Raw genomic sequence first — 57,671 nt, forward strand, 5'->3', positions numbered from 1 at the left:
ACGACGGAGTCCTCCTGCCCGGCCGTTCGGAACCTGTTCACGCAGCTGACCAACGATACGCTCCGCATGCAAGGCGAACTTTATAACCTGATGAAGCAGCTCAACATGTACTCGACTTCCTCCAAGGCCCTGCGCCAGGATCTCGACAAGCAGGTTCAGAGTGCGCGGAACACGCAGCAAAAAACCCGGCAATTCGTGCAGCAAAAAACGTCCAACATGGGGCAATACGCGCAGGCCGCGCAAATCCAGCCTCCGCAGCAAAACGCTCAAAATCCTTACTACATGTAAAACATAACCTGCTTCCCGCCTGCTCAAACATGGGATGGAAAAGGGCGGGGCAAGGGGCATGGCACAATTTTACCGTCTCAAATTCGGCCCACGCCGCGGAGACGGTTTTTCTTTGCATGCACCCTAAAGTATTGTAATATTAGTATTAATCTCTTTCCCGGGTATGACATGTTTTGTAAGCAACCCGCGAAACGAATGCTGGAGGATACTTATGAAAGAACTTACCGAACTGAAGCTGAAAGTCCTCGACCTGCTGAATGAGGACGCGAGACGATCCCCACAACTTCTCGCCACCTTGATTGGCGTGGACGAGGAGGCGGTGAAAGAGGCGATTGCCGAGCTTGAGGCGGACCATGTCATCGTAAAATACGCGGCCGTCGTCAACTGGAGCAAAATTGAGGAAGAAACCGTGACGGCGCTGATCGAAGTGCAGATCACCCCTGAGCGGGGACGCGGTTTTGAAGGAATCGCGGAGCGCATTTATTTGTACCCGCAGGTGAAGTCCGTTTATTTGATGAGCGGAGCGTACGACCTGCTCGTCGAAGTGGAAGGACGCAATCTGAGGGAAGTGGCGAACTTCGTTTCCGAGAAGCTGTCGCCGATCGATTCGGTATTGTCGACGAAAACCAACTTTATTTTGAAAAAATATAAACAGGACGGCATTATTTTTGAGGACCGTGAAGAAGATAACCGTCTCATAGTCTCGCCGTAAAGGAAGATGTGTCATGATCGTGAATGAAGATACCAAACAACAGCAAGTCAAATCGATGGAAACGTATTTGTCCCCGCTCGTCAGAAATATCCCGCCGTCGGGCATCCGCAAGTTTTTCGACCTGGCGAACGGCAGCAAGGATATCATCACGCTCGGCGTGGGCGAACCCGACTTCACGACGCCTTGGCATGTCAGGGAGGCTTGCGTTTATTCCCTGGAACGCGGAATGACCGCGTACACTTCCAATGCGGGGATGATCGAACTCCGTGAAGCGATTTCCGACTATTTGAACGACAATTTCAAGGTCGCGTACGATCCGAAGGATCAAATTATCGTGACCGTCGGCGGCAGCGAAGCGATTGACCTGGCTTTGCGGGCGCTGATCGTTCCCGGGGACGAAATTCTGATTCCGGAACCTTGTTACGTGCCTTATTCTCCGATCACTTCGATCGGGGGCGGCGTTCCCGTCGGCATCGAAACCTATGCCAAGGACGATTTCAAGCTGACGGCCGAAGCGCTGGAAGCCAAAATCACGCCGAAAACCAAAGTGCTGATCCTTTGCTATCCAAGCAATCCGACCGGCTCCATCATGACCTACGAGGATTGGCTCCCGATCGCGAAAGTCGTGGAAAAACACGATCTGATCGTCATTGCCGACGAGATTTATGCCGAGCTGACCTACGGCCAAAAGCATGTCAGCTTTTCGTCCATTCCGGGCATGATGGACCGTACCATCCTGGTCAGCGGTTTTTCCAAGGCGTTTGCGATGACCGGCTGGCGGATGGGATATGTCTGCGCCCACCCGGACCTGATCGCAGCCATGCTGAAAATCCACCAGTACACGATTATGTGCGCTCCCGTCATGGGCCAGGTCGCCGCACTGGAGGCACTGAAGCACGGCATGGAGGAAAAGGACCGGATGGTCGAGTCCTATAATCAGCGCCGGCGCCTGATCGTCCAGGGCTTTCAGGATATCGGGCTTTCCTGCCACGAGCCGAAGGGCGCGTTTTATGCGTTCCCGAGCATTGCTTCGACCGGACTGAGCTCCGAAGAATTCGCGCACCGGCTGCTGCTGGAGGCGAAGGTCGCGGCGGTTCCCGGAACGGCCTTCGGCGCGAGCGGGGAAGGATTTTTGCGGTGCTCCTACGCCACTTCCGTTGCCCAGCTGACCGAAGCGCTTGACCGGATCGGAAAATTTTTGCACAAGCTCAAGCAGGAGTCATAAAAAAGTTCCATTTTAGGTATTTTCTGGGTATTGTATTGTAAGCCTTCCTTGTACACGATGTTCTTTTCTTCTGGTCTGAAGGCCGCTCCTATGGATATTTGCAAAACCTGTATCAGGGTTTTATACTGATTTTGAATAATTTAACAAATTATTCACTTTCTTTTATCGATTTATATGTTATAATTTTGCTTCGGGAGCAAGAAAAGACTTACCAGGGAGGGGTTACCTTTGTTCTGTGCCGAATATGATTTGCCCTCATATCGCGGCGACTACATTGCCGAAGGCGATCAGCGCGGTGATTGGTCGGCCAAAACGACGGATTCTGCGAAGAATATTTCCTTGGAAGACGAAATTTTGATGCTCCGCAACAAGATGGAACAGATTTTCATGCAGGAACAATCCTTCACCTCGGAAGTCGTGATCGAAATCAGCAGCTTGCTCGACCTCAAAATCAACGAATACATGAAATCATCATGCCCGAAGAAAAATAAATCGTAAGCCTTAAAAAAGCTTGCAGACATCCAGTCGCTACGTTTATCCCGTCCCCTTCAGGGCGCAGGAGAAGGAAGTTCATTCCGGTGAATTTCCCTCCTGCCCCGGGAGGGGATTTTTGCTGTCCGGCCTTTAGGAAGGGGCCGCTTTTTTGTCTCTCCCAGGTATGATATATTGAACCTATTGGAGAATAGAGGAGGAGCAGAGAGTGAAGGCGTACGGTAAACTCATGCTGGTTATTTTCGCTGTTTTTATGCTTGCGGGCTGCGGGAAGGAAAAGCCGGACCTGTCGATTTTCATGATCGACGACAAGTCCGATCCCACCCAAGTCGCCGAGCCGCTTGAGAAAGCGCTGCAGGAACGTCTGGGCCAGGAGATCAAGGTTGAAGTGATCGCAAGTCCGCTGTACAATCCGGAAAAGCTGATGGTCGAATATGCCGCGGGCGGCCACGACATCATGATTTTGCCTGAAGAGGACATGAAAAATTACGGCAAAATGGGAGGCCATGTGGTGCTGGACGACCATTTCGACCCGAAAACATATCCGGAAGGCGTATTTGCGAGCATGGAAGAAAAGGATGACAAAACGATCGACAAAACGGAACATCTTTACGGGATCCCCGTGAAGGACTTGAAGATGTTCAAGGATTTGAAATATACGCCTGACAAGCTGTTCGTCACCATCCCGGTGTCCTCGAAGCATATGGATAACGCGGTGAAGGCGCTTAAAGAAATGACGGAGTAGGCGGCTTTTGAGCTTAAGGGAGGAACGAACGAATGAGAATTTATACACGGACCGGCGACGAAGGCCAGACATCCGTCATCGGCGGACGCGTTTCGAAGGATGATCTGCAGGTGGAAACCTACGGAACGATCGACGAGCTGAACTGTTTCGTCGGCCAGGCCGCAAGCCTGATGGAGGGCGAGGTTTTTGCCGATTTGCGGGACAACCTGATCGAAATCATGCATGAATTGTTCGACTGCGGGTCGGACCTGGCGTTCGTCAAGCTGAGCGAAAGCAAATATAAAGTGCGTGCCGACATGGTGGAGCGGCTGGAGCAGTGGATCGATCGGTACCTGGAGGAGACCCCCGAGCTGGAGCGGTTTATTTTGCCTGGGGGAACGCAGCTGGCGGCGACGCTGCATGTGTGCAGAACCGTATGCCGCCGCGCGGAACGGAGAGTCGTCACGCTCGGCCAAAAGAAGGCGATCAATCCGGAAGTCCGCCGGTATTTGAACCGGCTGTCGGATTATTTCTTCGTGGCGGCCCGCACGGCCAACGTCCGCAGCGGCGTCCCGGACATCGAATACGTCCGCAGCAAAAAGGTGTTCGGCAACAAAAAATGACAGCTTATTATCCGCCAATCACTTATACCGTGCCCGAAACGGAGGATGGCTGGCTGCTCAAGACCATCCTGCTGCGGCGCATGCATGTTTCGCGCAAGCTGCAGTCCCGGCTGAAGCTGACGGAACAGGGAATCACGTTAAACGGCCGCCGAGTGTACACCAGCGTTCCCGTCCAGGCCGGGGACGTGGTGGCGATCCGCATGGAGCAGGAAATCTCCGACGACATTTTGCCGCAGCCGATTCCTTTTGAAATCCTCTACGAAGACGAACATCTGCTGGTCGTCAATAAAGAAGCGGGCATGATCGTGCACCCGACGCACGGGCATTATACCGGCACGCTGGCGAACGGGGTCGTGGACTACTGGCGCCAAAAAGGCGAGTCGTTCCGTTTCCGCGCCGTACACCGCCTCGACCAGGAGACGACCGGCGTGCTTGCCATAGCCAAAAATCCATACGTGCATCAGCATATATCCGAGCAAATGATCGGAAACCGCGTGGACAAAACGTACCTCGCATTGGTGCATGGGACCCCGGCCCCGCCGGAGGGCGAAATCGACGGGCCGATCGACAGGGACCCCGAAGAGCCGCACCGCCGGATCGTCACGCCAAACGGTTATCCGTCGCTGACCAAATACCGGGTGCTGGACAGCTGGAAAAACGGGTCGCTTGTCCGGCTGAAGCTGGAAACGGGGAGAACGCATCAAATCCGCGTCCATATGACGAGCATCGGCTGTCCCCTGATCGGGGACAAGTTGTATCGGCATGACGTCTATAAAGAAATCGGGATCGAAGCCGCGGACCCGGCAGCGGGTGCCGATTCCGTTATTGAAACGAATGACCCTCCTATGCTGGCGGCTGCGCGGAACATCGTTCAATTGGACCGGGCGATCCCGCGCCAGGCGCTCCACGCCTATGAACTTTCCTTCGAGCATCCGGTCACGCACAGGCAAATGACCTTTCAGGCGCCGCTGCCCGCGGATATGCGGAAATTGCGGGAGCGGCTGGAGGAAGGGCTGTAGTGCCGAAGGGCCCGATGCATCAAATACCGACAAAGAGAGTGGAATGACAGATGAGCAAACTGCAGGTTTACCAATATCCGAAATGCGGCACCTGCCGCAACGCAATCAAATGGCTCCAGTCCCATGGCCATGAGCTGGAGCTTCACCATATCAAGGAAGAACCTCCGGCGCCCGAAACGCTGGAGAAACTGATCGGCTTAAGCGGACTTCCGCTCAAAAAGTTTTTTAACACAAGCGGCGAAGCGTACAAAGAAATGGGCCTCAAAGACAAGCTGGCAGACATGTCCGAAAAGGAGCAGATCGAGCTTTTGTCTTCGAACGGCATGCTGATCAAACGTCCGATCGTGACCGACGGCCGCAAAGTAACGGTCGGCTTTAAAGAGGATCAATACGAATCCGCCTGGGGATAACAGGAAACCGCGCAAAAGCTCCCCCTAGTTGTGTTATACTAGAGGCAGCATTGCCCGCCCTTGAAACAGGGATGAGGCAGACAAGGGGAGAAACGAAGATTGATCACGAATGAAAAACGACCATCCGTTATGTTGGTGGACGGGATGGCATTGTTGTTTAGAGCTTATTACGCTACCGCAACCAGCGGATATATCCGCCGGACGAAATCGGGGATTCCGACGAATGCGATTTACGGGTTTATCCGGTATTTTTGGGACGCGGTGCAAAATTTTGATCCGAGCCACGTCGTTTGCTGCTGGGATCTTGGGGGCAAGACGTTCCGCGGGGAGCACTTTTCGGCTTATAAAGGAAACCGGCCGGAGGCGCCGGAGGATCTGGTGCCCCAGTTTTCGCTGATTCGGGACGTGATGGACAGCATGGGCGTCCCCAATATCGGCGCCGAAGGGTATGAGGCCGACGATTGCATCGGCACGCTGGCCGCCAAGTTCAGCCAGGACATGGACGTGATGGTTTTGTCCGGCGACCATGACCTGCTGCAGCTGGTAAGCGAACGCACGACCGTCATCATCATGAAAAAAGGCCACGGCAACTATAAGGTGTACACGCCGGAGACGTTGTACGAGGAACGGCAGCTTCATCCGCGCCAAATCGTCGACGTCAAGGCGCTGATGGGCGATGCCAGCGACAACTATCCAGGCGTTCGCGGCATCGGCGAAAAGACGGCGCATAAGCTGATTCAGGAGTACGGTTCCATCGAGGGGCTGCTCGACAATCTGGATCAGGTATCGAAGAGCATCCGCGCCAAAATCGAAGCCGATCTCGAGATGCTGCATCTTTCGCGCCGCCTGGCGGAAATCCATTGCGCGGCCCCTGTGGCGTGCGCGCTGGAAACCTGCCAGCTGTCGCTCGACGAGCAGGCGGTGGTCGATAAATTCGAAGAGCTTGAGATGAAGAGTTTGTGCCATCTGCTCGGGGTCGTCTAAAACAAAACGAGAAGTTTGCCACGCACGGGGATGCCGGCATCACGCCCGGCGTCCCCTTTTCCGTGCGCTTGCGCATTGACTTTCATGGAACAACTGGGCTATAATGCCCGTGGTTATTGGATAGGATTCGCTATTTGATGCCGCAGACGGGCAAACAGACAAGAGAATGGTGCAGGAGGGATTGCAAACGATGAGTATTCTGGGAGCGATTGAAGCCGGAGGTACGAAATTTGTATGCGGTATCGGGAAGGAAGACGGAACCGTGCTCGAGCGGATCAGTTTTCCGACGACGACGCCCGAAGAAACGATGGCACAGGTGGTTTCTTTCTTTCAAAATAAAGGCGTGGAAGCGATCGGGGTAGGTTCGTTCGGACCGATCGATCCCGTCAAAGGAAGTCCTACATACGGACGCATTACGACGACCCCTAAACCGCATTGGAGCAACTTCGATATCGTCGGCCATCTGGGCTCGCATTTCCAGGTTCCGATCGAATTCGATACGGACGTGAACGGTGCGGCGCTGGGCGAATATACGTGGGGCGCAGCCAAAGGGTATGACAGCTGCCTGTACATTACGGTTGGCACCGGAGTCGGCGCCGGCGCGGTCGTCGGCGGCGAACTGGTGCATGGTCTTTCGCATCCGGAAATGGGACATATTTTGGTCCGCCGGCATCCGGAGGACAAATTCGAAGGGTTCTGCCCTTACCATGGCGACTGCCTGGAAGGCGTAGCCGCAGGTCCTTCGCTGTCGAAACGCTGGGGCGTTCCGGGTGCGGAATTGACGCCGGATCATCCGGCTTGGGACATGGAAGCCTATTATCTTGCGCAAGCGTTGATGAACTATATCCTGATTTTGTCTCCGCAAAAAATCGTCATGGGCGGCGGCGTCATGAAACAGCTACAGCTGTTCCCGCTGATTCATGCAAAATTGCAGGAGCTGCTGAACGGTTATGTGCAGCTTCCGGCCATCAACGAGCAAATCGCGGACTATATCGTTCCTCCGCAGCTTGGAGACAACGCCGGATTATGCGGCGCGCTCGCTCTGGCCAAAAAGGCCTTGGCTGCGGGTTAATCCGATATCGTTTTTTTGGACGGGCTGCCACAAAAGGATTGACCATTTGCGATGATGTGGTATCATTTGGAATAACAGCATAATAACGGGGAAGCACCTCTCTTGAACTTCAAGGGAGGTGCTTTTTTTATTGTGCTGATTTCAAAGGGAGGTAAAGCAAGATGCAGACCGTATTTATGAATCGCATGGTGAAAGAAAGCAAGCAGGGAGGGACATGGGCGGAAGTATGGATCGACGAGGGGGAAGGCGTCTGGAAGCTTGGCTGGAGGGATATGGAAAGGGGCGGCAGCGTATCGGAACAGACCTGGTACGAAGGCGGTTCCTGGAATGAGATGCTGCATATATACCGCCACGGCCTGGCCGTGAAATTGGGCGAGGGCTTCCGTCCGGTCATTGACGGCATCTTTCACGACGAAGAGGAGCAGAAGGGAAAAAGCCAAAACGCGCAAAAGTTGTATTGCTACAGCGAGCTGAACTACGACGAGGAGCTTTACAACGAGCTGTGCGCCTGGCGGCGCAAAAAAGCGGCGGCCGAGCGGAAGGCGCCCTATTTTATCGCAACGAACCGGCTGCTGCGGCTGATCAGCACCTTTGTGCCGATGACCTTGGACGAGCTGCTGCAGCTGCCCGGCGTCGGGGACAACAAGGCGGCGGAATACGGTGCGGAGCTGCTGGAAATAACAGCAGGTCGTGAACGCAGCCACGGCTTCCCGCTGGAGTGGGTGCAGGACGAGCTGGACGAGACGACCTACGAGGCATGGGTATACAAGCAGAAAGAGCTGAAATATAAGCAGGATCTCGATCGGTACCGGACCAAGCAAATGCTGCTCCAAGGCATCCAAAACGGCAAAAGGCTTGAGGCGATGGAGCAGGAAACCGGCTTGACGAGACGGGAGCTGGTGGAAGCGCTCGAACAGCTGGAGAAAGAAGGTTACGACGCCGAAAGCCTGATCGCCGGGGAACTGCAGGAAATGCCGGAAGCGGAGCAGGAAGAGGTGTGGAAGGCTTTCGAGGAGCTGGGGGACACGCTGCTGAAGCCGGTCATGCACCGCGTGTACGGTCAGGAAGCAGCGGCGGGACCGCTGACGGAGCTCCGGTATGAACGACTGCGTTTGATCCGGATCCGGTTCCGGAAGGAAACGGGAAGCGGCCGGCATGCGGGATAACCTGCAGGTCGCGGGCTCCGGGCGTTTGGTGCGGCGATAAACGGAAGAAGAAGCTTCAGTCACGGAGCGCGGGGACAATGCCGGGATGACGGGCCGTACCGTGGTGAATACGGGTGCCTGCTTCGTATCCATGCCGCTAAAGACGCAAAAAGGACGAAGATGCTTTACGTGCACGCGGAATGCAGCTTAAGCCAATCTTCGTCCTTATTCTAAATCGGCCGCCTTTCAGATCCAGTCCTTCTTGCGGAAAATCAGCAGCATGCTGACGGCGAGCACGGCCATGATTCCGATCACGACAAAATATCCGTAAGCCGTATGCGTTTCGGGCATATTGTCGAAGTTCATGCCATAGATTCCGGTAATGACCGTGAGCGGCATGAATATGGTCGTGATGGCGGTAAACACGCGCATGATTTCATTCGCGCGGTTGGCGATGCTGGACTGGTAGGCTTCGCGAAGGTTGCCCATCAGATCGCGGAACGTATCGAAGGTTTCAGAAATTTTGACGGCATTTTCATAAATATCGCTAAAATATTTTTGCAGCTGATCGTCGATCAACCGAAGATCCCGTTTATTGAGCGTATTGATCAGTTCTTTTTGCGGTCCCAGCACCTTTTTCAGCCACAGGATTTCGCTTCGCAAACCGATGATTTCGTTCAGGTGCGATTTTTTCGTGTGCATCAGGATATCTTCTTCCAGCTTTTCGATTTTGGCTTCGATCCGGTCGCCTACGGTGAAGTAGTTGTCAACGACAAGGTCGATCAGCAAATACAAAAAGCGGTCCGGGGTGCTGACTTCCTGCTCCCATAAAATCGGCTTCAGGGAACGCAGCTCGTGAATTTTTTGTTTGGTCACCGTGATAATAAAATGGCGGCCCAAAAAGACGTTCAGCGCACGCAGGAAAATTTCCTCGTCATCGAAACGGATGGAATTCACGACGATAAAATAATGGTTTTCGTAAATTTCGAGTTTGGGGCGTTGTTCCTCTTCGCTCAAGCAGTCTTCCACCGCCAGATCGTGAAGGGAAAATAAAGGCTGCAAAAGCGCCAGATCTTCCACGTCCGCATCGATCCAATAGAATCCTGCAGGCGGGGCAGTCAGCGTGGTTTGGATGTCATCGATCGGGCTGAAAACGCCCTCGTTTACCAACCGGATTTTCATCTGATTTCACTCCTTCATCCCGACATGCGGCGCATGTCCAGGAAACGCTTGTTTAGGGCATAGGAAAGAAATCAGCGTTGCCGGTCGTTTTTTTTCGGGGAATTAAAAGAGGAATCCGCGGTAGACAAAAGCGAAAACTTCCCTGCGCCGGCAAGCCGATTTCAGTTCTATGCGGTTGTGTTCATTTGCATTCAGCTTCGGGCTCGGGTCGCCTTCCATCTCATGTCACCTCTTGTTTTAGGTTCAAACACTTGTCTAGTATAACGCCGGGCCATGGACCTTTCAAGAAAAAAATCGCGCCTGGCGCCGTCCTGTTACAGCGTATGACAAAGGCTGGAAAAACGTGTGGGCTCCTCTTGCGGCATTTGCCCGAAAGCTTCTTGACGAAGGATGGGATTATGATTTAAAGTAAGGAACAAGAACAAGAACAAGATCATAAAACTGAATACAGCGAAATCTTATCAAGAGCAGGTGGAGGGACTAGCCCAATGAAACCCGGCAACCGGCGCGAATGCGCACGGTGCTAATTCTTGCAGGAACGTGAAGCTGCTTTGCGCAGCGGTTTCTGACAGATGAGAGAGGCGTAAAATATAACGAACATGACCTTTCTCTATGCAGGAAGGTCATTTTTGTTTTATATGCACCTTGCTCCCCCGTATGATTTTCGCCACCTTCAAAAAGGAGTGTTGAATCATGCCGATTAAAATTCCGGATGCCCTGCCGGCCAAAGAAATTCTAAACGGAGAAAATATTTTCGTCATGGATGAGAGCAGAGCGTACCATCAGGACATTCGGCCGCTTCGCATCGCCATCCTGAACATCATGCCGACCAAAGAGACGACGGAAACGCAGCTGCTCCGCCTGCTGGGCAACTCCCCGCTGCAGGTGGAAATTACGCTGCTGCACCCGCAGTCGCACACGTCGAAAAATACGTCCGTGGAACACTTGGAGGCATTTTACAAGACGTTCGACGAAGTGCGCCACCGCCGTTTCGACGGCATGATCATTACCGGCGCGCCGGTGGAACGTTTGGATTTCGAAGACGTGTTCTATTGGGATGAGCTCGAGGAAATCATGGATTGGTCCAAAACGAACGTCACCTCGACGCTGCATATCTGTTGGGCCTCGCAGGCCGGCCTGTATCATCATTTCGGGGTGCCGAAGTGGGATTTGGCCAAAAAATGCTTCGGCGTGTTCCCGCATACGGTCAACCGGCAAAACGTAAAGCTTCTTCGCGGTTTCGACGAGGTGTTTTATGTACCGCATTCCCGCCATACGGAGGTCCGCCGCGAAGACATCGAAGGCATCGACGAATTGGAGATTTTGTCCGAATCCGAGGAAGCGGGCATCTATTTGGTGGCAACGAAAGACGGCAGACAGATTTTCGTCACGGGACATTCCGAATACGACGCCTATTCCTTGAAGTGGGAGTACGAACGGGATATCGCCAAGGGCATGGAGATGGACATTCCGAAGCATTATTACCCGAATGACGACCCGAGCCAAACCCCGCCGGCGATCTGGCGCGCCCATGCAAACTTATTATTCTCTAATTGGCTGAATTACTATGTATATCAAGAAACGCCCTACGACATCGGCGAAGTCGCCGAAGTTTGGCCGCAGATCTAGGCTGCATACTTAAGGAGATTATGGGGGAAACCGACATGGAGAAAAGAAAAGCACTAAACATCGAAAGCCGATTGGCGCAAATCGGTTCGCAGGAGGATCCGGTCACGGGAGCCGTAAACTTTCCGATTTACCAGGCCACGGCGTTTCGCCATCCGAAGCTCGGCCAAAGCACGGGATTCGATTACGCTCGTACCAAAAGCCCGACGCGCAAAGTTCTTGAAGAAGCTGCCGCCGAATTGGAGTCCGGCGATGCCGCATTTGCGTGCAGCTCGGGCATGGCTGCCCTTCAAACGATCTTTTCCTTGTTCAAGCAGGGCGACCATTTGATCGTATCGCTTGATTTGTACGGCGGAACGTACCGGCTGCTGGAGCGGATCCTTTCGAAGTTCGGCGTCAGCGCGTCGTACATCGACACGAATGATCTGGATGAGCTCGAAAAATCGAGACGTCCGGAAACGAAGGCGGTTTTCATCGAAACGCCGACCAATCCGCTGATGATGATTACGGACATCGAGAAGGTGGCTGCTTGGGCGAAACGCCATGAACTGCTGACCATCGTGGACAATACGCTGCTGACGCCGTTTTTCCAGCGCCCGATCGAACTTGGCGCAGACATCGTCATTCACAGCGCGACCAAATATTTGGGCGGACATAACGACGTGCTCGCCGGCCTGATCATCACGAAAGGAAAAGAGCTGTCGGAAGAAATGTTTTTCCTGCACAACTCGATCGGAGCGGTGCTTGGAGCAAGCGATTCGTACCAGTTGATGAGGGGCATGAAGACGCTGGCGCTCCGGATGGAGCGGCATGAGAGCAACGCGATCGCCGTTGCCGAGTTTCTGAAGACGCATCCGGCCGTGGCCGAAGTGTTCCATCCGGCGTTCCCCGAGCATCCGGGACACGACATACAAAAGAAACAATCCAGCGGGAACACGGGCATTTTCTCCTTCAAGGTCAAGGATGCACGCTACGTGGAGCCGGTTCTCCGCCACATCCGGCTGATCGCTTTTGCCGAAAGTTTGGGCGGCGTGGAGTCGCTGATGACTTATCCGGCCGTGCAAACGCATGCGGACATCCCGGAAGAAATCCGGAAGGCCGTCGGCGTGGATGACCGGCTGCTGCGCTTCTCCGTCGGCATCGAACATATCGACGATTTGATCGCCGATCTCGGCGGCGCGTTGGACGCGGCCATGGAGGAAGTCGAAGGAGGAAAACGCCATGAGTGAGCAGCACGGCAAAGAGCAAAACGGCCAAGAATCGCGGAAATTCGCGACCAAACTTCTTCATTTCGGCTCGGAAATCGATCGCAACACCGGGGCGTCCAGCGTGCCGATCTACCAGGCATCGACCTTTCACCACGAAGACGTGTTTAACCCTCCGGTTCACGACTACAGCCGTTCGGGCAATCCGACGCGCCAGGCGCTGGAAGATTATATTGCGCTTTTGGAAGGCGGCGTAAGAGGTTTTGCTTATTCCTCCGGCATGGCTGCCATCTCCAGCACCTTCATGATGCTGTCCGCAGGCGACCATATGATCGTGACCGAAGACGTGTACGGCGGTACATACCGATTGCTGACCAGCATTTTGAACCGGCTCGGCATCGAAAGCACCTTTGTGGACATGACCGACCTGGATCAAGTAAGGGCGGCATTAAAACCGAACACCAAAGCGGTATATATGGAAACGCCGTCGAACCCGACGCTGAAAATTACCGACATTGCGGCCGTCACGTCCTGGGCGAAAGAACATGACCTGCTCACGATGCTTGACAACACGTTCATGACGCCGTATTACCAGCGTCCGATCGAACATGGCGTCGATATCGTGCTGCACAGCGCGACGAAATTTCTGGGCGGACACAGCGACGTGCTGGCCGGTCTCGCCGTTGCCCGCACCCCTTCCATCGGCCGGCAGCTGAAGCAGCTGCAAAACGGGCTCGGAACGGTGCTTGGCGTCCAGGATTCCTGGCTGCTGATGCGCGGGATGAAAACGTTGCAGGCGCGGATGAACCACAGCGAGCAAAGCGCGGCCGTGCTGGCCGCATGGCTGAACGGGCGTCCGGACATCGAGAAGGTATATTATCCGGGACTGCTCGATCATCCGGGGCGGGAAATTCATGAAAAGCAATCCACGGGTTACGGAGCCGTCGTTTCGTTCGACGTAGGTTCGGGCGAACGCGCCAAGCAGGTGCTGAACAAAGTCCGCATTCCGCTTGTCGCCGTCAGCCTGGGAGCGGTGGAAAGCATCCTGTCCTATCCGGCCATGATGTCCCATGCCGCCATGCCGGCCGAAGTCCGGCACGAGCGGGGGATTGCGGACGGGTTGCTGCGCTTCTCCGTCGGCCTGGAGGATATCGACGATTTGATCGCCGATTTGGATCAGGCTTTGCAAGGATCTTAACAAGGAAGGAAAGCGCCGCTTGACGCGGCGTTTTTCTTTTTGCCGTTTGCCGTGAGCGAAATCGCCGCATTCATCGCGGGCCAGGGATAATTTATGTCCATTTCGTGACCATTTTGTGACGGTGGCGATGCCAAATCCTTGAAAATCATGGTTTTTGCCTCACATGCCGTCTGTCATCCAAGAAAGTGAAGTTTTTCTCAAACCAAAAGTATGTTAAGATGATGAAGACGGTTTAATGATATAAGTCTGCTAAACGTATATATATTTTGCCATATGATAAGGAGGCTTCCGGAGATGAGCACAGTAGATCAGATCCTGGACAAAGCGCTGCGCGGGGAACGTTTGAACCTGGAGGACAGCGTGACCCTGTTTGAAAGCAACGAAGTCGAAAAAATCGGCCATGCCGCCGATATCATGATGAAGAGAAAACACCCGGAACCGATTACGACGTTTGTCATCGGACGGAACGTCAACTACACCAACGTGTGCGATACATACTGCACGTTTTGCGCCTTTTACCGCATCCCGGGCCATAAAGAAGGTTATCTTCTTCCGGACGAAGTCATCTTCCAAAAGATCAAGGAAACCGAGGATGTGGGCGGAACCGAAATTTTGATGCAGGGCGGCACGAACCCGGACCTGCCTTTCAGCTACTATACGGATTTGCTCCGCGGCATCAAGCAGCGGTTCCCGAACATTACGATGCACTCGTTCTCCCCGGCGGAAATCCGCAAAATGGTGGAGGTGTCGGGTCTTTCGCTCGAAGAGGTCATGCGCGAGCTGAAAGCTGCCGGACTCGATTCCCTGCCGGGCGGCGGGGCCGAAATTTTGGATGACCGCATCCGCAAAAAAATCAGCCGCCATAAAGGCACCTGGCGCGATTGGATGGACGTCATGCAGATGGCCCACAAAATCGGCATGAACACGACCGCCACGATGGTCATCGGCTTCGGCGAATCGATGGAAGAGCGGGCGCTGCACATGCTGCGCATCCGAGACGCGCAGGACGAATGCATCGCGAACGGCTATGATTCGAAAGGGTTCCTTGCGTTCATTCCGTTTACGTTCCAGCCGGACAATACGAGCCTGAAGCGGGAGCGCGAAACCCCTGAAGCCTACCTGAAAACGGTGGCGATCGGCCGCCTGGTGCTCGACAACGTGCCGAATCTGCAGTCCTCTTGGGTTACGATGGGGCCGGAAGTGGGCAAATTGTCGCTCAGCTACGGCTGCAACGACTTCGGCAGCACGATGATGGAGGAAAACGTCGTTTCCTCGGCGGGCGCGGTGCATAAAGTGAATATCGCTTCGATCCTTCAGCTGATCCGCGAGGCGGGGAAAATTCCTGCGCAGCGGAACACCCGTTACGACATTTTGCGCGTGTTTGAGGAAGGAACCGAAATCGAACGCGATTTTGTCATGCAGAACTAATCCATACTATAATGAAGATATTGTAAAAAATTTGAAAAACCCTTTATACGAATCCTGCTTCGAATGCGAAGCGGGATTTTTTTATTTTTAGGTGCAAACGTAGTGATGTCGAATTTTGCGAAAAAAAGTATTGTATTTTTATGCGTATTTTCGTATAGTTTACTTAATTAACGTTAATTAAATCGGAGCTGAGGTAATCCAATGACCAGAAATAAATTGAAGGAAGCCGCGATGCGTTTGTTCGGGGAAAAAGGGTACGACGGCACGGCACTATCCGAAATCGCCAAGGAAGCCGGCGTGAAAACTCCGGCGATTTACGCCTTTTACGAGAACAAGGAAGATTTGTTCATGACGGTCTTTCGCGAGGCGATGGATGCATACAATTCGTACGTCCAGGAGTTGTCCGAAGGGCGGGAGAAATTAGGGGTGCGGGAAAGCTTGTACGGGATTTTAAACAGGCAATACGAATTTTACCGGGAGTGTCCCGAGGCAAGCAAAATCGTGCTGCGGTACATGGTGTTCCCGCCTTCGTTTCTGAAAGATACGATCGAGGAGGCTTTTCTTCATTCGGACCAATCGCTGACGAAGCTCGTCGGCGCATGGATGGTTCGGGGAATGGAAGAGGGCGTCATTCGCGAGCAGAAGGTGCAGCCGCTGGTAGATTCTTTTTTGAACGTGATGGACGGATTAAGCATTCAATATTTCTATTACTCCTCCAAGGAAGTTTATGAACGCAAGCTGAACCATGTCTTTGAAACGTTTTGGAACGGCGTGCGCTCGTAGGCGATGGACAAACCTCAACCAGAATTTACACGACAAGGGGATGGGTACATTGAGTGAAGCGAGTCAAGTGAAAAGCAATGAAGCAAGCGCGCAGGATTTTGAAAGGGAGCCCGTTCCCGCGCATATGCGCAAAAAATGGTTGTCCATGTCGCTGGTATGGATCGCGATCGGGATCGACTTGTCGGCGATGTTTTTGGGAGCCGAGCTCGGCAATGGCATGAATCTGTCCGATTCGCTGACGGCGACGGTGATCGGTTCCGTCATTCTCGGCTTGATCGGCGCTTTGTGCGCTTTTGTCGGGGCGAAGACGGGATTGTCCACGGCGATGATCAGCCGGTTTTTGTTCGGCAACGTCGGGGCGCGGATCGTGTCGATCGTGCTGGGGATTTTTTCGCTCGGCTGGTTTGGCGTCCAGGTCGGTTTTTTTGCTTCGAACATGCATACGGCCTTCGATAAGCTTGTGGGGGTGGACCTGCCTTTGGGGCTGCTTTCTTTTATCGGCGGGCTGCTGATGATGTCGACCGCGATTTGGGGGTACCGCTCCATCGAAAGATTAAGCGTATGGTCGGTGCCGCTGCTCGTTATTTTTATCGGGATCGCCGTGTTCACGGCGTTTAAAACGAAAGGCACCGCGGCCATCTGGGAGCCGATCAGCGCCTCGCCGATTCCGATGGGAACCGCGATTTCGCTCGTCATCGGGATTTTTATCGTCGGCACCGTGCTTTCGCCGGACATCGGGCGCTGGGCCCGTACGCCGATGCATGCGGTGACCGCGGCTTTTATCGGCTTTTTCGTCGGGAACAGCTTTATGACGGTCATCGCGATCTTTTTGTCCCGGCTGATGGACACGGACGATTTGACGAATATTTTCATTGCGCTGGGACTGGGCCTTCCTGCCATTATCGTCTTGACGCTGGCGCAGTGGACGACGAATACGAACAATTTGTATTCCGCTTCCCTCGGCTTTTCCGTGGTCTTTCAGCGGGTGCCGAAAAAGCTGATCACCATCATCGCCGGCATTCTGGCCACGCTGCTTGCGGTGTTCGGCATCTATGATAAGTTTTTGTCTTTCCTGAACGTCATTACGAGCTTCGTGTCGCCGATCGGCGGCCTGTATACCGCAGAGTATCTGCTTGTGAACCGTGCGAAGTTTACGTTCGAAGGCATTGACCGCAACAAAAACTGGATCATCCGTTCGTTGATCGTCTGGGTGGTTGCAACGCTGTTTGCGTACATGACGACACCGGCCCCGGACGGCTTCGGGTTGTTCCAGCTGACGCGCGTTCCGGCGCTGGACGCCTTCATATTCGCGTTTATCGTCCAGTGGATCGTCGGAAAACTGCTGAGCAAAAAAGAAGAACAGAAAGGATAACATCATGGCTAACAACAATACGGATCAGAATAAATTGACGGCATTGGACGAACAGGCCGTGCAATACATCGCCGTCGGCGCGGCGGTGCTTGGCACGGGCGGGGGCGGGGATCCCCATATCGGGAAATTGATGGCGTTGGAAGCCATCCGCAAATACGGCCCGGTTCGATTGGTTAGACCCGAAGAACTGGAAGACGATAGTCTCGTTGTCCCGCTTTCGATGATTGGGGCGCCGACCGTCATGAACGAAAAAATTCCTTCCATCGAGCAGATGACGCAGCCTTTGGATTTGATCGAAAAGGAGCTTGGCCGCAAAGTGAGCGCCGTTATGCCGATCGAGGTCGGAGGCGGCAATTCGCTGGTGCCGGTCATCGCGGCAGCGGAACGAGGCATTCCGATTCTGGATGCCGATGCGATGGGACGCGCTTTCCCGGAATCGCAGATGGTGACGTTTTACCTTGACGGCATCGACTGCAGCCCGATCACGATGGCCGATGAACGGGGCAACGGCGTGCTTATGCATGCGATCGACGGCGTTTGGGAGGAACGGATGGCGCGCGCGCTGACGATCCAGATGGGCGGTTCGGCTTCGATCTGCGATTATCCCGTGTCGGGGGCGCAGGTTAAAAAAAGCGCCGTGCCGCACACGCTGACGCTGGCCTATGAAATCGGGAAAACGCTGTTTGAATCCAAAGAGCAGAAGCAAAACCCGATCGAAGCTTTGCTGAAGCAGCTTCACGGTTACGCCTTGTTCAACGGCAAAGCCGTGGACATCCGGCGCCGGACCGAAGGCGGTTTTACGCGGGGCGAAGCGGTGTTTGAAGGCACCGATGCCGAAAAGGGACGCACGATGCGCCTCTATTTCCAGAACGAATTCCTTCTGGCGACGGAGGAGGGGCGTTCCTTGGCCGTGACGCCGGATCTCATTTCGCTGCTCGACCAGGACACCGGAATGCCGATCACGACCGAAAACCTGAAATACGGAGCGAGGGTGACGGCGGTCGGCTTCCCTTGCGACCCGAGATGGCGGACGCCGAAGGGGCTTGAGACGGTCGGGCCGAAATATTTCGGCTACGATATTCCCTATGTTCCGATCGAAGAGCTGGCAGCCGGAAAAGGAGGAAATCTGTAATGCCTTGGACGATGATGAACAACGAAGAAACATACCGCATCGGGATCGACGTCGGCGGGACGAATACGGACGCCGCGCTGCTCGATTCGAAGCTTGACACGATTCATACGGTCAAGGTTCACACGACGCGCGACGTCAACGAAGGCATCGTCGAGTCGATCCGCCGCCTGCTCGCGGAGAGCGGCGTGAATCCGGCCCGGGTGCAGTACGCCATGCTGGGTACGACCCATTGCACCAACGCCATCGTCGAGCGGAAGCATCTGGGCAAAGTCGGCCTGATCCGGATCGGCGCGCCGGCAACGACGTCCGTGCCTCCGCTGGCGGATTGGGACGATACGCTGAAGGCCGCGGTGGGCCCGCATGCCTATGTTGCACGGGGCGGGTACGAATATGACGGGCGCACGATCGTCGAACTCGACGAAGCCGAGATCAAGGATTACCTGGCCCGCATGAAAGGCGAAGTGGAAGCCGTCGCCGTCTGCGGCGTATTTTCTCCGGTCAACGCGTCGCAGGAGAAGCGGGTCGCGGAGCTTGCGAAAGAGATCCTCGGCGAAGGCATGCCGGTGACGCTTTCGCATGAAATCGGCAGCATCGGCATTTTGGAACGCGAAAACGCGTCGCTGCTGAACGGGGCGCTGCTGAACGTGATCGCGGGCGTCGTGCGCGGCTTCGAGCAGGCGCTGCAAAGCTTCGGGATCGACGCCGGCGTTTATATTTGCCAAAACGACGGGACGCTTATGCGCAGCGAATACGCGCTCCGTTACCCGATCCTGACGATTGCCTGCGGGCCGACGAACTCGATCCGCGGCGCGGCGCACCTGTCCGGGCTGAACAACGCGCTTGTCGTCGACATCGGCGGCACGACGACGGATATCGGCGTGCTGGCCCAAGGATTCCCGCGGCAATCGTCGGCCGCGGCCGAAATCGGCGGCGTGCGCACGAACTTCCGCATGCCGGACATTTTGTCGATCGGCATCGGCGGCGGCACGATCGTACGGGCCGGCGGCGAGGGCGAAACCGTTACGGTCGGGCCGGACAGCGTCGGGTACGAGCTTTTGAAACGCGGCCGCATTTTTGGCGGCGATACGCTGACGGCAACCGACGTGGCCGTGAAGCTCGGCCGTTACGAGTGGGACGGCGCGCGGACGGAGGGGCTCGACGCTTCGGTTTGCCGCCAAGCGGATGAGATCATCACGCGCGACATCGAAGACGCGATCGACCGCATGAAAACGAGCGCGGAGGACGTGGACGTCATTCTCGTCGGGGGCGGAAGCATCCTTGTTCCGGACAAGCTCCAAGGCGTCGCCCGGATCGTCAGACCGGACCATTACGATGCGGCGAACGCGATCGGCGCGGCGCTCGGCGAGGTCAGCGGGGAGACGGAACGCATTTACTCGCTCGATGAAATGACCTACGAAGAGGCGATGGCGGATGCCAAAAACCATGCCGTCGAGCAGGCGGTGCTTGCCGGAGCCGACCGGGCGACGGTGCAAATCGTGCTTTCGGAGGACATTCCGCTCGCGTATATGCCGGGCAATGCATTGCTCGTGAAAGTGAAGGCGGCAGGACGTTTATAAACGTCCCGTAAACGATTGAGATCAGGAGGCTTCTTCCTTTGTCGGACAGACAGGGGAGGGAGCCTTTTTTGGCTTCGGAAACACCCGGAATTTGGCAGCCGGAAACTCGAATTCCGCCCGGTTTTTCCAGCGGATGCATGCCGGGTTCGGCCTGAGAAATGTTAGCCTGTTTTCCATCGATCCCTCCCGTATATCCCCCCCGCAGAGACATATACTTTGTAAGAAGGATTTTGAAAGGAGTGAACTCCATGGAACTGTTCAGCATTGCAGCCCGAACCTCCGATCCGCAGGAAGAGGAGTGCTACATCAGCATCATTACGAAAGCGAACCAGGCTTTACATAAAAAGTACAAAACGCTCAGCATCAGCTGTTCGGTCCATGAGGGGATGACCTTCTGGCGCTGCCGCGAGGACGACCCGCGTTTTATCAAAGGCAACGTGCTGCAGCAGATTTACGGGACCGCGGCCAAAGCGCTTACCGAGTATATTTTGCAGGAGAAAGAGCGGGAGCTGACGGAAAAAATATTGAACGAGGAGTTCGACTTTCCCGAACCGGAAGAGCATGAGCAAATCCTGAAACACTGCCGCATGATCCTGGAGAAAAATCCCGAGTTCGGCGCATCGTGGAACCGCCGTTCGGCGATGCTGGAGCAGGGCATCCAACAATGCCTGAGCGAAAGGCCGCTGCTGCACGTGGACGGGTTCCTGACCTTTCGCGCCCAAAGCTACATGAAGGAACTGAAGGAAATCGTGGAATACGCGGTGGACGAATTTATTATGGACCGTCAGTACGAGGAATTCGTAGGCATGCTGAAATATTTCGTGTACTTCCAGCAGCCGCAGGTCCCGTTGGTTCATCTGATCCATAAAGGCGGCCAGGACGTGCTGCTTTTGGATGAGAATCTGAAGCCGCTGGATTACCGCTATGACGAAGGCGTCGTCGTGGAACGGCTGGATCAGAAGGACCTGCAGATGGAAGACGCGGTCGTGACGACGCTGATCTCCGTGTCCCCGGCCAAAATCGTCATTCATACCCGGGAGCCGCATATGGCGGTGATCCGGACCTTGACGCAAATATTCGAAGACCGGGTGGAAATATGCAGATATTGCCCCGATTGCCATGGGTATTTCCGCGAGACGGGCAAGATCTGACTTGACTGTCAAAAGCTTGGGACTTATAATAACACACATAATTCGATAAAAGCTTCGACAAAGACATGGACCTAAGAAACGGGCGTTGCAGAGAGAGGAACCGGCGGCTGAAAATTCCTCACGCATCCGGCTTATGCGTCTACCCCTTTGTAGCTGCGGCCAGGAACGTTTTCCCCTAAGCGGGCAAGCAAGTAATGGGCGCCGGGTCATTCCGTTATCAGATGCTGACGAAGGATAATGTTTCGGCTCCGCATGAGGAAATCCGGATTTTGGGGCGTTATCAAAATTGGGTGGAACCACGGGTACAGACACTCGTCCCTATGTTTTTAGGGATGGGTGTTTTTTTGTATGCTTTTGGTTGAATTTTGAAGGAGGAATGAAAGGTGTCAGTAAACATTAAACTGCCGGACGGTTCGGTCCGGGAATACGCGGAAGGAAGCACGATCGAGGATGTGGCCGCATCGATCAGCAGCGGTCTGAAGAAAAACGCGGCAGCCGGCAAAATGGACGGGATTGTCGTGGATTTGTCCACCCCGCTCAAAGAGGGCGCAACAATCGAAATCGTGACGCTTGACTCGCCGGAAGGCCTGGAAGTGATGCGTCACAGCACGGCCCACTTGATGGCTCAGGCGACGAAACGCCTGTTTGGCGCCAAAGAGGTAAAACTTGGCGTCGGACCGGTCATCGAAGGCGGATTTTATTACGATATGGATCTCGAGCATCCGCTCAACCCTGAGGATTTGCAAAAAATCGAAAAAGAAATGGAACGCATCGTCGGCGAAAACCTGCCGATCGTACGCAAGGAAGTCAGCCGCCAGGAAGCGCTCGACATGTTCGGCGAACTCGGGGATCCTTACAAGCTGGAGCTGATCAATGCGCTGCCTGAGGACAGCGTCATCTCCATTTACGAGCAGGGCGAGTTTTTTGACCTTTGCCGCGGTCCGCATCTGCCTTCGACGGGCAAAATCAAAGTGTTCAAGCTGATGAACGTGGCCGGCGCATACTGGCGCGGAGACAGCAAAAACAAAATGCTGCAGCGGATTTACGGCACGGCATTCGCGAAAAAAGCCCAGCTGGACGAGCATCTGCACATGCTGGAAGAAGCGAAAAAACGCGACCACCGCAAGCTCGGCAAGGAGCTCGGCATCTTCACCTTCTCCCAGCTCGTGGGACAAGGCCTGCCGATGTGGCTGCCTCGCGGCGCCAAACTCCGCCGGACGCTGGAACGTTACATCGTGGATTTGGAAGAAAGCCTCGGCTACCAGCACGTATACACGCCGGTTCTCGGCAACGTCGAGCTGTACAAAACGTCCGGCCACTGGGAGCATTACCAGGAGGACATGTTCCCGAAAATGGAGCTCGATAACGAGGAGCTTGTCCTTCGTCCGATGAACTGCCCTCACCACATGATGGTTTACAAGAGCGAAATGCACAGCTACCGCGACCTGCCGATCCGGATCGCCGAACTGGGCATGCAGCACCGCTACGAAATGTCCGGCGCCCTGACCGGCCTGCACCGCGTGCGCGCCATGACGCTGAACGACTCGCATATTTTCTGCCGTCCGGACCAAATCAAGGAAGAATTCCTGCGCGTCATCCAGCTGATCACGAAGGTGTACGAAGACTTCGGCATCAAGGACTTCCGTTTCCGCCTGTCTTACCGCGATCCGGAAGACACCGAAAAATATTTCCCGAACGACGAAATGTGGGAAATGTCCCAGCGCATGCTGCGCGAGGTCGTCGAGGAAACCGGCATTCCGTTCTTCGAAGCGGAAGGGGAAGCGGCCTTCTACGGACCGAAGCTGGACGTGCAGATCCGCACGGCGCTCGGCAAGGAAGAAACGCTGTCGACCGTACAGCTCGACTTCCTGCTGCCTGAACGCTTCGAGCTGGAATACGTCGGCGATGACGGGCAAAAACACCGTCCGGTCGTCATCCACCGCGGCATTTTGGGCACGATGGAGCGCTTTACGGCCTTCCTGCTCGAAAACTTCGCCGGTTCGCTGCCTTTGTGGCTGTCCCCGGTGCAGGTCAAAGTCATTCCTGTATCGAACGCTTTCGAAGACTATGCGAAGAAAGTCGCCGAACAGCTCCAGCTGAACGGCATCACGGTTGACGCCGACCTTCGCAACGAAAAAATGGGCTACAAAATCCGCGAAGGACAGTTGGAAAAAATCCCTTACATGTTCATCGTCGGCGAAAACGAAATGAACGCAGGGTCCGTCTCCATCCGCAAACGCGGGGAAGGCGACCAGGGCGCGAAGCCGCTTGCCGAAGCGGTGGCGATGCTGAAAGAGCAAATCGCAAACCGCGAGATTTTTTAAATACAAATGACTCGAAATTGGGCAGGAACGAAAATGAACCGGAAGTAGCGATATATGCTGCGGTCGTCTAAAAGCTTTCCGAAGGAAATGTTGAAGACAACAGCGATCGGAAGAAGGATCCGTAACCGTAGCGGCTGCTCTCGCCTATTGAAAATGCGTTCCCCGTTTTGAGCGACATCATCCTCTGCCTTGAACCTCAGGTTCAACATTCATGTATAAACGCCAAATCATCTGGACATCCTCGGAAGTAAAGGGGGAGGATTTTCAATGATGAAGGTAAAAACATGGCAGAGGATTTTGTTTTGCATGCTTTTGGTCGGGTTGTTCGCGGAAACGCCGAGTTTGTATGCGGGGTCGTTTTCGATGATGCCGTCTTACGTCGAGGACAGCAACCCCAATTCGATGATTGCTTCAAAAAACGATTATTATCTGAAACCGTTAAAATATGCTTCGAACCCGGAAATGTTCATGATCGTCGATCTCAATAAGAGCAAAGCTTCGCAATTCGCCGCGAAGTCCCAGAACGAGTTGCCCAAATTTGCCGCAAAGGCATTGCCTGCAATGACGAAACCCGAAACGAAGGTCCCGGCGAAAAAGCAGGGGGCGGTTGCGGTGACGGCTCCTAGGAGAGAGCAGGTGATCCATACCGTCAAAGTCATGGCAACGGGTTATACCGCCGGTTACGAGTCCACGGGCAAACGCCCTTCGCACCCGCAATACGGCATAACCTACTCCGGCGTGAAAGTGCGGAGGGACAAAAACACGATCTCGACGATTGCGGCCGACCCGCGCGTGTTTCCGCTGGGCACCATTTTGTACATTCCCGGTTACGGGTACGCGATCGTCGCCGACGTCGGCTCCGCCATTAAGGGACGGAAAATCGACCTGTATTTCGATACGACGAAGCAGGTTTATAAGGAATGGGGCAAAAAAGAGGTCGAGGTGCAGGTCATCAAACGCGGCAACGGCAAGTGCAACGAAAAAATGCTGAATACGCTGGGCAAAGCGATTCAGACTTATAAGTCGGTTCCGGCTTCATTGCTGGAAGAAGTCATTTAGAGCGACTGCCGCATAATTTTCTTGGCATTTCACATACTACTGACTGGGGAATAACCCCCCGGCAACCGAGGTTTGCCGTTTACGACAAGCTCAGGGAGGTGAAACGGCCATGAAAAAGCAACAACAAGGCAGCTATTTGACTCCGAACGAAAAGTTCAAAACGGAATTTGGCGAAGACACTGCGAACACGCCTACGACGCAAACGACTGGCGCAGCTCGTACAGGTGGTGCTGGTACCGCAGGCAGCGCAGGCAGCAGCAGCTACAAAACGCCAAACGAGAAGTTTGACGAAGAATTCAAACCGACTGACCAAGCTTAAGGAACATAACGAAGCATAAGGGGCTGTCCAATAAGTCCCCAAAATAAAAAGTTGGTCGGAAAAACGTCATGTTTTCCGTCCAACTTTTTTTGTTCTGTCGCTTTTGCAGGAAAGTAGCGAGGCGGATGCCTGCCACCTTCAGTAGATTGTGGGCCAAAGCCACAATCCCAAACTCGGTGTGAACCTTCTCCAGCCCTCGCAAGGAGAACCGCCGGAACGACCGATTGCCCTTGATGTGACCGAATACGCTTTCTACCTCGACTTTACGCCGAGCATAGATCGCGGATTTCTCGTCATCCTCAAGGGCTTTTTTGGCCTTTGCTTTTAGTTCTTCCCAGATCGTATTCCAGTGTACCTGGCGGTTCCCCTTGGCCTTGGTGCAGCTTGCCTTGAATGGACAATCACTGCAATCTTCACATTCATATATCTTAAAGCTTTGTTCCAAGCCGGAAGCATTTTTTTTCGTTTGGTATTTCTTAAAGCGAACATACCGGCCATTCGGGCAAACAAATCGGTCATCGCGCTCTTCATACATCCAGTTCGAGGCATGCCGAATGTCCTTCTTGTAGCGACGCGTTTTCTCTTTCATATAACTGCCGTAAGGAATGAGAAAATCAAAACGGGACTCTTTTTCTTCGCCCATCGCATACAAATAGTTCTCTTCGCTACCATAGCCTGCATCAGCAATCACCGTTTGGGGCATCGGCAAAGAAGACGCGGCCAATCGCTTCATATGCGGGATGAAAGAGCGCGTATCGGTGGGGCGCTGGTGGATACTGTAAAATAACACGAACTGGTTTTCTGTCGCCATTTGCACATTGTAACCCGGTTTCAGCTGACCATTCTTCATGTGGTCTTCCTTCATACGCATAAACGTGGCGTCCGGATCTGTTTTGGAGTAGCTATTGCGATCGCCAAAGCACGCCTTCTGCTGCTCATACTTGGCGAGCCGAGGAAGAAAGTCCTCCCGAATTTGTTTCAGTGGCTTCTTCAAGGCACTGCGCTCTTTGCGTAAGGCTTTCCGTTCTTCGCTGTCGTTTGCCTGAGCGATTTGTTCGGTGAAATCCTCCACCTTTTCTTCCAGTATGGCGGCTGCTTTTTCGAGTCTTGCAGGGAGTTCGTCCGGTTCTGCCGCCGCGTATCCGCCAGCTTCTTGCTGCGTGAGCGTATGAATATGCGCAAGGGCCGCCTGCACCTTTTCCTTGAGCTTCTCTTCAAAGTGAAGGGTGGATTTTTTCCACACAAAAGAATACTTGTTAGCATCAGCTTCGATCTTCGTGCCGTCTAAAAAGTAGTTCTCCATCGTGATGTAATTGTCTGCGATAAGCTTTCGGATCATCGTTTCAAACAGCTCGTCCATAAATGCCTTCATGCGCACGCCACGGAAGTCGTTCAAGGTGCGGAAGTCGGGTTGCTGCATCGCTGCCAGCCACATAGCCGGGAGGTTTTCTTGCAGTAGCTTTTCAATCCCGCGACAAGAGTAGACCTTTTGCGAGTAACCGTAAAGGATGACTTTGAGCATCATTTTGGGATGGTAGGAACTGCGGCCTCCGCCTGTGTAATGAGCAAACAATTGCTCATCCGGGATGGCTTCAATCATTTCATCAATCACACGCGCCACATGGTGGGTAGGGATACGCATCTCCAGATCAAGAATCATCTGAGCCTGTCTGTTGTCATAGGGTTTGAAGGCAGGGGCAAGGCTTCGCTTGGAAACTGCTTTTTCTTCCAAATCCCCTAGAGGAAGTATCATTTGCATGGTATACTGTTCTGTAGTAGTCATTTGATTACGCATAAAAACCGTCCTTCTGTAAAATGGTTGTCTGGTAACTTTCATTTTACAAGATCAGACGGTTTTTTTGTGTTATTTTTTGCATTCAACGAAAATGGGCGGACCAGAAGTCAGTTTTCACTGACTTTCTGGACAGCCCCTTTATTTTTTTGTAAATCTGTACCATTTGCCTCGGTCCCGGGACGGAGGACGATTTCATTCCCGCGCCGCTATCGTTCTTACGCCAACCTGTTGTACACTTAGATCAAAGCTGCAGAAGAGGCCTGGAGCGAAATCCGGCCCCCAAGTTGATTGTTTAAAGGAGATACGGCTTATGAAAAAACGATGGTTGGACCGGCTGTTCGGCGGCGTCGTCCTGATCGGGATCGGCGTGATTTTCCTGCTGAACCAGCTGAACGTCATTGATATCAGTCTCGGTTACGTATTCAAGCATTATTGGCCCGTCATACTCATTGTCCTTGGCGTCAAGGAATTGCTGAAAGGGCGGAGAGCCTTTGCGGGAGCGGCCATCCTGCTGCTGTTCGGAACTTATTTTCTGGGGAGGAACGAAGGCTGGGATTGGGTGACCCCGGGCAGCTTCTTTAAAATTATCATCCCGTCCCTGCTGATCCTGGCGGGCTTGTACGTCATCTTCAAACCGAATGACCGCAAGCCGCCGTCCCGGCCGAATCAGACGGTTGAGCCGCCGGCGTTTACGCCCGACCCGCCCGAACCGGAGGATTTGACCGCAAAGTCGACTTTGGACCAGCAATTCGAGGAAAAGTTCGGCATCCCGTACACGAAGCAGCAGGCCGAACACAAAACGATCCATGCCGATGCGGGCTTTGATGACGACGATGACTTTGACCCCGACGATCCGTTCGACGACAACCCGAAGGATCGATACAAACACTATAAAAAAAGATACCGCGAGCAAAAAAAACAATATCGGGAGATGAGACAGGAAGCCCGGCATCAACACCGCCACCATCACCGCCACCATGGCGAATGGGACGGACATGACCACGACGGCGGGAAAATCAACCGGTCCTCGTTTATCGGCGACATTCACCTGGGACGCGACTATTTCCAATTGAAGCCGACGAATCTGTCGCAATTTATCGGCGATACGGTCCTGGATTTGACGAACGCGCATATTCCTTACGGCGAGACGAAAATCAACATTTCGGCGTTCATCGGCGACATCAAGGTGTACGTGCCCGACGATACGGACCTTGGGATTTCCATCCATACCAGCTCGTTTATCGGAGACATGTCGGTCCTTAACGAATCGCGCAGCGGATTCATGAGCAACGTACAGATGAAAACCCCGTTTTACAAGGAAGCCCGGAAAAAAATCCGGATTCATGTCAGCGCGTTTATCGGGGACATTAAAGTGAACAAAGTGGGTTAAGCGCATGCGGAATATTATGAAAAATACGAAGTGGGTGCTGCTGTTTTATTTTATTCTGACCGGTCTGTTGATGAGCGCGGTGCTCGTGATCGGGGCGGACAGCGGATATCTGGTCGTAAAGGGAACCTGGGTTTGGGTCTACACAAGCCTGGGCTTCCTGCTGTTGTCGATCATCATCGGCTATGTGGCCGGCCAGCGGATCCAGCGGAGGGTCGACGTTCTCGAATACAACATGCTGCAAGTGGCCAAAGGCAATTTATCCGTGCGGATCGGGGAGTGCGATGACCCGACCTTTGCGCGGCTGTACCATGAGTTCGACAACCTGATGGACGCGATGGAGAAAAAAATGATGCTGCTGCAGCGGATGGGCGAGCAGGAGGTCGTGGAAAAGGAAAAAGCAGCCGAACGGGCCGTTTTGGAGGAACGCCGGCGCATGGCGCGGGATTTGCATGATACGGTCAGCCAGCAGCTGTTCGCCATTCATATGTCCGCCTCCTCGCTTCCCAAAGTGTTGGAACGGAATGCCCAGCAGGGGCAAGTGGTGATGGATCAGCTGATTTTCATGTCCCAGATGGCGCAAAAGCAGATGCGGGCGCTGATCGCCCAGCTCCGCCCGGTTGAGCTTGAAGGCAAAAACCTGGAGGATGCGCTCGAGGTATGGTTCCCGGATTACTGCCGCCAAAACGCGCTCAAAGGGATGAAGGAAGTCGAACTGCAGGGCAAATTGTCCGAAGCGATCGAACATCAGCTGTTTTTGATTATCCAAGAGGCGATGGCGAACATCGTAAAACATGCCCATGCGCGTCTGGTCAGCATGTCGCTGCGCGAAGAGCAAAGACAGGTCGTGCTCAGCATTAGCGATGACGGACAGGGTTTTAACGAGGTGCCGCATAAGACGGGATCTTACGGTTTGTCCACGATGCAGGAGCGCGCCGAGAAATTGGGCGGAAAAGTGGAAATCATCAGCCGTCAAGGTTCCGGAACGACGATTCGCGTACATATACCTAAATTTGTGGAAGGAATGAACGGGGAACAACCACAGGGAGAGGATGAGGAACAATGACGGATGTTTTGAAAGTGATGATCGTCGACGATCATGAAATGGTGCGGATGGGGCTGAAGACGTATTTGATGCTGGAGCCGTCCATCGAGGTCGTGGGCGAAGCGGACAACGGCTCCAAGGTGGTCGATTGGCTGAAAAACGCCGCGCCCGAGCAGTTTCCCGATCTGATCCTGATGGATTTGATGATGCCGGTGATGAACGGCGTGGAAACGACCCGGGCGGTTTTGGCCGAATTCCCCGCCATGAAAATCGTCATTTTGACCAGCTTTCTCGAGGATGAGCTTGTCGTGGATGCGGTGGAGGCCGGCGCCGTCAGCTACGTGCTAAAAACCGTGTCGGCGGATGAGCTGATCTATGCCCTTCAGGGCGCCAACCGCGGCATGCCGGTCATGACCGGCGACGTGTCGCAGGCGCTGACCCGCGGCATACGGCAGCGTACCGTCCAGGGCGATTCCTCCGGGCTCACCGAACGGGAGAAAGAGGTGCTGCTTCTAATCGCCGAAGGCAAAAGCAACAAAGAGATCGCCGAAGAGCTGCATATCAGCATCAAAACCGTCAAAACCCATGTCAGCAACCTGCTGATGAAATGCGAGCTGGAGGACCGGACGCAGCTGGCGATTTACGCGCACCGCAAAGGATGGGTGCAGGGATCATGAAGCTCATCCTTCAGTGCTTACTAACATTAGCTCCTCTTCACGGCTAATTCTGTTGGTTAAAAATGATTGTTCGTATGCAAGATTGTATAAAAAATACAGGAAGATAATAAAGAATTGCAGAATACTTCATTTAGAATATATTGTATTTTTTGGAATATATGATAATATTAATAATGAAAAATGCAAATTGATAGGAGGTATTTTCTATGAAAAAATTTTTAATTGCTTCTGTTGCAGCATCTTTACTTGCAGTCGCACCAAGTGCAAGCTTTGCATCAAATGAAATACCGCCTCAGATTCAAGAGCAGTCTTCAAAAATCGCTCTGAATTCAGATCAATTAGCCGCATCATTAGATCCAGTATACATTTCCTCATATAAACCTTCTCGCGGATATTCTCAATCTAAGGATGTACCAGCAACTGTTCCTTATTCAACAACTATTAATGGTTATCAATATTATGGAAATCTGAAACTGATCTCAACTCAGCTGATAAATGGATTATGGTACGGTACTTATGCAGGATGGATAGCAGTTTTGGCTTAATGAGATGAACTAAAAATTAGTGGCATCAAATTTATTAAATAAACAAAATTTTCAAACAACAAACCCAGTATCTTAAAAGGTACTGGGTTTGTTGTTTATTTAAAGAGCGAACATTATCAATTCAGTCGTTTATAGTTAAAAATAATAAAAAAACATCTTATCAATGTCTTTTTGCAGTTTCTTTTTATCTCCGCTTAAATTGTTTTTAATCTGTGGTTAAGGTTTATAGTACATCATATAAACAGTTAAACAATTCCCCAAGGACATTGAGATATAAAAAGGGTGCACAGGAGGCATTATTATGGACGAAAGAAACAGATCGGGTCAACCTGAAGACGAGTTTCAAAACGACGGCGTGAAACGTCAAGGATCTTCCGAATCGGGTTCTTCATATTATTATTCCTACGGACCGTTCCAGTCGATTGGAAAAGACCGGGCAGAACAGCATGGCGCCGAAAGCCACGGCAGACAGGAGGACGTCGAAATTACGCCTCCGAATCCGGTCCGGCCGCTCCCGACAGCAAATGCATACCGTTCATCGGCCGACTCCGGCAATCCCGGCGGAACGGGAGGGGGCGGCGGCAACTGGCAATTTAACCAGAAGCCGCAGCAGAAAACTTCCGTCAAAACGGTGTTGATTTCGTTCCTGGCCGGCGTGGTCGTCATTTCGGCGCTCATGTTTACATCCGACCGGATGAACCTGTTTACGCCGGACACGGCCGCCCAGTCTGGAGAGCAAACCAGCACGCCGGTAACGGCGGCTCCGGAAAGCAGCAACGGCAGCAATCAACCCGCTTCGCTTCCGCTGAACAAGCCGCTTGACGTCTCGGGCGTCGTGGAACAAGCCGGACCGGCAGTCGTGAAGATCGAAACGCTCGTGAAATCGAACGGCCGGAGCTCGCAGTCCCAATCGCCGTTTATGAACGATCCGTTTTCGTTCTTTTTCGGCGGCGGCAGCGATTATTACGGCAACAACGGCGGGGATTCCGGATCCGGCCAAAATTCGCAGAATCAAGGAAAATCGCAGCTGGTTCCGTACGGCATCGGCTCCGGATTCATCTATAAAAAAGACGGCTACATTTTAACGAATGAGCACGTCATTGAAAACGCGGATGTCATCCAGGTAACGATCGAAAACGACAGCAAAACGTATGAAGCCAAACTGCTCGGCAAATCCAAGGATCTTGACCTTGCCGTGCTGAAAATCGAAGGCAGCAAGGACTTCCCGGTCGTGCCGCTCGGCGATTCCAGCAGCATGAAAGTCGGTCAGCCGGTCGTTGCGATCGGTAACCCGCAAGGTTTTGACCACTCGGTTACGACAGGGGTTCTCAGCGCCCGCGAGCGTACGATCGACGTTGGCGACGATAACGGCTCGGATACGAGAAAATACCAGCATTTGCTGCAAACCGACGCTTCCATCAACCCCGGCAACTCCGGCGGTCCGCTTCTGAACCTGAACGGCGAAGTCATCGGGATGAACGTCGCCGTCAGCAAGGATTCGCAAGGCATCGGGTTTGCCATCCCGGCGAGCACGATCAAAAACGTCGTTCAGAAGCTGGAAAACAATCAGGAAATTCCGAAGGATCCGGAACCGTTTATTGGCGTCAAGCTGATAACTTTAACGGATGAAGTCGCCAAGCAAATGGAAACAAACGTAACCCAAGGTGCGGTCGTTGTAGAGGTTACTTTCAAATCTCCGGCCTATGAAGCTGATCTGCGCCCATACGACATCATTACCGGCGTCGATAGCATCAACGTTAAAACCCATACGGATATTGTGAATTATATCCAAAAACAAAAGGTTGGCGCGAAAGTCACGCTGCATGTCGTCCGCAACGGTAAAAAAATGGATATGGAGCTCACCATCGGCGACAAAAACAAATACAACATTCCTTCTGAAGACAGCAATCAGTGATCATCGGAAGGCTTCAATCGGCAGCGGAAGGGAAGGTCCCTTCCGCTGTTGCCGTGCAAGGATGCAAACGCAAAACTTCACTGCTACAATAGAAATAACAACGAACTTAGTTAAGTAATAAAGGAGCCATCCGTTTATGCGATCGAAAGTACTGATTATTGACGACGACGAAAAAATCATTTCCATGCTGCGCAGGGGGCTTGCGTTTGAAGGCTATGATATCATTACGGCCAGCAACGGAGCGGAAGGGTTAAAAAGCGTGCTCAACAGCGAGCCCGACCTCGTCATTCTGGACGTCATGATGCCGCAGGTCGATGGATTCGAGGTGTGCCGCCGTTTGCGCGAAGGCGGAATCCGCGTGCCGATCCTGATGCTGACGGCGAAAGACGAGATCGAGCACCGCGTAAAAGGGCTGGATCTTGGCGCCGACGATTATTTGGTCAAACCGTTTGCGCTTGAGGAGCTTTTGGCCCGTGTTCGCGCATTGCTGCGGCGGAAGCCCGGTCAGGAGGAAGCGGAAGACCATCGCTTGACCTTCGAAGATATCGTGCTTGACGTCGATTCCCGGGAGGTGCTGCGCGGCGGGCAGCGTCTGGAACTGACTGCGAAGGAATTCGAGCTGCTGCACCTGTTTATGCAAAATCCGAAACGCGTGTTGTCCCGCGACCTCATCATGGATAAAATTTGGGGCTACGATTACAGCGGCGAATCCAACGTGCTTGAGGTCTACATCGCGATGCTTCGGCAAAAAACCGAGGAACATGGAGGCAAACGCGTAATCCAGACGATTCGGGGGGCCGGCTATATTCTGAGAGGTGACTCCTAAACATGTCCATACGACTCCGGCTGACAGCCTGGTATACGTGCATCTTGGCCGTAACGCTGATCTTGTTTGGCTCTGCCGTGTATGGGGTGGTTCATTTTTATACTTTTTCTAAAGTGAAGAGCAATCTTGAAGAGCAGAGCAAACAAATTCAGCCTAATCTGGTGTTGTACATTTCCCAAGGTGAATTAAAATTTGATATTGGTGGGTTGTCCGCGACTTCGGGTTTTCAATCTTCCCAGATTTTTGGACAGTTGCATGACTATAATAATAATCGTGACCTGATCACGGAAAATTTGGGGAGGATGAAAAAGACCTTTCCCGTCCCTTCCGCAAAGAATGCTTTTAATGTCGATTCTTTTGAGACCTTCCGATTAAACGGCAATCCTTTCATGGTCTATCAAAAGCCTGTTGTTGTTCAGAATCAGTTAATCGGATTTTTGCAACTCGCCGTTTGGACTGGTCACGAGGAGGAATTGCTAAGTCTTCTCCGTTCCATATTGATCATCAGCGCAACCATCATGGTACTCATGGCCACCACCTTCGGCCTGTTCCTCGCCCGCAAGTCGATCGCCCCGATCGGGAAAGTCATCGAAGCGGCCGACCAAATCCAGAAGGGCTCGGACCTGAGCGTCCGAATCGCTTACGACGGGCCGCAGGACGAGATCGGGCAGCTGATCAATACGGTCAACAACATGCTGGGGCGGATGGAAGGCTTTTATAAAAACTTGGAGGAGTCCTACGCCGCGCAGCGCCGTTTCGTCTCGGACGCGTCCCATGAGCTGCGCACGCCGCTCACGACGATCCGCGGAAACGTCGATCTGCTGCAAAAGATGTGGTCCAAGGACGATTCCGAACGGCCGAACCTGGATGAAGAGACCATGCATCAGATGACGCTCGAAGCGGTCAGCGACATCGCGGACGAATCGAAGCGGATGAGCAGGCTGGTCAGCGACATGCTGTCGTTGGCCCGCGCCGATACCGGGCGGACCTTCGAGAAGCAGCCGGTGCCGCTGGAGATTCTCGTCGAGGAAGTGGCCCGCCGGGCCAAAATGCTGCCGCGCACGGCCGAATGGATTACGGGAGACTTTTCCGTCCTGAACGGCGTTTATATTAACGGCAACAAGGATTACATGCAGCAAATGCTGTTCATTTTTATCGAAAACGCGTTCAAATATACGCCGGAAGGCCAGGTCGTGTTCGATGCCTTTATTTACAAAAACCAGGTAGGCATCCGGATATCCGACACCGGCATCGGCATGGACAAAGAAGAAGTGCCGCATATTTTCGACCGCTTCTACCGGGCCGACCAATCCCGCGGCGTGACGGAAGGCATCGGCCTCGGCTTGTCCATTGCCAAATGGATCATCGACGAGCTGGAAGGTTCGGTTGAGGTCGTAACGCGCCTCGGAGAAGGGACGACGTTTATCATCTGGCTGCCGATCGTCTTTCCGACGCCACTCGAATAGGGTATAATGAATAGATGTTAGCTGAAACAGCATAAGGAAAGCAGGTGAAGTCAGGCATGGAAGTCATTAAAATATCACCGCGCGGATACTGCTACGGCGTCGTGGACGCCATGGTGCTTGCGCGCCAGGCGGCCCAGAACCTGGATCTCCCGCGGCCTATATATATTCTCGGCATGATTGTTCATAACAGCCATGTGACGAACTCTTTCGAAGACGAAGGCATCATCACGCTCGACGGGGCCAACCGCTTGGACATTTTGAACCAGGTGGATAAAGGGACGGTCATTTTCACCGCCCACGGGGTTTCGCCCGAAGTACGGCGTATCGCCCGGGAAAAGGGACTGACGACGGTCGATGCGACCTGCCCGGACGTGACGAAAACGCATGATTTGATCCGCGAGAAGGTGGCGGACGGATACGAGATCATTTACATCGGCAAAAAAGGACATCCCGAGCCGGAAGGCGCCATCGGCATTGCGCCGGAACACGTGCATCTCATTGAGAAGGAAGAAGAAATCGATCAGCTGGACATTCCTTCTTCCAAAATCGTCATTACGAACCAGACGACGATGAGCCAGTGGGATATCAAGCACATCGTGAAAAAGCTGCTCGAACTGTATCCGTCGGCGGAAGTGCATAACGAAATTTGCCTTGCGACGCAGGTGCGTCAGGAAGCGGTAGCCGAGCAGGCCGGCCAGGCCGATCTGGTCATCGTCGTCGGCGACCCGAGAAGCAACAATTCGAATCGCCTGGCGCAGGTTTCCGAGGAGATCGCCCATGTCAAAGCGTACCGGATCGCGGACATTACCGAGCTGAAGCGCGAATGGCTGGAAGGCGTCAACAAGGTGGCGGTGACTTCGGGGGCATCGACGCCGACGCCGATCACGAAAGAAGTCATCAACTATTTGGAACAATACGATCCGAATAACGAAGAAACCTGGGAAATCAAACGGACGGTAAACATGCAAAAGCTTTTGCCTCCGGTCAAAAACATCAGAACGTAAAAAGCGACTGCCAAAAAAAGCGATTAGGGAACAGCGGTACAAGAGATCCACGTCTTGTGCCGCTGTTTTTTTATTTCATTACATCAGGCCGTTTTCTAAAAAATACGAGAAGAAGCGGCGGAAAAGATTGAAGCTGCACGCGAGTTATCGGCAAAACCCCCGATGACCAGGCGCCAAGCAACCAATGGATTTTATGCCCTGGTCTTGACGGAGGGAGGAAAATAGTTTATTGTTACTTTATCGATTAAAAGCATAAAAGCTAAAAAGCTAAAACGCGTTTAAGCAAATACGTATCGGCTTATCAAGCTTTCCGGAACCCGGCTTCCGGGATTCGATTCGGCATACAGAACCTGATAATAGAGAGGAATGGTAATCATGATCGTCATTACATCCAACACAACTCCCGAAGAACAAATCCAGGACATCGTTCGCGTCATCGAAAAAAACGGGCTTCAAGCCCATATTTCCAAAGGCTCGGACCGTACAGTGATCGGGCTCGTCGGGAAAGTGGACCCGTCGATCGCCGAACATTTGCGGCAGATGAAAGGCGTCGAAAACGTCGTTAAAATCACGAAATCGTACAAATTGGCAAGCCGTGACTTCCATCCGGAAAACACGGTGATCGACATTAAAGGCGTTAAAATCGGCGGCGACGAGCTGGTCGTCATGGGCGGACCTTGCGCCGTGGAATCGGCGGCCCAAATCGACGAAATCGCCAAACTCGTGAAAGCGGCCGGCGGGCAGGTGCTGCGCGGCGGCGCGTTTAAACCGCGCACGGGCCCGTACAGCTTCCAAGGCGTCGGCGTCGAGGGGCTGATCATGATGGCCGAAGCGGGGGAAAAACACGGACTGCTTACGATCACCGAAGTCATGACGCCGGAATACGTGGACATCTGCGCGGAATACGCCGACATTTTGCAGGTCGGCACGCGCAACATGCAGAACTTCGACCTGCTGCGCAAGCTGGGAACCTGCGGCAAGCCGGTGCTTCTGAAGCGCGGTTTCAGCGCGACCTACGACGAGCTGCTTAATGCCGCCGAATACATTCTTGCCGGAGGAAATCCGAACGTTATGCTGTGCGAACGCGGCATCCGCACATTCGAGAGCTACACGCGCAACACGCTGGACCTGTCGGCGATTCCCGTGCTGCAGCAGCTCAGCCACCTCCCGGTCATTTCCGACCCAAGCCACGGCACGGGCCGCCGCGAGCTGGTGGAACCGATGTCCAAAGCATCCGTGGCCGCCGGAGCCAACGGTCTTATTATCGAAATGCATACCGATCCCGACAACTCGATGACGGGCGACGGCGTGCAGTCGCTGTTCCCGGACCAATTCGCGGCGCTGCTGAAGGATTTGGAAAAGCTCGCTCCGCTCGTCGGACGCACCTTCAACACGGAAAAGGCCCCCGCTGAGGCGTTTGTCGTCTAATCGGCCGATTCATAACCTGCGATATACAAGCCTGCTCACCGGCCTCCAGACCGGGTGGGCAGGCTATTTGCGTGCGGATAACATAGGCTTGAAACCAAATGTGTAAGAATACCTGACACAAGTCAAAAAAATACCTGACATGGATATTGACGATGTCAGGTTTTGCGTTTTATAATGACGACATAAATAGTAGATACTGAACGTTCACGTAGAAAATGCGGGTAAATGTTCGGATAATGGGAGGAAGAGAACATGTCGGTTGAAAACGTGTTGAAAACGATCAAAGATAATGCAATTGAGTGGGTGGATTTTCGTTTTGTGGATTTGTCTGGCCGGGCCCATCACATTTCTTTGCCTGCCAGAGAAGTGGATGAGGAGACGTTCGTAAACGGGGTTGCGTTTGACGGCTCTTCCATCGCCGGATTCCGCGGAATCGAAGAATCCGACATGGTTATGATGCCCGATCCGGAAGCGGCATTCATCGATCCGTTTACCGCACATCCGACCATCAACATCATGTGCAACATCTATACGCCGGACGGCGAGCGTTACGAGCGCGATCCACGCAGCATCGCGGCGAAAGCGGAGGAATATCTGCAAGCCAGCGGCATCGGAACAGCTGCATTTTTCGCGCCGGAGTCCGAGTTCTTTATTTTTGATGACGTACGTTACGAAAGCAGCATGAACAGCTCTTCCTTCTATGTGGATTCCGAAGAAGCCGCATGGAATACGAACCGCAAGGAAGACGGCGGCAACCTCGGCTTCAAGGTCAGAGTGAAAGGCGGATACGTGCCGGTCGCTCCTGTCGATACGCAGCAGGACATCCGCAGCGAAATGTGCCGCCTGCTTGAAGAAGTGGGACTGCGCGTGGAACGCCATCACCATGAAGTGGCAACCGCAGGCCAAGCCGAAATCAACTTCCGTTTCGACACCCTGAAGAAAACAGCGGATAACCTGCTGATCTACAAATATATCGTGCACAACACGGCCCGCCAATACGGCAAAGTGGCAACCTTCATGCCGAAACCGCTTTTCGGCGACAACGGCAGCGGAATGCACGTGCACCAATCGATTTTCGACGGCGATACCCCGCTGTTTTATGAAAAAGGCGGCTACGCCAACCTGAGCGAGATGGCTCTTCACTACATCGGCGGCATCCTGTACCATGCGCCTGCGCTGCTTGCGCTCACGAACCCGTCGACCAACTCGTTCAAACGTCTGGTTCCGGGCTACGAAGCGCCTGTAAACCTCGTATTCTCCAAAGGCAACCGTTCCGCGGCCATCCGCATTCCGGTCGCTGCCGTAACGCCGAAAGGCTGCCGCATCGAGTTCCGCACGCCGGACTCCACGGCCAACCCTTACCTGGCCTTCTCCGCGATGCTGATGGCCGGCCTCGACGGCATCAAGCGCAAAATCAACCCGGTTGAGCTCGGCTACGGACCGATGGACAAAAACATCTATGAGCTCTCCGACGAGCAAAAAGCCGAAATCCGCAGCGTGCCGGGCACGTTGGACGAAGCGCTCGACGCACTGAAAGCGGACCATGAATTCCTGCTTGAAGGCGGCGTATTTACGAAAGAATTCATCGATAACTTCATCGAATTGAAACGCGGCGAAGCCAAAGCGGTATCAATCCGGATTCATCCGCATGAATATAGTCTGTATTTTGACTGCTAATCGAAATGTTGGCGAAAGGCTGTCCCGGCACGGGGCAGTCTCTTTCGTTTTGCAATTCTTTAAAGCTTTAATCCAGGAAATATGCTAAAGTGGAATAAGGAACGATGGCAAACCGGGACCTGGTGCTTGTGCATTTTGGTACTTGATGCCTTCCCGGATACCTGCTATCATTGAATTCAAAAATTCGAGTACAGAGAGAGGATGGAGAGTTAACGTGAGCAAGAGAGCATACAATTTCAATGCGGGGCCGGCGGCGCTGCCGCTTGAAGTGTTGACGCGCGCGCAAGCGGAGTTTGTTGATTTTCGGGGAACGGGCATGTCCATCATGGAAATGTCGCACCGGGGCAAAGTATACGAAGAAGTCCACCATGAAGCGGAAAGCCGCCTGCTGTCGCTTCTCGGCAATCCCGAAGGCTACAAGGTGCTGTTTTTGCAAGGGGGAGCCAGCACGCAGTTTGCGATGATTCCGATGAACTTTTTGACCGAAGGCAAAACGGCGAGCTACGTCAAAAGCGGAAGCTGGGCGGACAAAGCGATCAAGGAAGCCAAGCTGATCGGCGAAACGCATATCGCAGCCTCTTCGGAAGCGGACAAGTATATGAAGATTCCCGATCTTGCAAGCATCGAAATTCCGGAAAACGCGGCATACCTGCACGTGACCTCCAACGAAACGATTGAAGGGACGCAATACCAGCAGTATCCGGCCACCGGAAACGTGCCGCTGATCGCGGATATGTCCAGCGACATTTTGTGCCGCGAATTCGACGCGACGCAGTTCGATTTTATTTATGCGGGCGCTCAGAAAAACCTGGGACCCTCCGGGGTTACGGTCGTCATCGCCCGGGAGGCCATGCTGGCCGATTCTCCGAGCCACATTCCGACGATGCTCCGTTACAGCACGCATGCGAAAAACGACTCTCTGTACAACACGCCTCCGTCTTTTTCGGTATATATGGTAAACGAGGTTTTGAAATGGATCGAAGAGCAGGGCGGCCTTGCCGGAGTCGAACGGGCCAACCGCAAGAAAGCGGGACTTATTTATGATATAATCGATAGCAGCGAAGGCTTCTATCGCGGTCCCGTGGATGCCGGCAGCCGCTCGATCATGAACATTACGTTCCGCCTGGCATCGGAAGAACTCGAAAAGCAGTTCATCAAGGAATCGGAGCAGGCAGGATTCGTAGGCCTGAAGGGTCACCGCAGCGTCGGCGGACTGCGCGCTTCGATTTACAACGCGGTGCCTTACGAGAGCTGCAAAGCTTTGGTCGATTTCATGGCCGATTTCCAGAAGCGTCATGGATAAGGCAAGCTGAAACGGACTTTAGCCTGTGGAACAGACAGCCTTTCGCCCAACGGCGAAGGGCTTTTTCGTTGCTTTAGGCGGCGGTTTCCCGCTTTAAATCTTGAATCTGAAGGATGGAGTGATTGACCATGGCACTGCATATCGTGCTTGTAGAACCTGAAATACCGGCCAATACCGGAAATATCGCAAGAACCTGCGCCGCGACGGGCGCCCATTTGCATCTGGTGCGTCCGCTCGGATTCAGCACGGACGATGCGAAGCTGAAAAGAGCGGGCCTGGATTACTGGTATGCCGTTCACATCGAATACCATGATTCGTTTGCGGAGCTGCAGGAGAAATACCCGGAAGGCCGTTTCTTCTATACTTCGACAAAAGCAGACAAGCGCTATACCGACGTCGAGTTCCGGGACGGGGATTTTCTTGTGTTCGGAAAAGAGACCAAGGGACTACCGCCGGAGCTGCTTGCCGCGAACCCCGACACCTGCATCCGCATGCCGATGACCGACAAGGTGCGCTCTTTGAATTTGTCCAATTCGGCGGCGATCATCGTGTACGAAGCGCTGCGCCAGCTCGATTTTCCCGGCACGAAGTAAGTTTCTAAAAGAAAGAAATAAAAATGTTTATCGTTAGCAGGATTCGACATCCGTACATCGAACTATTAAAAAAGACCCATATTTTTGTGATTGGAAAAGGCATCCTGGCCGTAAGGAGTACTTTCTAATCAGGGGGGAAATGTCCTTCGACGGCATTCGAGCAGATGAATCCGCGCGAATCGACGTTTTCTTCGCGATTGTAGAGATGGTTCGGCCCCGTTCGCAAATCATGTCTATAATCCCGTAAGTTGAATAGTTAAATAGGAGAGGTGTAGTTTGTCTATGAAACCTGCTGGCGTAGTTCGCAAAGTCGATCAGCTGGGGAGAATCGTCTTGCCCAAATCGTTAAGAAAACGGTATCAGATGAATGAGGGGGACCCTGTCGAAATTTTGGTGCAGGGAGATCATATCATTTTGGAGCGTTACCGTCCGAAATGCGTATTCTGCGGCTCCATGGAAGAAGTGAGCGAGTTCAAGGAACGTTACATTTGCGGGCAGTGCCAATCCGACATGGCGCAGCTGCAAAGGCACGCATAATGACCAATCAGGCATCACGAATGCATTCGTGATGTTTCTTTTTTTAGCGGGTGAAGAAAACGAAAAAAAGGCTTCCTGGTCAGGAAGCCTTTTGGGCCGTGGATTAAAGGCCTTTGGTCTTATCATCGTTATAAGCCGCGGTTAAAATGCCTGCCAGGAACATAGCAAGCACCAGTGCAATAATCCAAAACGTTAATGAGAACGACATGAAGGCCACCTCCCGCTAATCTACCATGCTCATAAACCATATTATACCCACACTTCGGCAAAAAATAAATGAATATCGTTTTATTTGAAAAATAAAAAGTGGGTCGGCACCGGCCGCAGGCTGCCGTCCGACGGATGGTTGACGACTCTTCCGTTCACAATAAGGGAAGAAGAACCGCCGCCGTCCAGATTATAGGCATCCATGACGCCAAGTCCGTACAGTTTGCTTTGAAGCTCTTGCAGCGTCGCCCCGGAGCTGCCGCTTTCGTTGTAACCGTCGACGACAAGGATCAAAAGCTGGTCGTCCTTATAGTTCCCGATCACGGTACGCGGCGCGCGGTACGGCGACGTTTTCCATTTTTCCGGAATCGGCATCGGCTGCCCGTTTTTCAGCAGAACCGGCACGAACGTAGCCCCGAATCTCGGTTTGAGGCGATCCAAATCCGCCTGGTTCGAAAATTTGCCGCCAATCAGCCTGCCAGCATCGTTCAGGCCCACAAAAAACAGATCCTTGAAGCTGGGCTCGAATCCGTTGACGTATTTTCCGTTCAGCACCGTGGTGCTCAGCGGGTAACGCTTGCCGCCGCTATCGGCAAACCCTCCGGCGTTGATGCCGGCCACGGCGCCTTTCCGGCTCACGGCCTGAAACGTCGTTTCCGCCCCGCCGACTTTGTCACGGCCAAGCGCCATCTGCATGGCGTCCGGGTCCTTGAGCTTCACTTTCATCGCGTACCCCTGGTATACGCCGGGATTCACGCGGTACAGCTCGATCCGGATCCGGCTGCTTTCGACCCGCTCGAAGGGGGTACCGAGCTTGACGCTGATCCTGCGGTTATAAATGGACTCGGGTCGCGCCGCCTGGGTTTGCGCCGTCTTGACGATGGCATTCATGGCGGCGGTCGTCTGTTTATACAGGGCCGAAGTTTTGCGAATCGAAGAAATGGTCGCTTTTACGGTTTGATCGGCCTTGTCCAGGTTTTGCTTGAGCTGCACCGTTTGGGCCGCCAGCGTTTGCTTAGGGACGTAGGAGGCCGTATGTACCTCCACATGCATCGATTGAAAGCTGAACAACATAAACGCGAACATGCCCAGAAAAGGACCGGTCGCAAGCAGGAAAAACCGGTTGATTTTCTTTTTCGTCGAAATCATTTCAGCAAGTCCATTTTCCGCTGAAGTTCGCTCAGCTGTTTTTTGACTTCGTTCAGCTGGGTGTACAGCTTATTGCTGTTATCCGTTTTGCTGGTCGCGTTGTCTTTGGTGAACGTCAGCAGCTCGTTAAACGACTGCACCTTGCCTTCGAGCTCTTTCACTTCCCCGGACAATTCCGCAAACCTGGCTTCGTAGCTTTGCTTCAGCTCATTCATTTGTTTATGCGTGTCGGCCTGAATCTGCCGGACCATTTCCTGCTTCATATGATTGCTGTATAGATAAGCGCTGGTTATGCCTGCGGCTACAAGCAATACCCAAATGATCAAAACGAGCATGGCGGAAGGGGATTTTCCCCGGCTTGTCCGGTTTTGATAGGCGGAGGAAGGATCGGTGTTCGTTTGCATATCATCACCCCGGTTACAATTGGTTTTTTTGCCAGTCCTCATTCTAACATTCCCCTACCAATTTCGCAAAAATGAATCTAAAGTCACAGAAAAGCCTAAAAAGAGATTGCGCCATATGGAAGCGTTGCGATACAATCTTGTTAGATTTATTTGCTGCAGGGAGCGGGCATGGTATGTTTAACATTATTTTCCTAATTATGCCTCTGACGCCACGATCTACCTTTTATACGTCTGAAAACAAGCATTTAACGCGCTCATGACTAATCATAAATCAGATGATCAAACATTCATTCCACTTTTATCGATCAGGGGGTTTCAATCGAAATGACGAAGGTTTGGCGGGTCGTGATTGTTGACAGTCACCCCACGAGTATGCTGGGAACCAAATTGATTTTGGAAGAAAGGGAAGAACTTAGGGTTACGGGCATGGGTTCCACCTGGGAGGAAGGGCTGGTGCTCGTGGCCGAACAAAAGCCGGAACTGGTGCTCTTGGACTACCAAATGCCGGAAGGAACGGCGGAAACGCTGCTGGAAAGAATCAAACATGCGTCGCCGGACAGCCACGTGATTATTTTGACCGATACCGACGGGATCAAGCTGCTGCATTCGATCGTCAATTTGGGCGGAAGCGGAATTTTGTCGAAACAGGCGTCCGCGGCCCAATTGATGCTGATGATCGACGGGCTGCGCGAAGGGCTTGCGATGCTGCCGATGGATTGGCTGAAAAACGGGATTTGGCAGGTGCAGCCGGCGGTGATCGACGGGGGGTTGTATCATTTGACGGAAACCGAAATTTTCATCATGGAGCGGATCGTGCAGGGCATTACCTATGATAAAATCGCGATGGAAATTTCCGTCAGCCGGCGTTCGATCGACAATTATTTGCGTAAAATATACGTGAAGCTCGGCGTGTCCACCCGTGCTCAAGCGATCGAAAAGTTCGCGCTGACCATGAGACAAAAAAGTCCTGTTTTCAATTGATCCGGGATATATATACATATAGAAGAGAAGATACATACCGGATCGCCGGTGATTGGAACTGGGAGAAGGAGGAGATATCATGCAGTATTCCTTTGCGGAGCGCACGAAGGCGATGCTTTCGTCGCCGATTCACTTCATGAGATCGCTGTCTACTCGGGAATCGTTCATTTCTTTTGCCGAGGAACTTCCCGCCGAGGAGTTGTTCCCGATTTCGTCACTGGAGGCTGCCGCGGCAGCCGTCATTTCCAAAAGCCCTGCGGCGCTGCAATACGGCGAGCCGCAGGGCTATTTGCCGCTTCGGGAATGGCTGTGCAAGGATTTTCAGGAACGCAAGGGAACGGATGTGCATGCGGGACAGGTGCTGCTCACGACGGGCAGCCAGCAGGCGATGGATCTTTTAGCCCGCGTATACGTTGAGCCCGGCGATCCGGTGCTGGTCGAGCAGCCGACGGCTCCGGGATTTTTGCAAATCCTGAAGATGCAAGGAGCGTCGATCGTGCCGGTCGAAGGGGATGCGGAGGGGATCAACCCGGAGCGGTTGCTTGAGGAAGCGGAGAGGCTGAAGCCGAAGCTTCTGCTCGTATCGCCGAACTTCACGAATCCGACCGGAATATTGTGGAGCCTGGTACGCCGGCGGGAGGTTCTGGATATATGCAAATCGCGGAAAATCCTCATCGTGGAGGACAATTCCTATGGCGACCTTCATTTCGGGGGAATCGGCGCAAAGGCGTTTTACCGCGAGTATCCCTCCCTGTATTCGCTGGACGATGCGGGAAACGGGGGGCAGGTGCTGCATATCGGCTCCTTCAGCAAAACGGTCGTTCCCGCGCTTCGTACGGGCTGGGCGGCCGGGAACAAAAAGATGATCGATACGATGGTCATGGCCAAACAGCTGGCGGATTGGCAGTCGAGCCATTTCAACCAGTGCCTTCTTCATTATCTGCTTGAATCTTCTACCTTTAATATCCATGAACATATCCGGATGCTGAACCGCGAGTACGAAACGAGACTCAAGCTGATGACGGAGCTGCTGAAGCGTCCGGCGTGGAAACATGTAAGCTTCGAGGTGCCCCGGGGAGGCATGTTCCTGTGGGTAAAGCTCCCGGATGCCCTGGACGGCGTCGCCCTGCTGAAATGTTCGCTGGATAAAGGCGCCGCGTTTTTGCCGGGCTCATTGTGTTATCCGAATGGGGGCGGCAGCGGATATATCCGCCTGAATTTCACGCATCCCGGCCGGGATGAGCTGCTGCTCGGGATGAATTTGATCGGCGAAGCGATCTCGGAATTTACGGCCCGGAGTTAACGTTTGCCGGCCGGTTCCGCCGCGGATGAAGAATCGGTTTCGAGCACCCCGGCATATTCCTTGAGGCTTTCGGTTCCGGCTGCCGTGAGCACGTAACGGCCGCGCCTGATCCGTTCAAACCATCCGTAATAATTATGCTGCAGGATGGCCGCCGCGTTGCCGATGCCGGTCAGGCTGCGCAGCTGGGCGGGAGACGCGCCTTCCGGAGGCGCGGCCGCCAGGGCTTGCGCGACGCGCAGCGCTTTTTCGCGGTAGGCGGTAACCAGCTTTGCCCGGCTGCTTCCGCCGACGTTATAATCCCCGCTGCGTTCGTGGAACTCGTACAATAGGCGCTCCTTGCGTTTTTGCCTGACGGGTTTCGCCGGCTCCTGGACGCCCGGTTCGCAGAGCACTTCGACAAAAGGTTTTTTCGTTTTATAAAACGTAATCGTGATGAGGCCGAATCCCAGCTTGCGGCACAATTTCGCAATATCGCCCCAACGCTGATTGACGGCTCCGCGCTTGGCCCTGCTCCGTTCGACCGCCAAATAAACGCGGGAACTCAGCTGAAGACGTTCCATCCCCTGCAGCAGCAGCGCGAGATTGAACGTCTTTTTCATTTCCACGATCAAGGGCTCCGCCTCCGCCGGATGCACCCCGACCAAATCGCAGTGCCGCACCTCTCCTTTGATTTCGTAGCCCCGCTGTTCGAAAAAAGCCTTCAGCGGCTCATACAGCTCGGTTTCATGCCGTACGGTCATGATCATTCCCCTTTGCTTCCAAGACGGTTGATTTCCTATATTATAACATTCGATAAAAGACAATCCTCCTTTCGCGAAAAAATAGGTCAACTAATCCCATGGTTCCGCATAGGTATGTAATACACTTTTCGATCAATGGATTTGCGAATATGAACAAAGAAAAACGGGATGAAAGTTGACCCTTGACGCTTTGATGGAATTTTTGACAACTCATAACGTAGTCATAGGAGGTACTAGCATGGATATTTTCGAACGCGTTGCGGCCTATCGGGCAGAAAGTGATCAACTTGCGTGGAACGGCACCTTTAAAGATTACATCGAGCTGCTCCGTAAAAATCCTTCGGCGGCGGTCACGGCTCATGCACGCGTGTATGACATGATCAAGTCGTACGGCGTGGAGGAGGTTGGCGGCCATAAGCGTTATAAATTTTTCGAGCAGGAGATTTTCGGCCTGGACCGGTCCATCGAGAAGCTCGTGGAGGAATATTTCCATTCCGCGGCGCGCCGGCTTGACGTCCGCAAACGGATCCTGCTGCTGATGGGCCCGGTTAGCGGCGGCAAATCTACGCTGGTCACTCTCCTGAAACGGGGCCTGGAAAAATACTCGCGAACGGAACAGGGAGCGCTTTATGCCATAGACGGCTGCCCGATGCACGAGGAACCGCTGCATTTGATCCCGCTCGAGCTCAGGCCCGAAGTGGAGAGGGAGCTTGGCGTCCGCATCGAGGGGAATTTATGCCCTTCCTGCCAAATGCGCCTGAAGCTGGAGTACGGCGGTGACATCGAAAAGGTGCCCGTAACCCGCGTGATCATTTCCGAGGATGCCAGGGTGGGGATCGGCACCTTCAGCCCTTCCGACCCGAAATCGCAGGATATCGCCGATCTGACCGGCAGCATCGACTTTTCGACGATCACCGAATACGGCTCCGAATCGGATCCGCGGGCCTACCGTTTTGACGGCGAATTGAACAAGGCCAACCGGGGGCTGATGGAATTCCAGGAAATGCTGAAGTGCGACGAGAAGTTTTTGTGGAATTTGCTTTCCTTAACCCAGGAGGGCAATTTCAAAGCAGGGCGTTTCGCGCTGATATCGGCGGATGAATTGATCGTCGCGCATACGAACGAAGCGGAATACAAAGCGTTTATTTCCAACAAGAAAAACGAAGCGCTGCAATCACGGATGATCGTCATGCCGATTCCATACAACCTGAAGGTTTCCGAGGAAGAGAAAATCTACAACAAGCTGATCAAGCAAAGCGATATGCAGCATGTGCATATTGCGCCGCATGCGCTGCGAGCGGCAGCCATTTTTTCCATCCTGACCCGCCTGAAGGAAACGAAAAAACACGGCATGGATCTGGTCAAAAAAATGCGGATGTACGACGGGGAGGAAATCGAAGGCTTCAAGGAAGCCGACCTGAAGGAAATGCAGTCCGAGTATTTGGAAGAAGGCATGTCCGGCGTGGATCCGCGGTATGTCATCAACCGCATTTCCAGCGCTTTGATCAAGCAGGACCTTCAGTGCATTAACGCGCTGGACATTTTGCGGGCGATCAAGGACGGACTCGACCAGCATGCCTCCATCACCAAGGACGAACGGGAGCGTTATTTGAATTTTATCGCCGTTGCCCGCAAGGAATACGATGAGCTCGCCAAAAAAGAAGTCCAAAAAGCGTTTGTGTACTCTTTTGACGAGTCGGCAAAAACGCTTTTTGAAAATTACCTGGACAATATCGAAGCTTTCTGCAACATGTCCAAAATCCGCGATCCGCTGACCGACGAGGAGATGAATCCGGATGAGCGCCTGATGCGTTCGATCGAGGAACAGATCGGCATTTCGGAAAACGCCAAAAAGGCGTTCAGGGAAGAAATCATGATCCGCATATCGTCCTACTCGCGCAAAGGGAAAAAATTCGAATACCATAACCACGACCGGCTGCGCGAAGCAATCGAAAAGAAATTGTTTGCCGATCTGAAAGACATCGTCAAAATCACGACCTCCACCAAAACGCCGGATGCGACGCAGCTGAAGCGGATCAACGAAGTCAGCAAACGTTTGATGGATGACCATGGATATTGCCCGGTCTGCGCGAATGAATTGCTGAGATACGTGGGAAGTTTGCTGAACCGGTAAAAAGCGGAGCCGTCCTCGGACAGAGGGCGGTTTTTTTCGGTTCCGGATCTCCGTTTAGGAGCCCCTTCAAACATTCAGATCGGAGCCAGGGGAGGGGCAGGCGCTCCCGCAGGATTTTTCAGGGACAGGAAAGATTTGCAAAAAAATGATTCAAATCTAGTGGATTACGCGTCGATATAGTCTATAATATACAAAGTTAGCATTTTAAACTGAAAAATTTAGGACTAAAGAAGGAGATGCCTGATCCATGATCAATATATCCCCGAAACGGCAGCAGCAGCTGAATTACATCAAGTTGACCGAGCAGGATATGGAAATTCTGGCGCAACACCGTCCCGTATTCGAGAAAGTCGTCGAAGAGGTGGTGAACCGTTTTTACGCCCATATTGCGACGGAGCCGGAGCTGATGGAGATCATCGGCAGATTCACCACCATCGATAGATTAAAAGAAACGCAAAGGGAGTACTGGCTGTCGCTGGCCGAAGGCAGGATCGACGATGCGTATTTGGAGAGACGGGTCGCGATCGGCCTTGTGCATTCCCGCGTCGGGCTCGGCGTCGAATATTATCTCGGCAGTTATATGACTTATCTGGACATCGCGACGGATTTGCTCCGGCAGGCCGTGCCGGATCAGTGGACCAAGGTCGTGTTTTCGCTCAGCAAAATGTTCAATCTCGACTCCCAGCTGGTGCTTGAAGCGTACGAGATGAAAGAAAAAGAGAAGCTGAAAGATTTGGCGGACGAAAAAGAGCATGTGCTGCAGGCGGTGACCGAAGTCGTGCAGCAGCTCACCGGCATGATTGCGGAGCTGAACGAAAGCGCCGGACAGATCGCGGTGACCGCGCAGGTAACGGCCGATTCCCAGGAGACGGCTCACGCGCTGATGGACGAGCTGCACGAGGACGTGCAGCAGATCGAAAGCATGGGCGCCTTGATCAAAGCGATCTCCGACCAGACCCATTTGCTGGGGCTCAATGCCGCGATCGAAGCCGCGCACGCCGGGGACATGGGCAGAGGTTTCGCGGTGGTCGCGGGCGAGGTGCGCAAGCTGGCGGCGCATTCGCGGGAAGCGCTCGAGCAGATCCAGGACAAGGTATCGGGCATTATGGAACGGCTGAGCCGCGTCCAGGCGGAAACGGAAAAAACGACGGTTCATGCCAGGGAACAGGCGAGCAGCTCGCAGGAGCTGGCATCGTTTGTGAGCGTGATCGAAAAGCTGACGCAGGATCTGGCGGAAATCCAGAAACGAAGCTAAAGCTGACCTGGAACGGATTGCTTAATCTTCCATTTTCCTGCAAAATAAATCGTATATTCGCTCCACCATTCTAGTATAATAGAGTATGGCATCATGAGGATGAGGCAGACGATACATTAAAAGCGTTTCGGCAATCCGTCGTTTGGGGTGATTGAATGGCTTCGATCCATGATGTGGCTAAGGAAGCAGGGGTATCGGTTGCCACCGTATCCAAAGTAATAAACCATTACCCGGATGTCAGCGAAAAAACGAGAAAAAAAGTGAAACATGCGATTGCGCGGCTTCGTTACCGTCCCAATGTCATTGCTAGAGGCCTCGTCACCGGCAGATCCTGGACCGTCGGGGTCCTCATTCACGTTCCTTTTACGAACCCGTACGTATCGATGCTGCTGGAAGGAATCAAAACGGCGCTGGAACATAGCGGGTATGATTTGATGCGTTTGTCCGCGCGGCTGAACGATCCGGACTATTCCTTCATCGACCATTGCCAAAGCCGGAATTTGGACGGGGTTGTCGTCTTCGGCGTGGAAAAGGACCACCGCAGCATCCAGGAACTGATTCAGTCCGGCATTCCGACGATGTTCGTGGACACGGACGCCACCGGTCTCCGGGCGGGCAATATTACGACGGACAACCGGAACGGCATCCGGATGGCGGTCAGGCATCTGTTCGAGCTGGGACATCGCCGGATCGCTTATTTGGCGGGCGTTTCCGGCCAGGACGTCAACGAATTGCGTTTGGCGGGATACCGGGAAGGGCTGGAGGTTTTTTCGCTTCCCTATCGGGCCGATTATGTCGCGGACGGCGACTATTCCTACGACAGCGGCATCCGCGGAATGAATATGCTGTTGGATCTGGCCCAGCCTCCGACGGCGGTCATCTGCACCTCCGACATGGCGGCCTTTGGGGCGATCCGGGCGGTCGAAGCGCGGGGGTTATCCGTTCCCGGCGATATTTCCGTCGTCGGTTTCGATAATATTTTCGAAGCGGAGCTGTTTAAACCCAGGCTGACGACCATCAACCAAAATATTCATGCCATCGGCGTCAAATCGATCGAAGCGCTGATCGCCATGATCAAACATCCCGGAGATCCGCCGCCGGTCTTGACGGAACCGTCCAGCTTGATCGTCCGCGAATCGACGGGGAAAGCGAAGGATGCATAATGCATGGAAGGAAGAACATGCCTCGAGGAGGGCTCGGGAGCATGTTCTTTTTTAATGCGAAATTTCCACATCCGGGCACCATTCATTATAATAGGGTACAACCGGAAAAACGGCTGCTGCAAGCAGCGGGAGGGCTGACTGATGAATCAAAAAAAAGTGCTGGTTGCAGACGACGAGGAAAGCATCCGCAGCGCTATCGTATATGCATTGAAACGAGAAGGGTTTGAGGTCGCAACGGCGGCGGATGGGGAGGAGGCCCTGCAAAAGGCCGCTTCGTTCCGCCCCGATCTGCTCGTCCTGGACGTCATGATGCCCAAACTGAACGGCTACGAGGTATGCAGGAGGCTGGAACATGAGAAAGGGCTTGGCATCCTATTGCTGACGGTGAAAAACGATATCGTCGACAAAGTGCTCGGACTCGAGCTTGGCGCCGACGATTTCATGAGCAAACCGTTCGATATCCGCGAGCTCGTCGCCCGCGCCAAATCGATCGTCCGCCGGCTGGACAAAGGAAGCGACGGGACGTCTTTGCCCGACTCGGAGGTTTACCGTCTAGAAGGCTTGAAGGTCGATACGGTCCGGCGAACGGCGGAGATGAACGGCGAACCGATGGATTTGACCCCGAAAGAATTCGACCTGCTGGCGCTTTTGGTGTCCCATGCCGGGCGTGTGTACACCCGCGAGGATTTGCTCGATCTCGTATGGGGAATGGCGTATTTCGGCGGTACGCGCACCGTGGACATCCATATTCAGCGCCTGCGCAAAAAGCTTGGGGACGCCCATTATTTGCTGCAAACGGTGTACGGGATCGGGTATAAGGCAATGGAGAAATAAGCGCAACGGGGGACGGACAAAAAAATAAGCAACCTCGCTTCCGGCGTAGACCGAAGCCAAGGTTGCTTATTGCCGTTTATTCCAGCAAGTCACGGATAGCCGCTTCGGCCCGCAGCATACGGATCATGACCGTGACGGCTTCCGACCGCGTGACGTTATTGTTCGGAGCGAACCGGTCTTGGCCTTAAAACCCAAACATCACACAAACTTGCGGTGCAGCTTTTTGCCGTCGTACGAAAACATCACTTTTTTATCTTCGATCACCGTCTCGAGATGCACCGTGCGTCCCCACAGCTGGTACACGTAGGGCATCGTCCGTTCCATGTATTTCAGGTCGAGTTCGGTGCCTTCGTATTCATGCCGGATGACCATTTCCCCGTTGCGCATGTAATCCCCGTCGGACACGACCAGGTACGGGTTGCCGCCGTTGACCCTGGAGACGACGAGCTGGTCGCGGACGCGTTCCCAGGCTTTGTCGGTAATTTTCCATTCCGGGCCTTTTTTCTCGAATACGTATAAGTCCAAATCCTCGGTCAGTTCTTTCGTCAAATAGTTGCGGATAAAGGAAATATCGGAATCGAATTCGCGTACCTCGAATATTTTTTGGCGCCCCTGACCGGGCTTGCGTCCGGCAAGCTCCTGCTCTTCCCGGGTCGGGTGATCCCAGCGCCGCTCGATATCCTCGAAAATTTTCAGCCCCAAATAATACGGGTTCAGGCTGTTGCGCGACGGCTGCACGACGGAGGCATTCAGTTTGGCGAATTCGATCGTTTCCTCGCTCGTCAGGTCCAGCTCCCGGATGATGCGCTGATGCCAATACGAAGCCCAGCCTTCGTTCATGATTTTCGTTTCGATTTGCGGCCAAAAATACAGCATTTCCTCGCGCAGCATGCTCATGATGTCCCGCTGCCAGTCCTCCAGCACTTCGGAAAACTCCTGGATGAACCACATGATGTCTTTTTCCGGTTCGGGCGGGAAACGGCGCGGGCCGGGTTCGCCTTTTTCTTTGTTTCTGGGCTCATCCAGGCTCCACAGATCGTCGTATTCGCTGGTTTTCGGCTCGCGTTTGGCCGATTCCTTTTGTTCTTTGATTTTGTATTCCATGTATTGCTGCTTATCGAAATGCTGCGGTTTGATGAGCTGAGGATCGACATGCTCCTGGATGCTCAGGACGGCGTCGATGAAATTTTCAACGGCTTCGGTGCCGTAGTCCATTTCATAGCGGCTGATCCGTTCGGCCGTGGCCGACATGCTCTCCACCATGTTGCGGTTGGAAGCGGAGAAGCGGTAGTTGTTTTTGAAAAAATCGCAGTGGGCGAGGACGTGCGCGACGATCAGCTTGTTTTGGATCAGGGAATTGCCGTCGAGCAAAAACGCGTAGCAGGGGTTGGAGTTGATGACCAGCTCGTAAATTTTGCTGAGCCCGAAGTCGTATTGCATCTTCATTTTGTTGAAGGTTTTGCCGAAGCTCCAGTGCGAGAAACGGGTCGGCATGCCGTAGGCGCCGAAGGTATAAATAATGTCTGCCGGGCAGATTTCGTAACGCATCGGATAATAATCCAGGCCAAAACCGTCGGCAATTTCCATGATTTCGCGGATGGCATATTCGAGTTGTTTGATTTCATCGCTCATGAGTAAATAGCTCCTTCCCAGTGTCCAGAAGAACGCCGGTAAGCGCCGAACGGGTTAAAGTCATGATGTTACAGCTTTACGGGATGGATGCTGCGATTAGCGCCGGGGGCGGTTCTCCTTGAAAATCCTCCAGTACATTGTATGCAGCGGATGTGCGATTTAATAATGCAACGATGGACGATTGTCCTGGATATGAAATTTGATCTAACCATTCTCTAAGCGTTACGTAAGGGAACATTCCGACCCGGGGTTCCTCGGACGATTTATGTTATAATTCAGTTACTGATGGCTTCAGCAACCGGAATTTTGAGAGAGCCGATTCCAGCTGGAGTCGGCATTTTTTGTTCCGAAAATTGAAGCACGGTTCTGCCTGAAAAATCAGTACATTGTATGCAGCGGATGTGCGATTTAATCATGCGAGCCTGGGTTCGGCTTGGCTTCTATAAGCAGCTTCTTCCAAATCAACAGGGCAGCGACGGCCCAAACCACGATGGTCACGATCCCGCTTTCTCCGGCGACATAGGACCAGCCCGCGGATTTTACGAAAAACAACTGCTCCAGCCAGCTGCGCGACAAATTGATGATCATGTGAATGACAACGGCCGGCCATACGCTTTGGCTCCGCCAGCGAACCCAGCCCATGAAAACCGACAAAGGAAAAATCATGACCGAAAACAGCAAAATATTGATCCAGACGTTCCCGTCCTCGTTATAGCCGTTCAGATAAAAAGGATAATGGAAGCAGGTCCACACGGCTGCGGTGATCAGGATCGATTTTTTGATGCCGAATGCTTTGGTCAGTCGGGGCTGCAAATACCCGCGCCAGCCGATTTCCTCCCCGAAGGAAAAAATGAACATCATGATCAGCATGATCGGCGCCCAGGAGTTCCGCGTGATATACCCTACGTATTGGGGAACGGTAAAATGGGCCGCGCCTTTGGCGAGAAATTCGGCGGAAGGCAGGTCCACGATGCCGAATGCCCAAGCGCCGAGAAAACCGACCGTAATCGGAACGATCGACAGCAGTGCAGCCGCGTACCATTTCAGCCCGCCGATTTTGGCGATGCCGAGCAGCTTCAAGGCTTCCTTTCGTCCGGGCAGGACGATGAGCAGCAACATGACGGTAATCAGGGGCGCGAGCTGGCTGATGGCAACCAAGGCCGTTATTTTCGATAAATTGGCAAGCAGCGTCAGTAACAGCACGAGGATGCTAAAGGCCGCACCGGAGAAAGCAAATGATTTGTTCATAGGAAATTCGTTCCTTTCTGGATGTGTTGGACCCATTGTAGAAGACGATTATCAAGAATTTATAAAGACGCTGGATTTGGATCGGAATTTTTTTCGAATCCCGTTCTCCGGCTTTTTAGAATTTGGAAAATTTTCAAATATGGTTTGGCTGCCTACCGTACGCCCCGTGCTACAATAAAATTGAAAATGCTTCATTTTTAATTTTTTGAGGTTCATCCATTTCTTGAAATGAGGTGGCGCGTCTTGGACTGGAATGACCGTAAAAAGAAAGCGGCAGGGGAAGTTCAGCAGCACACGACCGAAGAGAGGCATGAACATTTGTCCGCGCGGGAAGGCATGATCGAATCGGCCGTCGACGAATTCGCCAAAAACGGCGGGTTCAACGATTTGCCCGGCAAAGGAAAACCGATCAAAATCGAAGAAGGGGACGTGCTGACGTCCATCCTGAAGAACGCCAATGTTCAGCCGCCCTGGATCGAGCTCCGGAAGGAAATCGCCGCGGATTTGAAGCGGGTCGCAGACCGGAAGCCGCCGGTGGCGGAGATGGAAGCCGAGCTTGAAGCCATCAATCAGAAGATCCGGAAATACAACCGGCTGGTCCCGAATTCCCTTTTGCAAAAAGGGCTCGTATCGGCCGCAAACGTTGAATCGGCTTGCGAGAAATGGGTTTAACCCGGCGTCCACGGCTGGACGATCTAGGAGGTAACATGTATTCCATTCAAGAAATCAGACAGCAGTTCCAAAAAGGCCGTAAGCTGAAATACGTTTTTTTCTGGGGTCATCAGCCCGCAGCGGACCGCAGCATCACCAAAAGCTGTTTCAGCCAGTGGTGGCCCTGCAGATTCACCGAGGACGGCGTCATGTACACCAGCGCAGAACATTATATGATGGCCGGGAAGGCGAGGCTTTTTGGGGACGAAGAGATGCTGGAGCATATTTTGGCGGCAAAACACCCGAAACAGGCGAAAGACTTGGGTCGGAAGGTGAGAGGTTTCGATCCGAAAGTATGGGATGAGGAAGGCTACCGCATCGTCGTACGCGGCAACTTGGCGAAATTTTCACAAAACGAGGAATTGGGGCGGTTTTTGCTCGGTACCGGAACGCGGGTGCTGGTGGAGGCTAGTCCCGTCGACCGCATCTGGGGAGTCGGGCTTGCAGCCGATGACGAGCGGATCGAAAATCCGCTGCTGTGGCAAGGAAACAACCTGCTCGGATTTGCTCTGATGGAGGTCCGGGACCGGTTGCGGGCCGATGCCGACGGGAAGGGACACGGGGCATTTCTATCGTAGTTTATCGTAAACAAAAAAAGACGTTGCCCGGCTGCAATGCCTGCATGCCGGCAGCGTCTTTTTATGATCCATCCGTCGTCTTAACCTTCAGTTCAGCGCGGCCTCCTGTTTGCGGAAAAACGTCCGCAGCGCCTGGTACACCTCGCCTTTTTCTTTGATGACATAATACATGAACTGATCCAGTTTAATATTGCGGTATGCCGACATCAGCGTGCTGCTGCGATTGTATTGGTTGACTTCGCCGTAGCCGAACATGTTGCTGACTTTGAGCAGCTCCCCGATCAAGCGCACGCAGCGTTCGTTGTCCGAGGTCAGGTTGTCGCCGTCGGAAAAATGGAACGGATAAATGTTGTACTTGGACGGCGGGTAACGCCGGTCGATGATTTCAAGCGCTTTTTGGTACGCGGACGAGCAAATGGTGCCGCCGCTTTCCCCCCTCGTGAAAAAATCCTCCTCGGTAACTTCCTTCGCTTCCGTATGATGCGCCACAAACACGATGTCCACCTTTTCGTACTGCCGCCGCAAAAAACGGGTCATCCAGAAAAAGAAGCTGCGCGCGCAATATTTTTCGAACGAACCCATGCTGCCCGACGTGTCCATCATGGCGATGATGACGGCGCTGGAGTGGGGCACCACGACATCCTCCCATGTTTTGTACCGCAGGTCGTCCGGACTGATGTGGTGGATGCCCGGCGTGCCGGACGTGGCGTTGCGGCGCAAATTTTCGAGAATGGTCCGCTTTTTGTCGATGTTGGACTGCATGCCTTTTTTGCGGATGTCGTTGAAGGTGATCGATTCGGTCTCCACGTCCTGCTGCTCCTTCGGTTTCATGAACGGGAGTTCCATTTCCTCGAACAGCATATTTTCCAGGTCTTCCATGCTGACCTCGGCTTCCACGATATCGTATCCCGGCTGGTCTCCGGCTTTTTCGCCCTGTCCGGGCTTTTGCGCCGGATCCCGTCCCAGCACATCCCCTACCTGGCTGTCTCCGTCTCCTTGGCCGACATGCTTCTGCTTTTGGAAGTTATAAATAAAACGGTATTCGTCCAGACTCCGGATGGGCACCTTGATAATCTGTTTACCGTCCGACATGATAATGCTTTCTTCCGTAATGAGATCGGGCAGGTTCTGTTTAATCATTTCCTTCACTTTTTCCTGATGCCGGACTTGATCCTGGTATCCTTTGCGGTGCAGCGACCAGTCCTCCTTGGATACGACAAACAGCGAATGATCGTCAGATGGCATTGTTCAGCACCTCCCATATGCGCGTACTCGGTTAAACGAATAAGCCATTATTAATCAAGTATATTCACGCGCGGGGATGATATGTGATACGGACAAAAGCAAATTCGCAAGTTCAAGCCATTGCAAAAAAATCCATATTCAGGATAATTCCCGAACTTTTCGACTCTTTATGACAAATATTTCAAAAATCTTGTAGTATAATGCAATTGTCCTATGATTTAGGACGGATCGTTGCATGTCTAGCATGACCAATTACATAGCTTTTGAGGGGGTGTGCTCCAGATCATTCACGTGGGCAAGCAGTCCCGTAGGATAAGAGAAGATCAAGGTAGATTGATGACGGAGACGGTTGTTGGACAAGTGAAAAATGTGATTGATAGGGAGTGTAATGGATGAAAAAAATCGCGCCATTATGTTTGGCAGGAGCTTTGTTGTTAGGTGCCGGTTGGTTCATGGGCGGCAATACGGCCGCAGCGGCTTCCTCGACGGGGAATATCGAAGTGTTGTTAAACGCCAAAAAAATTCAATTTCCGGATGCGAAACCGTATCAGGATGCACAGGGGAGCGTCATGGTCCCGATCCGCTTCGTGTCCGAAGCTTTGGGAGCCGAGGTAGGCTGGGAAAAGGTGAACGGCCAAATGACCGTGTCGGTGAATAACGAAAAACATAACGTCCGGATGACGGTCGGGCAAAAGGTGGCCAAAGTGGACGGACAGGATAAATCCTACGGCACCAAAATCGAGCTGAAGCAAAACCGGACGTTCGTTCCGCTGCGGCTGGTGAGCGAGGGACTGGGGCAGCCGGTGGAGTGGGACAAGATCGGAAGATGGGTGTGGATT

54 protein-coding genes and 1 riboswitch (2 of these 55 running past the window's edge) are annotated in these 57,671 nt (G+C 53.2%); of the genes, 45 read left to right on the forward strand and 9 right to left on the reverse strand.

The window, feature by feature from the left end; translation table 11 throughout:
* The 11 genes from NYE48_RS06245 to NYE48_RS06295 all read left to right on the forward strand — a co-directional run.
* On the forward strand, positions 1–288 hold the 3' portion of the coding sequence (locus NYE48_RS06245; protein WP_036708583.1) for a spore coat protein. Its footprint begins 105 nt before the window's first position; 288 of the gene's 393 nt are visible here — the last part of the coding sequence; the start codon falls outside the window, past its left edge; its stop codon occupies positions 286–288.
* A gap of 211 nt (positions 289–499) precedes the next feature.
* Entirely contained in the window at positions 500–1,000 is a 501-nt protein-coding gene (locus NYE48_RS06250) for an Lrp/AsnC family transcriptional regulator (RefSeq protein WP_212953069.1), read from the forward strand.
* A gap of 13 nt (positions 1,001–1,013) precedes the next feature.
* Positions 1,014–2,225 carry an aminotransferase class I/II-fold pyridoxal phosphate-dependent enzyme gene (locus tag NYE48_RS06255; RefSeq protein ID WP_340997532.1) on the forward strand — a complete coding sequence of 404 codons (1,212 nt, stop codon included), beginning with the start codon at positions 1,014–1,016 and terminating at the stop codon, positions 2,223–2,225.
* A 228-nt stretch (positions 2,226–2,453) separates the two neighbouring features.
* The gene (locus NYE48_RS06260) at positions 2,454–2,723 is read left to right on the forward strand and encodes an aspartyl-phosphate phosphatase Spo0E family protein (RefSeq protein WP_036708586.1); all 270 of its coding nucleotides are present in this window, start codon (positions 2,454–2,456) and stop codon (positions 2,721–2,723) included.
* A 202-nt stretch (positions 2,724–2,925) separates the two neighbouring features.
* Positions 2,926–3,462, forward strand: a complete 537-nt coding sequence (locus NYE48_RS06265; RefSeq protein ID WP_052147450.1) for a hypothetical protein — start codon at positions 2,926–2,928, stop codon at positions 3,460–3,462.
* Positions 3,463–3,494: 32 nt separating this feature from the next.
* A complete protein-coding gene (locus NYE48_RS06270; protein ID WP_036715512.1) occupies positions 3,495–4,064 on the forward strand; it encodes a cob(I)yrinic acid a,c-diamide adenosyltransferase in 570 nt (189 codons plus the stop codon).
* The gene (locus NYE48_RS06275; protein WP_340997535.1) at positions 4,061–5,083 is read left to right on the forward strand and encodes an RluA family pseudouridine synthase; all 1,023 of its coding nucleotides are present in this window, start codon (positions 4,061–4,063) and stop codon (positions 5,081–5,083) included. Before NYE48_RS06270 ends, NYE48_RS06275 begins: the two co-directional genes overlap by 4 nt.
* A gap of 50 nt (positions 5,084–5,133) precedes the next feature.
* Entirely contained in the window at positions 5,134–5,493 is a 360-nt protein-coding gene (locus tag NYE48_RS06280) for an arsenate reductase family protein (RefSeq protein ID WP_036715513.1), read from the forward strand.
* A 129-nt stretch (positions 5,494–5,622) separates the two neighbouring features.
* Positions 5,623–6,477, forward strand: a complete 855-nt coding sequence (locus NYE48_RS06285; protein ID WP_212953085.1) for a 5'-3' exonuclease — start codon at positions 5,623–5,625, stop codon at positions 6,475–6,477.
* 190 nt (positions 6,478–6,667) lie between these two features.
* Positions 6,668–7,549, forward strand: a complete 882-nt coding sequence (locus NYE48_RS06290) for an ROK family protein (RefSeq protein WP_036715515.1) — start codon at positions 6,668–6,670, stop codon at positions 7,547–7,549.
* Between the two features lie 161 nt (positions 7,550–7,710).
* Entirely contained in the window at positions 7,711–8,715 is a 1,005-nt protein-coding gene (locus tag NYE48_RS06295; RefSeq protein WP_036715517.1) for an HRDC domain-containing protein, read from the forward strand.
* A gap of 225 nt (positions 8,716–8,940) precedes the next feature.
* Here NYE48_RS06295 and corA read toward each other — a convergent pair whose 3' ends face one another.
* On the reverse strand, positions 8,941–9,876 hold the full coding sequence (gene corA / locus NYE48_RS06300; protein WP_036715518.1) for a magnesium/cobalt transporter CorA: 936 nt from the start codon (positions 9,874–9,876) through the stop codon (positions 8,941–8,943).
* Between the two features lie 455 nt (positions 9,877–10,331).
* Positions 10,332–10,455, forward strand: a riboswitch (SAM riboswitch).
* Positions 10,456–10,569: 114 nt separating this feature from the next.
* Here corA and metA point away from each other — a divergent pair.
* Genes metA through NYE48_RS06315 form a run of 3 tightly spaced genes read left to right on the forward strand, consistent with a single transcriptional unit; the run spans position 10,570 to position 13,905 of the window.
* The gene (gene metA, locus NYE48_RS06305) at positions 10,570–11,505 is read left to right on the forward strand and encodes a homoserine O-acetyltransferase MetA (RefSeq protein ID WP_036715519.1); all 936 of its coding nucleotides are present in this window, start codon (positions 10,570–10,572) and stop codon (positions 11,503–11,505) included.
* A 35-nt stretch (positions 11,506–11,540) separates the two neighbouring features.
* Positions 11,541–12,731 carry an aminotransferase class I/II-fold pyridoxal phosphate-dependent enzyme gene (locus NYE48_RS06310; RefSeq protein WP_340997537.1) on the forward strand — a complete coding sequence of 397 codons (1,191 nt, stop codon included), beginning with the start codon at positions 11,541–11,543 and terminating at the stop codon, positions 12,729–12,731.
* Positions 12,724–13,905, forward strand: a complete 1,182-nt coding sequence (locus tag NYE48_RS06315) for an aminotransferase class I/II-fold pyridoxal phosphate-dependent enzyme (protein ID WP_036715520.1) — start codon at positions 12,724–12,726, stop codon at positions 13,903–13,905. Before NYE48_RS06310 ends, NYE48_RS06315 begins: the two co-directional genes overlap by 8 nt.
* Here NYE48_RS06315 and NYE48_RS06320 read toward each other — a convergent pair.
* Positions 13,902–14,054: a hypothetical protein gene (locus NYE48_RS06320; RefSeq protein ID WP_340997540.1), complete on the reverse strand. Its 153-nt coding sequence runs from the start codon at positions 14,052–14,054 to the stop codon at positions 13,902–13,904. The genes NYE48_RS06315 and NYE48_RS06320 overlap by 4 nt on opposite strands.
* 145 nt (positions 14,055–14,199) lie before the next feature.
* On the opposite strand from NYE48_RS06320, the gene mqnC reads away from it, so the two are divergent.
* From mqnC to NYE48_RS06365, 9 genes are all read left to right on the forward strand, one after another.
* On the forward strand, positions 14,200–15,333 hold the full coding sequence (gene mqnC / locus NYE48_RS06325) for a cyclic dehypoxanthinyl futalosine synthase (RefSeq protein WP_036715310.1): 1,134 nt from the start codon (positions 14,200–14,202) through the stop codon (positions 15,331–15,333).
* Between the two features lie 201 nt (positions 15,334–15,534).
* A complete protein-coding gene (locus NYE48_RS06330) occupies positions 15,535–16,116 on the forward strand; it encodes a TetR/AcrR family transcriptional regulator (RefSeq protein WP_340997544.1) in 582 nt (193 codons plus the stop codon).
* 49 nt (positions 16,117–16,165) lie between these two features.
* Positions 16,166–17,488 carry a cytosine permease gene (locus NYE48_RS06335; protein ID WP_246536940.1) on the forward strand — a complete coding sequence of 441 codons (1,323 nt, stop codon included), beginning with the start codon at positions 16,166–16,168 and terminating at the stop codon, positions 17,486–17,488.
* 4 nt (positions 17,489–17,492) lie between these two features.
* The gene (locus NYE48_RS06340; protein ID WP_340997547.1) at positions 17,493–18,620 is read left to right on the forward strand and encodes a DUF917 domain-containing protein; all 1,128 of its coding nucleotides are present in this window, start codon (positions 17,493–17,495) and stop codon (positions 18,618–18,620) included.
* Complete coding sequence (locus NYE48_RS06345) at positions 18,620–20,197, forward strand: hydantoinase/oxoprolinase family protein (protein ID WP_340997548.1); 1,578 nt, start codon at positions 18,620–18,622, stop codon at positions 20,195–20,197. The genes NYE48_RS06340 and NYE48_RS06345 overlap by 1 nt, the downstream gene beginning before the upstream one ends.
* Positions 20,198–20,445: 248 nt before the next feature.
* Positions 20,446–21,348, forward strand: coding sequence for a putative sporulation protein YtxC (ytxC, locus tag NYE48_RS06350; RefSeq protein ID WP_340997550.1), 903 nt, complete (start codon positions 20,446–20,448; stop codon positions 21,346–21,348).
* 383 nt (positions 21,349–21,731) lie between these two features.
* Positions 21,732–23,672, forward strand: coding sequence for a threonine--tRNA ligase (gene thrS, locus NYE48_RS06355; RefSeq protein ID WP_340997552.1), 1,941 nt, complete (start codon positions 21,732–21,734; stop codon positions 23,670–23,672).
* 462 nt (positions 23,673–24,134) lie between these two features.
* On the forward strand, positions 24,135–24,731 hold the full coding sequence (locus NYE48_RS06360; RefSeq protein WP_281422508.1) for a 3D domain-containing protein: 597 nt from the start codon (positions 24,135–24,137) through the stop codon (positions 24,729–24,731).
* Positions 24,732–24,840: 109 nt separating this feature from the next.
* Positions 24,841–25,050, forward strand: coding sequence for a hypothetical protein (locus NYE48_RS06365; RefSeq protein ID WP_340997554.1), 210 nt, complete (start codon positions 24,841–24,843; stop codon positions 25,048–25,050).
* Here NYE48_RS06365 and NYE48_RS06370 read toward each other — a convergent pair.
* Positions 25,028–26,845 (reverse strand): IS1182 family transposase, encoded by a 1,818-nt coding sequence (locus tag NYE48_RS06370; RefSeq protein ID WP_340997556.1) that lies wholly within the window; start codon positions 26,843–26,845, stop codon positions 25,028–25,030. The genes NYE48_RS06365 and NYE48_RS06370 overlap by 23 nt on opposite strands.
* Before the next feature lie 310 nt (positions 26,846–27,155).
* Here NYE48_RS06370 and liaF point away from each other — a divergent pair, with 310 nt between their 5' ends.
* From liaF to NYE48_RS06435, 13 genes are all read left to right on the forward strand, one after another.
* Positions 27,156–28,235: a cell wall-active antibiotics response protein LiaF gene (liaF, locus tag NYE48_RS06375; RefSeq protein WP_212950529.1), complete on the forward strand. Its 1,080-nt coding sequence runs from the start codon at positions 27,156–27,158 to the stop codon at positions 28,233–28,235.
* Positions 28,236–28,239: 4 nt separating this feature from the next.
* Positions 28,240–29,298, forward strand: a complete 1,059-nt coding sequence (locus NYE48_RS06380) for a sensor histidine kinase (RefSeq protein ID WP_036715316.1) — start codon at positions 28,240–28,242, stop codon at positions 29,296–29,298.
* The gene (locus tag NYE48_RS06385; protein WP_036715317.1) at positions 29,295–29,954 is read left to right on the forward strand and encodes a response regulator; all 660 of its coding nucleotides are present in this window, start codon (positions 29,295–29,297) and stop codon (positions 29,952–29,954) included. The genes NYE48_RS06380 and NYE48_RS06385 overlap by 4 nt, the downstream gene beginning before the upstream one ends.
* Before the next feature lie 206 nt (positions 29,955–30,160).
* On the forward strand, positions 30,161–30,499 hold the full coding sequence (locus tag NYE48_RS06390; protein ID WP_156124752.1) for a hypothetical protein: 339 nt from the start codon (positions 30,161–30,163) through the stop codon (positions 30,497–30,499).
* Between the two features lie 301 nt (positions 30,500–30,800).
* The gene (locus tag NYE48_RS06395) at positions 30,801–32,414 is read left to right on the forward strand and encodes a S1C family serine protease (RefSeq protein WP_340997559.1); all 1,614 of its coding nucleotides are present in this window, start codon (positions 30,801–30,803) and stop codon (positions 32,412–32,414) included.
* A gap of 136 nt (positions 32,415–32,550) precedes the next feature.
* On the forward strand, positions 32,551–33,240 hold the full coding sequence (locus NYE48_RS06400) for a response regulator transcription factor (protein ID WP_036714965.1): 690 nt from the start codon (positions 32,551–32,553) through the stop codon (positions 33,238–33,240).
* A gap of 2 nt (positions 33,241–33,242) precedes the next feature.
* The gene (locus tag NYE48_RS06405; RefSeq protein ID WP_212950525.1) at positions 33,243–34,706 is read left to right on the forward strand and encodes a sensor histidine kinase; all 1,464 of its coding nucleotides are present in this window, start codon (positions 33,243–33,245) and stop codon (positions 34,704–34,706) included.
* Positions 34,707–34,762: 56 nt separating this feature from the next.
* Positions 34,763–35,710 carry a 4-hydroxy-3-methylbut-2-enyl diphosphate reductase gene (locus tag NYE48_RS06410; protein ID WP_340997561.1) on the forward strand — a complete coding sequence of 316 codons (948 nt, stop codon included), beginning with the start codon at positions 34,763–34,765 and terminating at the stop codon, positions 35,708–35,710.
* A gap of 375 nt (positions 35,711–36,085) precedes the next feature.
* Positions 36,086–37,138, forward strand: a complete 1,053-nt coding sequence (gene aroF / locus NYE48_RS06415; RefSeq protein WP_036714963.1) for a 3-deoxy-7-phosphoheptulonate synthase — start codon at positions 36,086–36,088, stop codon at positions 37,136–37,138.
* Positions 37,139–37,390: 252 nt separating this feature from the next.
* Positions 37,391–38,815, forward strand: coding sequence for a type I glutamate--ammonia ligase (glnA, locus tag NYE48_RS06420; protein WP_036714962.1), 1,425 nt, complete (start codon positions 37,391–37,393; stop codon positions 38,813–38,815).
* Positions 38,816–39,029: 214 nt separating this feature from the next.
* Positions 39,030–40,118 (forward strand): 3-phosphoserine/phosphohydroxythreonine transaminase, encoded by a 1,089-nt coding sequence (gene serC, locus NYE48_RS06425; protein ID WP_036714961.1) that lies wholly within the window; start codon positions 39,030–39,032, stop codon positions 40,116–40,118.
* A gap of 128 nt (positions 40,119–40,246) precedes the next feature.
* Entirely contained in the window at positions 40,247–40,711 is a 465-nt protein-coding gene (gene trmL, locus NYE48_RS06430; RefSeq protein WP_340997563.1) for a tRNA (uridine(34)/cytosine(34)/5-carboxymethylaminomethyluridine(34)-2'-O)-methyltransferase TrmL, read from the forward strand.
* Between the two features lie 282 nt (positions 40,712–40,993).
* On the forward strand, positions 40,994–41,248 hold the full coding sequence (locus tag NYE48_RS06435; RefSeq protein ID WP_036714958.1) for an AbrB/MazE/SpoVT family DNA-binding domain-containing protein: 255 nt from the start codon (positions 40,994–40,996) through the stop codon (positions 41,246–41,248).
* A gap of 288 nt (positions 41,249–41,536) precedes the next feature.
* On the opposite strand, the gene NYE48_RS06440 is transcribed toward NYE48_RS06435, so the two are convergent.
* On the reverse strand, positions 41,537–42,604 hold the full coding sequence (locus NYE48_RS06440; protein WP_340997564.1) for a phosphodiester glycosidase family protein: 1,068 nt from the start codon (positions 42,602–42,604) through the stop codon (positions 41,537–41,539).
* Positions 42,601–43,008, reverse strand: coding sequence for a hypothetical protein (locus NYE48_RS06445; protein ID WP_340997565.1), 408 nt, complete (start codon positions 43,006–43,008; stop codon positions 42,601–42,603). The genes NYE48_RS06440 and NYE48_RS06445 overlap by 4 nt, the downstream gene beginning before the upstream one ends.
* Positions 43,009–43,332: 324 nt before the next feature.
* Between NYE48_RS06445 and NYE48_RS06450 the strand changes: the two genes are divergently transcribed.
* On the forward strand, positions 43,333–43,989 hold the full coding sequence (locus NYE48_RS06450) for a response regulator transcription factor (RefSeq protein ID WP_036714954.1): 657 nt from the start codon (positions 43,333–43,335) through the stop codon (positions 43,987–43,989).
* Positions 43,990–44,068: 79 nt separating this feature from the next.
* Positions 44,069–45,292, forward strand: a complete 1,224-nt coding sequence (locus NYE48_RS06455) for an aminotransferase-like domain-containing protein (protein ID WP_340997566.1) — start codon at positions 44,069–44,071, stop codon at positions 45,290–45,292.
* On the opposite strand, the gene NYE48_RS06460 is transcribed toward NYE48_RS06455, so the two are convergent.
* Entirely contained in the window at positions 45,289–46,032 is a 744-nt protein-coding gene (locus NYE48_RS06460) for a DUF2161 domain-containing phosphodiesterase (RefSeq protein WP_340997567.1), read from the reverse strand. The two genes, NYE48_RS06455 and NYE48_RS06460, sit on opposite strands and share 4 nt — an antisense overlap.
* A gap of 238 nt (positions 46,033–46,270) precedes the next feature.
* Between NYE48_RS06460 and NYE48_RS06465 the strand changes: the two genes are divergently transcribed.
* The 4 genes from NYE48_RS06465 (at position 46,271) to NYE48_RS06480 (ending at position 51,418) form a co-directional block, all read left to right on the forward strand.
* Positions 46,271–48,166, forward strand: coding sequence for a PrkA family serine protein kinase (locus NYE48_RS06465; protein ID WP_212950516.1), 1,896 nt, complete (start codon positions 46,271–46,273; stop codon positions 48,164–48,166).
* 247 nt (positions 48,167–48,413) lie between these two features.
* Positions 48,414–49,421, forward strand: a complete 1,008-nt coding sequence (locus tag NYE48_RS06470; RefSeq protein WP_340997569.1) for a globin-coupled sensor protein — start codon at positions 48,414–48,416, stop codon at positions 49,419–49,421.
* A gap of 155 nt (positions 49,422–49,576) precedes the next feature.
* Positions 49,577–50,584, forward strand: coding sequence for a LacI family DNA-binding transcriptional regulator (locus tag NYE48_RS06475; RefSeq protein ID WP_036714951.1), 1,008 nt, complete (start codon positions 49,577–49,579; stop codon positions 50,582–50,584).
* Between the two features lie 141 nt (positions 50,585–50,725).
* Complete coding sequence (locus NYE48_RS06480) at positions 50,726–51,418, forward strand: response regulator transcription factor (protein ID WP_340997571.1); 693 nt, start codon at positions 50,726–50,728, stop codon at positions 51,416–51,418.
* Between the two features lie 198 nt (positions 51,419–51,616).
* On the opposite strand, the gene NYE48_RS06485 is transcribed toward NYE48_RS06480, so the two are convergent.
* Together NYE48_RS06485 and NYE48_RS06490 are read right to left on the reverse strand one after the other, a co-directional pair.
* Positions 51,617–53,050 (reverse strand): SpoVR family protein, encoded by a 1,434-nt coding sequence (locus NYE48_RS06485; RefSeq protein ID WP_212950510.1) that lies wholly within the window; start codon positions 53,048–53,050, stop codon positions 51,617–51,619.
* 408 nt (positions 53,051–53,458) lie between these two features.
* A complete protein-coding gene (locus tag NYE48_RS06490; protein ID WP_340997573.1) occupies positions 53,459–54,298 on the reverse strand; it encodes a CPBP family intramembrane glutamic endopeptidase in 840 nt (279 codons plus the stop codon).
* 243 nt (positions 54,299–54,541) lie between these two features.
* Between NYE48_RS06490 and NYE48_RS06495 the strand changes: the two genes are divergently transcribed.
* The gene (locus NYE48_RS06495; RefSeq protein ID WP_036711810.1) at positions 54,542–54,970 is read left to right on the forward strand and encodes a DnaJ family domain-containing protein; all 429 of its coding nucleotides are present in this window, start codon (positions 54,542–54,544) and stop codon (positions 54,968–54,970) included.
* Positions 54,971–55,005: 35 nt separating this feature from the next.
* Positions 55,006–55,587, forward strand: coding sequence for an NADAR family protein (locus tag NYE48_RS06500; protein WP_340997577.1), 582 nt, complete (start codon positions 55,006–55,008; stop codon positions 55,585–55,587).
* 87 nt (positions 55,588–55,674) lie between these two features.
* Here the strand turns inward: NYE48_RS06500 and yhbH are convergent, their stop codons facing one another.
* Entirely contained in the window at positions 55,675–56,832 is a 1,158-nt protein-coding gene (yhbH, locus tag NYE48_RS06505) for a sporulation protein YhbH (protein ID WP_036711815.1), read from the reverse strand.
* 392 nt (positions 56,833–57,224) lie between these two features.
* Here yhbH and NYE48_RS06510 point away from each other — a divergent pair, with 392 nt between their 5' ends.
* Positions 57,225–57,671, forward strand: the 5' end (the start) of a protein-coding gene (locus NYE48_RS06510; protein ID WP_340997578.1) for a copper amine oxidase N-terminal domain-containing protein. Its footprint extends 504 nt past the window's final position; 447 of the gene's 951 nt are visible here — the first part of the coding sequence; the start codon lies at positions 57,225–57,227; its stop codon lies off the right edge, out of view.

This window comes from Paenibacillus sp. FSL M7-1455 (assembly GCF_038004655.1).
Classification (GTDB): Bacteria; Bacillota; Bacilli; order Paenibacillales; family Paenibacillaceae; genus Paenibacillus_AQ; species Paenibacillus_AQ cookii.

Coding starts and splice junctions, on each gene's coding strand:
- NYE48_RS06395 (WP_340997559.1), top strand. CDS start 30,801: ATGGACGAAAGAAACAGATCGGGTCAACCTGAAGACGAGTTTCAAAAC.
- NYE48_RS06285 (WP_212953085.1), top strand. CDS start 5,623: ATGTTGGTGGACGGGATGGCATTGTTGTTTAGAGCTTATTACGCTACC.
- NYE48_RS06410 (WP_340997561.1), top strand. CDS start 34,763: ATGGAAGTCATTAAAATATCACCGCGCGGATACTGCTACGGCGTCGTG.
- NYE48_RS06255 (WP_340997532.1), top strand. CDS start 1,014: ATGATCGTGAATGAAGATACCAAACAACAGCAAGTCAAATCGATGGAA.
- NYE48_RS06435 (WP_036714958.1), top strand. CDS start 40,994: ATGAAACCTGCTGGCGTAGTTCGCAAAGTCGATCAGCTGGGGAGAATC.
- NYE48_RS06310 (WP_340997537.1), top strand. CDS start 11,541: ATGGAGAAAAGAAAAGCACTAAACATCGAAAGCCGATTGGCGCAAATC.
- NYE48_RS06385 (WP_036715317.1), top strand. CDS start 29,295: ATGACGGATGTTTTGAAAGTGATGATCGTCGACGATCATGAAATGGTG.
- NYE48_RS06360 (WP_281422508.1), top strand. CDS start 24,135: ATGTTCATGATCGTCGATCTCAATAAGAGCAAAGCTTCGCAATTCGCC.
- NYE48_RS06290 (WP_036715515.1), top strand. CDS start 6,668: ATGAGTATTCTGGGAGCGATTGAAGCCGGAGGTACGAAATTTGTATGC.
- NYE48_RS06400 (WP_036714965.1), top strand. CDS start 32,551: ATGCGATCGAAAGTACTGATTATTGACGACGACGAAAAAATCATTTCC.
- NYE48_RS06475 (WP_036714951.1), top strand. CDS start 49,577: ATGGCTTCGATCCATGATGTGGCTAAGGAAGCAGGGGTATCGGTTGCC.
- NYE48_RS06470 (WP_340997569.1), top strand. CDS start 48,414: ATGATCAATATATCCCCGAAACGGCAGCAGCAGCTGAATTACATCAAG.
- NYE48_RS06295 (WP_036715517.1), top strand. CDS start 7,711: ATGCAGACCGTATTTATGAATCGCATGGTGAAAGAAAGCAAGCAGGGA.
- NYE48_RS06450 (WP_036714954.1), top strand. CDS start 43,333: ATGACGAAGGTTTGGCGGGTCGTGATTGTTGACAGTCACCCCACGAGT.
- NYE48_RS06390 (WP_156124752.1), top strand. CDS start 30,161: ATGAAAAAATTTTTAATTGCTTCTGTTGCAGCATCTTTACTTGCAGTC.
- NYE48_RS06460 (WP_340997567.1), bottom strand. CDS start 46,032: ATGACCGTACGGCATGAAACCGAGCTGTATGAGCCGCTGAAGGCTTTT.
- NYE48_RS06380 (WP_036715316.1), top strand. CDS start 28,240: ATGCGGAATATTATGAAAAATACGAAGTGGGTGCTGCTGTTTTATTTT.
- ytxC (WP_340997550.1), top strand. CDS start 20,446: ATGGAACTGTTCAGCATTGCAGCCCGAACCTCCGATCCGCAGGAAGAG.
- NYE48_RS06320 (WP_340997540.1), bottom strand. CDS start 14,054: ATGATTTTCAAGGATTTGGCATCGCCACCGTCACAAAATGGTCACGAA.
- NYE48_RS06280 (WP_036715513.1), top strand. CDS start 5,134: ATGAGCAAACTGCAGGTTTACCAATATCCGAAATGCGGCACCTGCCGC.
- NYE48_RS06440 (WP_340997564.1), bottom strand. CDS start 42,604: ATGATTTCGACGAAAAAGAAAATCAACCGGTTTTTCCTGCTTGCGACC.
- NYE48_RS06490 (WP_340997573.1), bottom strand. CDS start 54,298: ATGAACAAATCATTTGCTTTCTCCGGTGCGGCCTTTAGCATCCTCGTG.
- mqnC (WP_036715310.1), top strand. CDS start 14,200: ATGAGCACAGTAGATCAGATCCTGGACAAAGCGCTGCGCGGGGAACGT.
- NYE48_RS06275 (WP_340997535.1), top strand. CDS start 4,061: ATGACAGCTTATTATCCGCCAATCACTTATACCGTGCCCGAAACGGAG.
- liaF (WP_212950529.1), top strand. CDS start 27,156: ATGAAAAAACGATGGTTGGACCGGCTGTTCGGCGGCGTCGTCCTGATC.
- metA (WP_036715519.1), top strand. CDS start 10,570: ATGCCGATTAAAATTCCGGATGCCCTGCCGGCCAAAGAAATTCTAAAC.
- NYE48_RS06455 (WP_340997566.1), top strand. CDS start 44,069: ATGCAGTATTCCTTTGCGGAGCGCACGAAGGCGATGCTTTCGTCGCCG.
- NYE48_RS06500 (WP_340997577.1), top strand. CDS start 55,006: ATGTATTCCATTCAAGAAATCAGACAGCAGTTCCAAAAAGGCCGTAAG.
- yhbH (WP_036711815.1), bottom strand. CDS start 56,832: ATGCCATCTGACGATCATTCGCTGTTTGTCGTATCCAAGGAGGACTGG.
- NYE48_RS06485 (WP_212950510.1), bottom strand. CDS start 53,050: ATGAGCGATGAAATCAAACAACTCGAATATGCCATCCGCGAAATCATG.
- NYE48_RS06315 (WP_036715520.1), top strand. CDS start 12,724: ATGAGTGAGCAGCACGGCAAAGAGCAAAACGGCCAAGAATCGCGGAAA.
- NYE48_RS06330 (WP_340997544.1), top strand. CDS start 15,535: ATGACCAGAAATAAATTGAAGGAAGCCGCGATGCGTTTGTTCGGGGAA.
- NYE48_RS06250 (WP_212953069.1), top strand. CDS start 500: ATGAAAGAACTTACCGAACTGAAGCTGAAAGTCCTCGACCTGCTGAAT.
- NYE48_RS06365 (WP_340997554.1), top strand. CDS start 24,841: ATGAAAAAGCAACAACAAGGCAGCTATTTGACTCCGAACGAAAAGTTC.
- trmL (WP_340997563.1), top strand. CDS start 40,247: ATGGCACTGCATATCGTGCTTGTAGAACCTGAAATACCGGCCAATACC.
- NYE48_RS06345 (WP_340997548.1), top strand. CDS start 18,620: ATGCCTTGGACGATGATGAACAACGAAGAAACATACCGCATCGGGATC.
- NYE48_RS06340 (WP_340997547.1), top strand. CDS start 17,493: ATGGCTAACAACAATACGGATCAGAATAAATTGACGGCATTGGACGAA.
- NYE48_RS06270 (WP_036715512.1), top strand. CDS start 3,495: ATGAGAATTTATACACGGACCGGCGACGAAGGCCAGACATCCGTCATC.
- NYE48_RS06465 (WP_212950516.1), top strand. CDS start 46,271: ATGGATATTTTCGAACGCGTTGCGGCCTATCGGGCAGAAAGTGATCAA.
- NYE48_RS06445 (WP_340997565.1), bottom strand. CDS start 43,008: ATGCAAACGAACACCGATCCTTCCTCCGCCTATCAAAACCGGACAAGC.
- NYE48_RS06480 (WP_340997571.1), top strand. CDS start 50,726: ATGAATCAAAAAAAAGTGCTGGTTGCAGACGACGAGGAAAGCATCCGC.
- NYE48_RS06405 (WP_212950525.1), top strand. CDS start 33,243: ATGTCCATACGACTCCGGCTGACAGCCTGGTATACGTGCATCTTGGCC.
- glnA (WP_036714962.1), top strand. CDS start 37,391: ATGTCGGTTGAAAACGTGTTGAAAACGATCAAAGATAATGCAATTGAG.
- NYE48_RS06370 (WP_340997556.1), bottom strand. CDS start 26,845: ATGCGTAATCAAATGACTACTACAGAACAGTATACCATGCAAATGATA.
- aroF (WP_036714963.1), top strand. CDS start 36,086: ATGATCGTCATTACATCCAACACAACTCCCGAAGAACAAATCCAGGAC.
- corA (WP_036715518.1), bottom strand. CDS start 9,876: ATGAAAATCCGGTTGGTAAACGAGGGCGTTTTCAGCCCGATCGATGAC.